A 42,736-nucleotide genomic window follows, 5' to 3' on the forward strand; every position below is an offset into this window, starting at 1 on the left:
GGAACGCGGACCGCCAGGACGAGCCGAACAGGTCGGCATGCGTCAGCACACCGCCGACGACGGGGCCGCAGACGGCTGCCAGGCCCATCACCGGCCCGATGCTGCCCAGCGCCTTCGCCGTCTCCTCCCCCGAGAACATCGCCTTGATCAGCCCGATGGTCTGCGGAATGATCAGCGCCGCCGCGGCGCCCTGTACGGCCCGGAAGGCGATGAGCAGCCCCGGCGACGGCGCCAGGGCGCAGGCGACGGACGCCGCCGTGAACACCGTGACGCCGAGGACGAACATCCGGCGCCGGCCCGCGATGTCCCCGAGCCGCCCGCCGGTGATCAGCAGCACGGCGAACGGCAGGGTGTAGGCGGCGCCGAACCACTGCACGTCCGAGACGGGTCCGCCCAGATCGGCGTGGACGGCCGGTGCGGCCACCTGTACGACGGTCGCGTCCAGCAGGTTCATCGCTTCGCCGAGCAGCAGGGCGACCAGGCCGGACCGGCGCCTGCGGCAGGGAGTGGCGGCAGCCACGCTTTCCGTGATCATGGGGTTCCTCTCACGCTCGCTACGGGGCCGGCAACCGGCCCCGTAGCGAGGGTGGGAGATCACGGGAGGCGGACTCCAACGGGAGCGGCGTGCTTGCGGATTTCTTCCATCAGCACCACCAATCCTGAGGAAATCCCACAGGCAGACGCGGGCCCGGGCGTCAGGCGAGGCCGGCGGACCGCAACCAGGCCTTGGCCACGTCCAACGGGTCCTTGTTCTGGGCCTGGACCTGGGTGTCGAGCTCCAGCAGGGTCGCGGTGTCGAGCTTGGCCGAGACCGCGTTGAGCGCGTCGACGCCCTTCTTGGGCAGGGCGCTCCTGTGGACGAGCGGCTGGACGTTCTCGAAGCCGAAGAGGTTCTTCGGGTCCTGCAGGACGACGAACTTCTCCTTGGTGATGGTCGGGTCCGTGGTGAAGATGTCCGCGACCTGCACGGCGTCCTTCTTCAGCGCCGCCTGGGTGAGCGGGCCGCCCGCGTCCAGCGCCCGGAAGGACTTGAACTGCAGCCCGTAGACGGACTTCAGGCCCACGAGGCCCTGCTGCCGGGCCTGGAACTCCGGAGAGGCGCCGATCACCAGGTCCTTCGCGAGGTCCCTCAGGTCGGCGATGGACGACTTCCCGGTGAGGTGGTACTTCTTCGCGGTGGCCGCGTTGACCGTGACCGAGTCCTTGGACTGCGCCGCCGCGGGCTGCAGCAGGGCCAGCTTGGAGTCCAGCTTGGCCTCGATGGCCGTCGTGGTGGCCTCGGCCGTCTTCGGCCTCGCGTTCTTGTCGAGGTAGGCCAGCAGCGCGCCGTTGTACTCGGGCAGCACCGACAGGGAGCCGTTCTTGATCAGCCCGTAGGTGTTCTCGCGGCTGCCGATGTTCGGCTTGTACGTGACCTTGACGCCCTTGGCTTTGAGGGCCTCGCCGTAGATGTCGGCGAGCAGGGTGCTCTCGGGGAAGTTGTTGGAGCCGACGACGACGGTGCCGTCGCTCGCCTTGCTGTCGTTCGTCAGGGGGTTGGAGTTGTCGCCCTTGGAGGCACAGCCCGCCAGCAGAGCCGCCGCCGCGAGGGCGACCACCGCCGCGCCTCGGTTCCTCCGGATGGACCTGCTGATGCGGTTGGTGGAAGTCACACACCGATCCAATCCAGCCGGATCTCGGTCAGTCAAGGGCCGCAGATCACCGATTGGCCTCGATCTGCGGCCGGTTGTGGGCAGTTGGGTGCGGCAGCGGTCCGGCAACGGCCCGCACCGGGCCGTGGACGTCAGCCGCTCCGGCGCACCCCCGGTGACACCGTGAGCCGCGATGCCGCCCAGAACACCACGAGGGTGGCCAGGGCGAGTCCGGCGACCAGCGTGGCGCCGCCGACGACCTTGTCATAGTCCTTCTGGTAGAGGCCGTCGATGATGTACCGGCCGAGACCGCCCAGGCTGACGTAGGCGGCGATGGTGGCGGTCGAGACGATCTGGATGGCCGCCGTGCGCAGGCCGCTGAAAATCAGCGGGAGCGCGACCGGCACCTCCACCTGGAACAGCACCCGCGCCTCGGACATGCCCATGCCCCGGGCGGCGTCCACGGGCGAGGGGTCGACGGAACGGATCGCCTCGTAGGTGGTGACCAGGATCGGCGGTACGGCGAGCACGACCAGCGGGATCATCACCGGCAGCAGACCGAAGCCGATCCAGATGAACATCAGGACCAGAAGACCGAAGCTGGGCAGGGCCCGGCCCGCCGTGGCGATCAGGGCGAGGGCGTTGCCGCCCCGCCCGTAGTGTCCGGTGAGCAGCCCGACGGGCAGTCCGACCGCGGCGGCGATCAGCAGGGCTTCCAGCGAGAACCTGAGGTGCTCGGCGAACCGGGTGGGGATGCCGTCGTAGCCGTGCCAGTGGGCGCTGTCACTGAAGAAGGCGCGGGCGAAGTCGAGGACGTTCACCGGGCGGCTCCCTTGCGCGGCATCCAGGGGGTGAGCAGGGTACGGACCAGGACCAGCAGGGCGTCGGCGAGGATGCCGAGCACCGCGATGGTCAGGACGGAGTTCACGGCCAGGGCGGGCCGGTGGTAGGTCTGGGCGTCGTAGAGCATGTTGCCGAGCGCGCCCTGGTTGCCGATGAGCATGCCGACGCTGACGAGGGAGATGCTCGACACGGTCGCCACCCTCAGGCCCGCGATGATCGCGGGTACGGCGATGGGCAACTGCACCTGGAAGTAGCGGCGTACCGGTCCGATGCCCATGGCCTCGGCGGCGGCCAGGGTCTCCTGCGGTACCGAGCGGACGCCGTCCACGATCGCGGGGACGAGCACCACCAGGCTGTAGAGCGCGAGCGGGATCATCACCGTCGTCTCGCTCTGCCCGAAGTAGTCGATGAGCACGACGAAGAAGGCCAGGGACGGGATGGCGTAGAGGACCGTGGTGATCCCGAGGACGGGCGGGTAGATCCACCGGAAGCGCACGCACAGCTGGGCGACGGGCAGCGAGATGATCAGACCGGCCAGCACCGGGATCAGCGCCTCGCGCAGGTGCAGGCCGACGAGTCCGAGGTAGCTGTGCTGGAGGTCGCTCGGCAGGTCGAAGAAGCCGTTCATCGTGCGGCCTTCACCCCCGCGCCGCGCGCCACCCGGCTGTGCGCGGCGCGGATGGCCTCGCCGATGACCTGCTGGGACACGACGCCGACGGCGCGTCCCTCGCCGTCCACCGCGACGGCCCAGCCGGTCGGGGAGAGCACCGCCCCGTCGAGCGCGGTGCGCAGCGAGTCGCTGCCGGGCACGAATGGCCGCCCGTGGTCGATGAGTTGGTCCCGGTCGATGGCGCCGGCGGTGAGCCGGTCCGGCTCGCTCCAGCCGAGCGGCCTGCCGTCGGGGTCGGTGACGAGGAGGTAGGGGGCGTCGGCGCGGGAGGCGAGCTGCGCGGCGTCGGCGTCGACCGCGACGACCGGCGACGTCTGCAGCTCCAGGCCGGCGGACGGGAAGAACGACAGCCTGCGGATGCCGCGGTCGGCACCGAGGAAGTCCTCCACGAAGGCGTCGGCGGGTGCGCTGAGCAGTTCGGCGGGCGGCGCGAACTGGGCGAGCCGCCCGCCGGTGCGCAGCACGGCGACCATCGTGCCGAGTTTGATCGCCTCGTCGATGTCATGCGTGACGAAGACGATGGTCTTGGCCAGCTCCTCCTGGATGCGCAGCAGTTCGTCCTGAAGTTGCTTGCGCACCACGGGGTCGACGGCGGAGAACGGCTCGTCCATCAGCAGCACCGGCGGATCGGCGGCGAGCGCCCGGGCGACGCCGACGCGTTGCTGCTGGCCGCCGGAGAGCTGGTACGGGTACCGCTTGGCGAGCGAGGTGTCGAGCCCCACCCGTTCCATCAGCTCGGCCGCCCGTTGCCGGGCCTGCCGCCTGGTCCGGCCGAGCAGACGGGGCACGGTGGCGATGTTGTCGAGGATGGTGCGGTGCTGGAAGAGGCCGGCGTTCTGGATGACGTAACCCATCGAGCGGCGCAGGGTGTTGACCGGCTGCTGCCGGATGTCCGTGCCGTCGAGGAGGATGCTGCCCTCGGTGGGCTCGACCATCCGGTTGATCATCCGCAGGGTCGTCGTCTTGCCGCAGCCGGAGGGCCCGACGAGGACGGTGATCGCGCGGTCCGGTATCTCCAGCGACAGCTGGTCGACCGCGACGGTGCCGTCCGGATACCGCTTCGTGACTGAATCTATCCGTATCAAAACGCCGAATGCCCTTCGGGTTTGGCGGATTTCCGCCGCTTCCGGCCACGGTCGTCGATGCGCAGGCCGTTGCGGGGAGAGTCTAGACGGCGAGTGTTTCAGTGCTCTGGCGGCGAACGACCGGTCAGGCCACCGGCGGACGCGCCCGCCCCGGGCGCACCCGGCACCGCCGGACGACCGCAGGCCCTATGGCGGGGCCGCGTCGGCCGGAGTCCCCTGTCGGCTGTGCGGGCGGGCGGCCAGTGCGGCGACATCGTCCTCCGCGTGCCGTGCGTCCAGCCGGCCGAGGATGGTGTCCAGAACGTCGTCGAGCCCGTCCCCGGCGGGGAAACGGACGGCGGACAGCCGGGCCAGCGAGCGGTCGATGTCCTCACCCCGCCGTTCCACGAGTCCGTCGGTGAACAGTACGAGCGTCTGGCCGGGTTCCAGCCGCTGGGTGGTGGACTCGTAACCGCCGAGCCCGGTACCCAGCGGTGGCCCCACCGGGACGGGCACGATCGAGGCCTCGCCGCCGGAGGTGATGAGCACGGGCGGCAGATGCCCGGCGCTGGCCAGCGTGACCTGCCGGCGCCCCGGGTCGACCCGGGCGAGCAGACATGTGGCGGGCCGCCGCTCCGCCTCCCGGGAGGCGATGTCGTCCATCTGCCGCAGCACCCGGTGCGGAGGCAGATCGGCGGAGGCGATGTAGCGCAGGGAGGAGCGGTAGGCGTTCATGTCGACGGCGGTCTCCAGGCCGTGTCCCATGACGTCGCCGACGACCAGCAGGGTCCGCCCGAAGTGCAGCCGTACGGTCTCGCACCAGTCGCCGCCGACCAGAACGCCGCCGCCGGCCGGCAGATAGCGGATGGCGATGTCCAGGTTGGGGTGCGGGCGGCCGGGCTCGGAGAGCAGAGCGCGTTGCAGGTCGCCGGCGGTGCGGCTGACGCTCGCGTAGGCGCGGGCGTGCCGGATGTGGGAGGCGGCGCGCTCGGCGAGCAGGCTGAGCAGCTCGGCCTCCGCACGGCGCAGGGGCGGCGGCCCGCAGCGCGTCCACACCAGGACGCCGTACGCGTCGTCTCCGCTGATCAGCGGCGCGCACAGGGCGATCGCGGCCCCGGCGCCGCCCGCGCGCTCCAGCCATGGCTCCGGCTGCGCGCCGAGCGCCGGTACGCCCGCGTGGCGGGCCACCGCGGCGGCCCATCCGGCGTCGGGCAGCGCATGGGCGTCCCCGGTGATCGCCTCGTACCCGGTCACCGTCCGGCCGGTCAGGCGCATCACGGCGGCCGTTCCGCCGGCCAGCCGTACGGCGACCCGGGTCAGCTCGGCGCAGGTCGTGGCCTCGTCGAGGGTCCTACCGATCCCGGCGAGCGCCTCCCGCAACACGCCCGTCCGCGCACCGGCCGTCACGACATCGCCGACCGGCACACCCCCGACGCGCTGCACGACCTCCGCGGCCTGCGCTGATTCCACTGAGTCCGCGGAATCCCCGGCCGGCTCGGACGTCGCGGCTCCCTCCTGGCCGCCGCCGTCCTCGCGGTGGCGGTCGCCGTCGGCGGGCTGAGGCCTGCGACGGGACTGGATCCAGCGCGCCACACCCAACACCCTCACAGGGTCTCAAACCGCAGCGAACGGGGCACAGCCGCTCCCTACGGCGCTGGGCCGCAGCCTGGAGCTCGTGTCAGCCCTGGTCGGGGGTGAGGCGCAGGGAGATCGAGTTGATGCAGTACCGCTGGTCGGTCGGGGTCGGGTAGCCCTCGCCCTCGAAGACGTGCCCCAGGTGGGAGCCGCAGCGGGCGCAGCGCACCTCGGTGCGGACCATTCCGTGGGAGCGGTCCTCGACCAGTTCCACCGCGTCGGTGTCCTTCGGGTCGTAGAAGCTCGGCCAGCCGCAGTGCGACGCGAACTTGGTGTCCGAGGTGAACAGTTCGGCGCCGCAGGCGCGGCAGGAGTAGACGCCCTTGGTGGTGGTGTCCGTGTACTCACCGGTGAAGGCCGGCTCGGTGGCGGCCTGCCGCAGCACGGCGTACTCGGCCGGGTTCAGCTCCGTGCGCCACTGCTCGTCCGGCTTTTCGACGTCGTACGACATGAGCCTCAGCCCCTTTACTGCGACAGGCGGTCCAGGATCAGCGGGCCCAGGTCGGTCACGTCGCCCGCGCCCATGGTGAGAACCAGATCGCCGGGCTTCGCCATTCCCGCGATCACGGCGGGGATCTCGGTCTTGTCGTGCACGGCGGTGACGTCGGCGCCGGCAGCGCGCGCGGCCTCGATGATCAGCTCGCTGGTCACGCCCGGGATCGGGTCCTCGCGAGCCGGGTAGATGTCCAGCACGACGGAGGCGTCGGCGAGGGCGAGGGCCTGGCCCATCTCCTTGCCCAGCTCCTGCGTGCGGGAGAAGAGGTGGGGCTGGAAGACGACGAGGATGCGGGCCTCGCCGGCGGCGGCGCGCATGGCCTCCAGGTCGGCGGTCATCTCGGTGGGGTGGTGGGCGTAGGAGTCGATCACCTGGACGCCGGCGGCCTCGCCCTTGAGCTGCAGGCGCCGCTTGACCCCGGTGTAGGCGGCGAGCGCGGGCGCCAGCTCGGCGGCCGGGATGCCGAGCGCGGCGCCGGCGGTGAGCGCGGCGACGGCGTTGAGGGCGTAGTGGCGGCCGGGCACGGAGACGGTGAAGGTCAGCTCCTGGCCGTCCAGCAGCGCGGTGACCCGGCTCTTGAGCCCCTGCGGTACGACGGCGGTCACGCGCACGTCGGCGTCCTCGGCCTCGCCGTACGTCACCGTCCTCACCGTCCCCGCCAGCCGCCGGGTCAGCTCCCGCGCGCCCTCGTGGTCGGCGGAGATCACCAGTGTGCCGCCGGGGACGATCTTCCCGGCGAAGGTCTCGAAGGATTCGTAGATCTCGTCCATCGAGGCGTAGTTGGCGTGGTGGTCCAGCTCGACGTTGAGGACGATCGCGACCTCGGGCGCGTACTTGTGGAAGCTGCGGTCCGATTCGTCGGCCTCGGCGACGAAGATGTCGCCCTCGCCGTGCAGCGCGTTGGAGCCCGGTGCGTCGAGGTCGCCGCCGATGGCGTACGACGGCTTCAGACCCAGCTCGGTGAGGGAGACGGCCAGCATCGAAGTGGTCGTCGTCTTGCCGTGGGTGCCGGCCACGGCGATCGGACGCAGCCCCTCCATCAGCGCGGCGAGCGCGTCGGAGCGGTGCACCGCCGGGATGCCCAGCTCGGCGGCGCGGGCCAGCTCGGGGTTGTCCTGACGGATCGCCGACGACACCACGACACAGCTCGCGTCGTCGGCGACGTGCTCCGCGGCGTGCCCGATGTGCACGGTGACCCCGAGCGCGCGCAGTGCCTCGGCGGTCGCCGACTCCTTGGCGTCGCTCCCGGCGACCTGGGCCCCGCGCTGCGCGAGGATCTTGGCGATCCCCGACATCCCGGCGCCGCCGATGCCGATGAAGTGCGGTCGGTCCATGGCGGTAGGAAGGCCGGGTGCCATGTGGTTCTCCCAGGATCACGGTGCGGGCTGAAGCAGGCCTAGCCTATGCCGAGCCCCGTGCTTTCTCCGACAGCCGAGGTCACTGCGCCTTGCTGTGCGAGAACAGCTTCAGCACCGGAACGCCCACCTTGTGCCGGGCCCGCGAGGCCCAGTCCCGGTGGAAGAACTCCTCCACGTAGTGGGGGTCGGTCAGCACGATCACCTCGTCGGCGTCGACGTCGGCGACGAGGGATTTCAGCGCGTCCAGCGGGTGATCCTCGACCAGCCGGCCGTCCGCCTGGCTGCCGGCGGCCCGCAGCGCCTGCACCGACACGTCCAGGGCCTGCCGGCCGACGCTCCTGGCGTCCTCCCCCTCGGGGGTCTCCCGTTCCCGCACCGCCTCGTCCAGTTCGCCGAGCGCGATGTCGTCGATGGCCCGCAGCAGGCGGTCCGCCTGGTCGCCGCGCGGCTGGAGGAGCACGTGGAACGCGACCGGCTCGTCTCCGTGCAAGGTGGTGACGAACTCCACGTCGGCGGACGTCAAGGCCTTCTCGATCATCAGAACGCTTGTGAACACCGAACGCCTCTTCTCCTCCGTGGGGCCCCGGCAAGGCCCCTGCGGAAACCATCCTGCCCCGTGATCGCACGGATTGTGCCGGACTAAGTCTGCCCGCCGGAAGCTAAACGGAACGGTCCATTCCGCCGATTCAGGACCGACGGTAACGACCGAACAGGAATCCGGCCTCCTCCAGAAGGGACGCGAGTTCGAACCGGTGCGGCACGGTGACCGGCGGCCCCCCGGCGATGCGCTGCGCGTCGCCCGCGGTGAGCATGGGCGAGAGGGTCAGGCACAGCTCGTCCAGCACCTCGTCGGCGATCAGCTGGCCGAGCAGCCGGGGACCGCCCTCGGTGAGCAGCCGGGTGTGGCCGAGGCCGGCCAGGGCGCCGACGGCACGCGCGGGCTCGATGCCCGTGCCCTCACCGGCGATCAGCACCCTGGCGCCGGCCTTCTCGGCGGCGGCGACCCGGTCGGGGGCGGCCGCGGCCCCGGTCAGGATCAGCGTGGGCACCAGGGGCGAGGTGAACAGCGGGAGCGAGAAGTCCAGCTCCAGGCTCGCGCTGACGACCGCGATCACCGGCGCCGGGGTCTGTCCGGCGGCCTTGCGGGCGTCGGCGAACTCGGCACGCGCGCGTGCCGGCCGGTACCCCTCCTGCCGTACCGTTTCCGCGCCCACCACGATCACGTCCGCGAGCGCTCGCAGCGTGCCGAAGATCCGCATGTCGGTGGCGCTGGAGATGGGCTGGGAGCGTCCCTCGTGCTGAGCGGCACCATCCAGCGAGGAGACCATGTTGGCCCGCAGCCACGGTCGCGGGGCACCCGGCGCGGGCTCCGGGTAGGCGTAGGCGGCGGCCAGCTCGGCGAGGCTCCACTCACGGTCGGCGAGCGCGCCGCCCCCGTGCGCTCCCGGCACTCCGGCCGCATGGGCCCCGGTCATCCCTCCGGCCCCCTCGCCCTCGGTGGTGCCGCCGAAGGCCCGGGCTGCTGTTTCGTCGGTCACAGGGAACAGGCGTCGCATGTCGTGCAGTGTGACACGGCGCTTAGCATGGATAACCGTGTCGTCCTCCACCACCGCCCCCGGATCCAGCCCTCTGACCGACGCGGGCCCCCTCTCCCTGTGCGCCCGCGAGCCGCACGTCCCCGCGGACCGGCTGGTCGCCGAGATGGTGCCGCCGCCGCGGTTCGACTCGGTCCGCTTCTCGACCTACATACCGGACCCGAACCAGCCCAGCCAGACCGAGGCCGTGCAGGTGCTCGACGGCTTCGCGGCCGGGCTCGGCGGGGCGCACGCCTCCGGCGCAGGCAGGCGCGGCTTCTTCGGCTTCGGCAGGGCCAGGGCGCCCAAGGTGCCGGCCGGCCCGCGCGGGGTCTACCTGGACGGCGGCTACGGCGTCGGCAAGACCCACCTGCTCGCCTCCCTGTGGCACGCCACCCCGGCCGAGCCCGCGCTCAAGGCATTCGGCACCTTCGTGGAGCTGACGAACCTGGTCGGCGCCCTCGGCTTCCAGCAGACCGTGCGCACGCTCTCCGACCACCGCCTGCTGTGCATCGACGAGTTCGAACTGGACGACCCGGGCGACACGGTCCTCGTGTCGACACTGCTCGGCAAGCTGGTCGAGGCCGGCGTGGCGCTGGCCGCCACCTCCAACACGCTGCCGGGCAAGCTCGGTGAGGGCCGGTTCGCCGCCGCCGACTTCCTGCGCGAGATCCAGGGTCTGTCCGCCCACTTCCGCACCCTGCGCATCGACGGCGAGGACTACCGCCACCGCGGCCTGCCCGAGGCGCCGAAGCCGTTCACCGACGAAGAGGTGACGAAGGCGGCCTACGCCACCGCGGGTGCCTCGCTCGACGACTTCCCGCATCTGCTGGAGCACCTGGCCAAGGTCCACCCGAGCCGGTACGGCGCGCTGACCGACGGGCTGCGGGCGGTGTGCCTGACCGACGTCCAGCCGGTGCCGGACCAGTCGACCGCGCTGCGGCTCGTGGTGCTGGCCGACCGGCTCTACGACCGCGAGGTCCCCGTGCTGGCCTCGGGCCTGCCGTTCGACAAGCTGTTCAGCGAGGAGATGCTGAAGGGTGGCTACCGCAAGAAGTACTTCCGCGCGATCTCCCGGCTCACCGCACTGGCCCGCGACGCGAAGGGTCTCGTCGGCTCCTAGTCAAGAGCCGGATCGCGCCACGCGACCGGCACTTTTCACGCTCTCTTGCGTTCGTAACGCGCCGTTAACCCTGCAAAGGCCTTTGCAGGGTTAAAGTGCTTCTTGACCATCCATTGACTAATGCTTGGTCCGTACTAGACGTGCGACGCGGTGGAAGGGGGGCGCATGTTCCGAGGTACGACGACCCGGACCCGCTTCACTCTCCTCGCCGTGCTCCTGCTCGCGCTCCAGCTCTTCGCTCCGACAGGAAACTTCGCACCCGCGCATACGGTCCGTCAGGCACTGGCCAAGGCCGAGTCCGGAATTCCGTCCTCCGTGCCCCCGGTGCACGAGGAGAAGGACTCGGTCCGCGCCCCGCACCGCTCGGGCGCCCCCATGGGCGCCCCGCACCTCCGCGACCGGCAACGCGGCTCGGCCTCCGGCTGGGCCCAGCGGCCTTTGCCGATAGCCGGCCGTGCGTCCGGCACCGATGCACCGGACGCACCCGGCGCGCCGTACCACCGCGCCGCGAGCCCCTCCAGAGACCACGCCCCGGCAGCGCTTCAGGTCTTCCGCTGCTGACCGGCGTTCACCTTCTGCAACTTCCCCCACATACAACGTCGTTCAAGTCCGACGCGTCCCTGCAGGCGCGCCAGGAGGAACTCACACATATGCAGCCCCTCATCGACAACGCCCGTACCTTCGGACAGCGCCCTGAGGAGTTCGCCAAACTCGCCGAAGGCCAGTCCCCGCAGGTGCTGTTCATCACCTGCTCCGATTCCCGGGTCGTCCCGGCCCTGATCACGGGCGCCCGCCCCGGCGAGCTGTTCGAGCTGCGCACCGCGGGCAACATCGTGCCGCCCCACACCTCGCAGCACCCCACCAGCGAGGCGGCCACCATCGAGTACGCCGTGGAAGTGCTCGGCGTCCGCGACATCGTCGTCTGCGGGCACTCGCACTGCGGCGCCGTCGGCGCGCTGGTGCGCGGTGACGACCTGACCGCCGTACCCGCCGTGCGCGACTGGCTCGCGCACGCCACCCCGCGCCCGACCGGCGCGGCCGAGGATCCGGAGGTCGCCGAGGGCGTGCAGGCCCATGTCCTGACCCAGCTGCTGCGGCTGCGCTCCTACCCGTGCGTCGAGCGCCGGCTCGCAGCGGGTCAACTGACGCTGCACGCTTGGTACTACGAGGTGCACACCGGGACCGTACGGACGCACCGCCCGCAGACCGACACCTTCGAGTCCCTGTGAGCGCGCCGATGACCAGTAAGAACCCCATATCCCGATTCCCGTATCTGCGGCAGGACTTCGCCGCCTCCCTCGTCGTCTTCCTGGTCGCGCTGCCGCTGTGCGTGGGCGTGGCCGTCGCCTCCGGGGTCCCGGCCGAACTGGGCCTGGTCACCGGCGTCGTGGGCGGCCTCGTCACCGGGCTCATGCGCGGCAGCAGCCTGCAGGTGTCGGGTCCGGCGGCCGGAATGACCGTGCTCGTCTTCGAGGCGGTCAAGGAGTTCGGCCTGCCGGCACTCGGCGTGATCGTGCTCGCGACCGGCCTCCTCCAGGTCGGCATGGGCCTGCTCGGGCTGGGCCGCTACTTCCGCGCCATCTCGGTCTCCGTCGTCGAGGGCATGCTGGCCGGGATCGGACTCGTGCTCATCGCCGGGCAGTTGTACCCGGCGCTGGCGGCCAAGGCCCCCGGCTCCGGACTCGACAAGATCGCCGGGCTGCCCGGGGCGCTCCGGCACGCCCTCGGCAACGGCACCGCACTGGCCTCGCTGTCGGTGTGCGCGGGCACGGTCGCCGTACTGCTGCTGTGGAAGCACGTTCCGGCCAAGGTGCGGACGCTGCCCGGTCCGCTGGCCGCGGTCGGCCTCGCCACGGTGGCCACCTTCGCGCTGGCCCTGCCGGTCGCCACGGTCGAGGTGCAGGGCCTGCTGGGCTCGATCCAGCCGCCGCCGCTGAGCGCGTTCGGCGAGCTGGCGGGCGTCGGGATGCTCGGCACCGTCGTCGCCTTCACCCTGATCGCGTCCGCCGAGTCGCTGTTCAGCGCGGCGGCCGTGGACCGGCTGCACTCCGGGCCGCGCACCGAGTACAACAGGGAGCTGATCGCCCAGGGCGCCGGCAACACGGTGTGCGGCCTGCTGGGCGCGCTGCCGATGACCGCGGTGATCGTGCGCAGCGCGGCCAACGTGCAGGCGGGGGCCCGTACGAAGGCCTCCCGTGTCCTGCACGGCGTGTGGCTGCTGCTGTTCGCCGCGCTGCTGCCCGGCGTGCTCGCCCACATCCCGATCCCGGCGCTGGCGGGCATCCTGGTCCACTCCGGCGCCAAGCTGGTGCCGGTCCGGGCGCTGGCCGTGCTGTGGCGCGAGCACCGGGGCGAGGCGCTGGTCCTGTCCGTCACGGCGGTCTCGATCGTGGCGGTCAGCATGTTCGAGGGCGTGCTGATCGGTCTCGCGCTGGCCGTGGTCAAGACCGCCTGGGAAGCCTCGCACGTCAAGCTGGAGGTCATCGACAAGGGTGCGGGTCCGGTCGACGCGTATCTGTCCGGCAACGCGACCTTCCTGCGGCTGCCGAAGATCCTGGACAGCCTGGAGTCGCTGCCCCAGGACCGCCCGGTCCGCCTCGACCTGTCCGGCCTGCACCACCTGGACCGCGCCTGCCGTACGGCCCTGGAGAACTGGGCGGAACGGCACAGCGCGGCAGGTACGGAGCCGGTGGAGCTGACGGTGCCGACGGGCTGAGTGCCCCGAGGGGGCCGTACCGGGGTTCCTGGTCACGGCCCCCTCGCCACCACCCGACTCGATCGGCCTGGAACTGGCATATCGTTACAGCAGCGGACAAACAACAGACCTCTCGGTGAGGAGGTCATCATGCTCCAGGATCTGCTGGGAGCGATCGCCGCGGCCGGCGGGGCCGGCGTGGTGTACCTGGCGATGGCGGCCCGCGTGGTCAAGCAGTACGAGCGGGGCGTGCTGTTCCGGCTCGGGCGCGTCACGGGTGAGGTACGGCCGCCGGGCCTGAACCTGATCATCCCCTTCGTGGACCGGCTGCAGAAGGTCAACATGCAGATCGTGACGCTGCCGATCCCCGCGCAGGAGGGCATCACCCGGGACAACGTCACCGTCCGCGTGGACGCGGTCGTCTACTTCCGGGTGGTCGACGCGGAGAGCGCGCTGGTGAAGGTGGAGGACTACAAGTTCGCGGTCTCGCAGATGGCCCAGACGTCCCTCAGGTCGATCATCGGCAAGAGCGACCTGGACGATCTGCTCTCCAACCGCGAGAAGCTCAACCAGGGCCTGGAGCTGATGATCGACAGTCCGGCCGTCGGCTGGGGCGTCCAGGTCGACCGGGTGGAGATCAAGGACGTGTCGCTGCCGGACACGATGAAGCGGTCCATGGCCCGCCAGGCCGAGGCCGACCGGGAACGCCGCGCCCGGATCATCAACGCGGACGCCGAGTACCAGGCCTCCAAGAAGCTGGCCGAGGCCGCGCAGCAGATGGCCGACACACCCGCCGCCCTCCAGCTGCGGCTGCTGCAGACGGTGATGGCGGTGTCGGCCGAGAAGAACTCCACGCTGGTCCTGCCCATCCCGGTGGAGCTGCTGCACTTCCTGGAGCGGGGCAACCAGCAGCAGCTGGCGTCGAACGGTGACGGAGAGCCTCGCTCCGGCTAGCGTGCGGCTTCCCTCCGGGACGCGGCCACGGCTGGCGGAGTCGGCAGTTGCGGGCGCACCATGCCGTGGTGAAGGAAAGCGCGAAGGATCTCAGGGGGTTGCTGCGCCTTCCGCCCGGCGAGCCGGTGGTGCTTGCCGGGTATGACGCGCGGGCCACTCCCGGCGCCCCCGGCGGGAAGCGGACCGGGCGTGCCGACAGCGCCCGCATGGGCAAGCACCTGGCGAACCTTCAGGAGCGGCTGTGGGCGGCGGGCACGGCGGGGGACCGCCGGCGGGTGCTGCTGGTGCTGCAGGGCATGGACACCAGCGGCAAGGGCGGCACGGTCAAGCACGTCATCGGTCACCTCAATCCGTCCGGCTGCCGGATCCAGGCGTTCAAGGCGCCCACCGAGGAGGAACGGCGGCACGACTTCCTGTGGCGGGTGCGCGCGGCCCTGCCAGGGCCGGGCGAGATCGGCATCTTCGACCGCTCGCACTACGAGGACGTCCTCATCGCCCGCGTACGGCATCTGGCCCGGCCCGCCGAGATCGGCAGCCGTTACGGCCTCATCAACGACTTCGAGCGCTCCCTCGCCGAGGACGGCGTGACCGTGATCAAGTGCTTTCTGCACGTGTCCTACGAGGAGCAGCGGCGCCGGCTGCTGCGCCGCCTGGACCGGCCGGACAAGCACTGGAAGTTCGACCCCGGCGACATCGACGAGCGCGCCCTGTGGCCCGCCTACCAGGAGGCGTACCAGCTGGCCCTGGAGCGCTGCGCGGCGCCGTACGCGCCCTGGTACCTGGTGCCGGCGGACCGCAAGTGGTACCGGAACTGGGCGATCAGCCGCCTGCTGCTGGAGCACCTGCGGGAACTCGACCCGCACTATCCGAAGGGCGACTTCGACGTGGCGGAATGCCGGGAGCGGCTACTGAAGGGCGCTTGACGTCTTTTTGCCTCCAGACCGGACTTTTCACGCAAAAACCCGGCGCGTCGCTGCCCGCTTTGGGTTATTTTCACATAATCTCCGTGACTGTAAGAGGTCGCCCCGTTGCAGACCGCATCCACACTCACGTCATGGAGATGACATGCACAGACTTCGCAGGGCTGCCGTGCTCGTCGCGGCCCTCAGCACCGTCGGGTTCGCCGCCGCCGGCACGGCCTACGCCGACGACCATGAGCACGGGGACGACCACGACAAGGGGGGGTGGCACGTCATGCAGAGCTCCAACTGCAAGGACCACGACCTGAACCTCGACGTGCTCGGCGAGGTCGGCATCCTCAACGGCCTGCTGGGCAACGCGCTCAACGGCGAAGGCGACCCGGGTGCGCAGGCGACGCACATCGGCTCGACCATGGGCTGCAGCAACAAGGCCTGACCCGGGCCGGCTGAGAACTCCCTGACGGCGGGAAGCGGCGGCAGGCCGGACATCCGGTGGGCCGGCCCGCCGCCCACCGCCGACAGGGACAGGGCGTGGTGACCTCATGCGCAGCTGCGTGTGAGGTCACCACGCCCTCACTTCGTCCGGGAGCGATTGCTGAAGCCGACGGGGGTGGGTACCCGGCGGCCATGCAGGAGCAGCGGCACGTCACCGACTCCTACTGGCTGCGGACCGCGCCGGCGCCGCCCCGTCCCGCCCTGGACGGGGACCTGGACGTCGACGTGGCCGTCGTCGGCGCGGGCATCGCCGGACTGAGCACCGCATACGACCTGACCCGGGCCGGACTGGGGGTGGCGGTGCTGGAGGCCGGGCGGGCGGCGGGCGGGGTCACCGGCTACACCACCGCCAAGCTGACGGCCCAGCACACCCTCGTCTACGACCGGCTGCGGCGCACCCGCGGCCCCGAGGGGGCACGGCTGTACGCCCGCTCCCAGTCGGAGGCGATCGAGCACGCGGCGTCGCTGGTGGCCGAGCTGGGCATCGCCTGCGAGTGGGAGACCCGGGACGCGTACACGTTCGTGCGGGACCGGGCGCGCGTGGACGAGCTGCGGGCGGAGGCGCAGGCGGCGCGGGAGGCGGGGCTGCCGGCCGAGTTCACCACGGAGACCGGGCTGCCGTTCCCGGTGGCGGGCGCGGTCCGGGTGACCGGGCAGGCACAGTTCCACCCGGTCAGGTATCTGCGGGCGATCATCGACGATCTCGTCGCGCGCGGCGGCCGGCTGTACGAGGAGACACGGGTCGTCGGCCTGCAGGAGGGCGGCGAGCCCTGCCGTCTGACGACGGGGTCGGGTCACACGGTCACCGCACGGGACGTCGTGATCGCCACCCACTACCCGGTGTTCGACCGGGCGTTGCTGTTCGCCCGGCTCTCCCCGCGCCGCGAGCTGGTCGTGGCGGGTCCGCTGGGCGCGGGCGCGGATCCCGAGGGCATGTACATCACACCGGAGGAGAACACCCGCTCGGTGCGCACCGCACCGTACGGAACGGACGGGCAGCGGCTGCTCGTCGTCACCGGGGAGCACTTCACACCGGGCACCGGCGATGTGCGGGCCGGCTTCGAGGCACTCGCCGCCTGGGCCGAGGAGCACTTCCCCGGGGTGGCCCTGGACCACGCCTGGGCGACCCAGGACAACGACTCCACCGACACCGTGCCACTGGTGGGTCCCTTCCACCCGGGCGCCCGGCACACCTGGGTCGCCACCGGCTTCGGCGGCTGGGGGCTGAGCGGCGGGATCATGGCCGCGCAGTTGCTGACCGCGCTGATCACGGGCCGGGACTGCGCCTGGCGCGAGCTGTACGACCCGCGGCGGCTGAAGTCGGTGGTGCGCGAGGCACCGTCGCTGCTGAAGACACAGGCGGAGGTGGCCCGGCACTTCATCGGCGACCGCCTGAAGCCGCCGGCCTCGGTGGACGACCTGGCACCCGGCGACGGGGCGGTGGTCCGGGCGGACGGCGGCCGGCTCGCGGTGCACCGGGACGAGGAGGGCGCGCTGCACGCGGTCTCGGCCCGCTGCACCCACCTCGGCTGTCTGGTCTCCTTCAACCAGGCCGAAAAGGCCTGGGAATGCCCGTGCCACGGTTCCCGCTTCGCCGTCGACGGCACGGTGCTCCAGGGCCCGGCGGTACGGCCGCTGGAGCAGCGGGACCCGGGGCGTATCACCCCACCGCAGGACAAATAATCACACAAGTCGTCAGTTAGTCATATTTTCATACCGTGATCCCACAACTACGCCGTATCACCGCCGTCTGCGCCCTGGGCGCGGCTCTCGCCGCCTGCGGTACCGCGGACCCGGCGGGCAGCGCCCGCCGGGACCCGGCCGAGTCCCCCGTCCCCGCCTCCCCGTCCGCCTCGCATCCTCCCGTGCTGACCCCGGGCCCCGGCGGCCTGACCCCGGTCTTCGAGCACGGCCCCCGCACCCTGGGGAAGACCGTCGCGCTGACCTTCGACGCCGACATGACCGCCGACGAGGGCCCGCGCGCGGCGGCCGGCGAGCACTTCGACAACCCGGACCTGATCGGCACCCTGCGCACGCTGAAGGTGCCGGCGACGATCTTCATGACCGGCCGGTGGGCCGACGAGTACCCGACCGAGGCCCGCAGCCTCGGCCACGACCCGCAGTTCGAGGTCGCCAACCACTCCTACAGCCACTACGCGTTCACCAGCGACTGCTACGGCCTGCCCACCGTCGACGCCGGCAAGATGCGCTCGGACGTGGAGCGGGCGTACGCCTCCCTGCACAAGGCGGGCGTGGAGCACGCGCTGCCGTACTTCCGCTTTCCCGGCGGGTGTTACGACCAGCGGGCGCTGCGCGCGCTGAGCGGGCTCGGGGTGACCGCGGTGCAGTGGGACGTGGTGAGCGGAGACGCGTTCGCCACGGACGCCGACGCCGTCACCCGGCAGGTGCTGGACGGGGTGAAACCCGGCTCGGTGGTCGTCATGCACTGCACCCGCAGCGCCGCCCCGACCACCGAGCGGGTCGTCCGGGCGGTCGTACCGGAACTGCGCAAGCGCGGGTACCGGTTCGTGAAGGTCTCCGAGCTGATCGGCGAGACGTCCGGCCATCGGTGACCGTCCTACGCTGGAGGCATGAGCGACGAGGACTACTGCACGATTGTCGACGCCGCCAAGCCACCCCAGGCCGACGGGCCGCCGTATGCCGACTGTGTGCTGTGCCGGGAGCCGACGGAGTACCCGGAGTCGTACAAGGGCATCACGTTGTGCCCCCGGTGCGAGTGGCAGGAGGCACAGCGCACCGCCTGCTCAGGGTGACTCAGGGCACGGATCAAGGGCGACGGGGTGTGTCCGTGTCGGCCGGGGTCGTCTCGGTCCTGGTGTAGAGGATTTCACGGGCCTGCTCCGCGGCGCGGGTCAGGCTCTCGGTGATGAAGTCGAGAAAGCGGGCGACGTTTTCGAGACGGGCGGCCGCGGGGGTGTCGGGGCCGAGGACGGCGACGCCCTGTCGTGCGGTTTCGACGAGCTGGTCATTGGATCGGGCACTGCGGATCATCGACTGGTACCAGAGGTCGTCGTCGACGATGTAGCGCTCACGGCGGCGTTCGTCGCGCTCACGGCGGACGAGGTCCATGCTCACGAGGAACGTGATCGCTTTGGAGACGGACGCCGGGCTGACCTGGAGGCGCTGGGCGAGTTCGGATGCGGTGAGGCTGCCCGCGTCGGTCATGTAGAGGCAGGCCAGCACTCGGGCCGTCATCTTGGGCAGCCCGGAAATCATGAAGACGGTGGTGAGCTTCTCCTGGTACTCGGCCACGGCCTCGGCGTCGCGTCCGTGGGGCTGGGGCAGCGACTCCGGCCCTCTGGGAGAGGCGGGCCTGCGCCGGTGAGCGCGGCGTTCGGTGGCGCGGTGGGCCAGGTCGGCGCGGTAGGCGGTGGGGCCGCCGTTCCGCATCACCTCACGCGTGACCGTCGAGGTCGGACGTTCGAGGCGTCGGGCGATCTCCGCGTAGGCGAGGCCGTCGGCCAGCCCCAGCGCGATCTGCTGGCGTTCCTGCTGGGTGAGCCTGCCTCCCGGCATCGCGGTCTCCTTGGTGATCGTTCGTGGTGTCCGTGAGCCCCCACTATAGCGTTCACTTACAACCCATTGCAACGATAGCCCCCGCTCCGTTGCGTTACCCTGCAGACTCGTTGCAACACTTTCACGCCTGTTACCTGCACAGATACCAATCAAGCGCAACGAGCATGTTGTCTTGCTCTGGAAAGCAACGTAGCTTTTCCGGTGTCAGAAACGAACCAGCGCGCACCGGAGACCACCATGCAGAAGTTCGACACCCCCGCCCCGATCTCCGCCGTCCTGCACATCCCCGCCGGACGCATCCAGCTCATCGCCGCCGACCGCACCGACACCGCCGTCGAGGTCCGGCCCGCCGACCCCGCCAAGAGGCGCGACGTCCAGACCGCCGAGCACACCGACGTCTCCTACGCCGACGGCGTCCTGCGGATCACCACCGCGGAACCCAAGAACCAGCTCTTCGGCCCCTCCGGCGCCCTCGACGTCACCGTCAAACTGCCCGCCCACTCCCGCGTCGAGGCCCACACCGCCGGCTGCGAACTCCGCGGCGTCGGCCGCCTCGGCGACGTCACCTTCGAAGGCGCCCACCGCCGGACAAAGATCGACGAAACCGCGAGCCTGCACCTCACCGCAACCGACGGCGACATCGAAATCGGCCGCCTGGGCGGCCCCGCCCGGATCAGCACCGCACGCGGCGACATCCGCATCACCCAAGCCGCACACGGCACCGTCGAACTGCGCACCCAGTCCGGCGACATCACCATCGGCGCCGCCGCCGGCGTCTCCGCCACCCTGGACGCCGGCACCAGCTACGGCCGCATCAGCAACACCCTCAAGAACACCGGCACCCCCGCACTCGACATCCGCGCCACCACCTCCCACGGCGACATCACCGCCCACAGCCTCTGAGCGAGTGCAACCGGTCCCTCGGGGCCGGCCCACCGCAACCGCACGTCAGACGCAGCGCCGTGCCCCTTAGGGTTGGCCGGTGTGAGCCAGAGTCTGCCGTCTGCCGGAGTCAGTCCCTTCCAGGCCGAGCGCAACCCTCGCGACGAGGCGCCGCAGTTCGTACTGCCGCTCGTGGTGCGGATCGAGCGAAGTGCGCCGCCTGCCCGTACCGATGCGCTGGAGACGGCCGCCCGGGCGGTGCTCGCGCTGCTCGCGGACGAGCGGGCACACGGTGACGGGGAGTGGGCCGAGTCGGTGCGGAACTGGGAGGACGCGCGGATCCGCAAGGTCGTCCGGCGGGCCCGGGGCGCCGAGTGGCGGCGGGCCGAGGCGCTGCCCGGGATCGCGGTGGCCGGTACGTCCGCGCAGGTCCGCGTCTTCCCGCCGATCCCGCTCGACGGCTGGCCCAAGGACCTGGCCAAGCTCCAGGTGTCCGGCACCGAGCTGGACGACCCCGAGCCGCCCGGCGGGACCGATCCGGCGCAGCCCGTGCTGTGGCTGAACCCGGAGCTGGAGATGTCGGCGGGCAAGGCGATGGCTCAGGCCGGGCACGGCGCCCAGCTGGCCTGGTGGGCGCTGCCCGAGACGGAGCGCACCGCCTGGCGGGACACGGGCTTCGCCTTGGCCGTCCGCACGGCCGACCCCGCCGACTGGCCCCGGCTGACCGGCAGCGGACTGCCGGTGGTCAGGGATGCCGGCTTCACGGAGATCGCCCCGGGCAGCTGCACGGTCGTCGCCGACCATCCCGCACTGCGCTAGCCGGGGCCGCTCCCCCGGGTCACGGACGGCGGGGGCCGAACCTCAAATGTTGCTCTGAACCCGGTGCGCGGGAGGTTCGCGTCCGGTCGCCGGGGCCATACCCCCGTCATTCGGAGGAGGGGTGGAACCATGCGGCGACTGGGTACGGGGATCGGCTGGCGGCCGGAGATCGCGGACGCCGTGGAGCGCATGCCGGGCATCGACTGGGTGGAGGTCGTGGCGGAGAACGTCTGCCCCGGCCACCTTCCCGCCTCGCTGCTGCGACTGCGCGAGCGCGGGGTGACCGTGGTCCCGCACGGCGTCTCCCTCGGTCTGGGCGGCGCCGACCGTCCCGACGAGGGCCGGCTGACGGCGCTCGCCGAGCGGGCGGAGGCGCTGGGCGCGCCGCTGGTCACCGAGCACATCGCGTTCGTCCGTGCGGGCGGCCCGCTCACCGCCTCGCCGCGCCTGGAGGCAGGGCACCTGCTGCCGGTGCCGCGCACCAGGGACGCCCTCGACGTGCTCTGCGAGAACGTGCGCATCGCCCAGGACTCCCTTCCGGTGCCACTGGCGCTGGAGAACATCGCCGCGCTGTTCTCCTGGCCGGGCGAGGAGCTGACCGAGGGGCAGTTCCTGTCCGAGCTGGTCGAGCGGACCGGCGTACGGCTCCTGATCGACGTGGCCAACCTGCACACCAACCACGTCAACCGGGGCGAGGACCCCGCCGAGGCGCTGGCGGCGCTGCCTGTGGAGGCGATCGCCTACGTCCATGTCGCGGGCGGCTTCGAGCGGGACGGCGTCTGGCACGACAGCCACGCGCACCCCGTGCCGCGCCCGGTGCTCGACATCCTCACCGACCTTGCCTCCCGCACCGCCCCGCCCGGTGTCCTGCTGGAACGGGACGAGAACTTTCCGGAACCCGCCGAGCTGGAGCGCGAGTTGGCCGTGATCCGGGAGGCGGTGACGGCCGGGCACGGGCGTGCGCACGGGGCTGCGAGGGCTGTCGCCGGCACCGACACCGGCGTCGGCTCGGTGGGTGGGGGTGTCGCGGTTCTGGCGCGGCCGGCGGCCGGGGCACCGTCAGCGGCCGAGGCACGGTCAGCGGTCGGGGCGCGGGGGCGGGTCGGGGTCGCGCAGGCCGCCGTGCTCTCCTCACTGGTGGCCGGGACGCCGGTGCCCGAGGGGTTCGACCGGGTGCGCATGGGGGTGCAGGCGCGGGCGCTCGCGGCGAAGCGGGCGGATGTGGTGGCGAAGGTGGCGCCCGAGCTGCCGGTGATTCTCGGTGACGGGTACCGGGGGGCGTTCCTGGAGTACGCGCGGGTGCGGCCGATGAGTGGGGGGTACCGGCGGGACGCGCTGGACTTCGCCGGTCGTCTGCTGGAGGCCGGTCGGCCGGAGGACGCGGGGGCCCGGCGGGCGCTGCGGGAGTGGTGGCTGGACCGGGCGGGGCCCGCGCCGAGGCATGCCGGGCGGGTGGCGCAGGTGGCGCGGAGGGTGTTGCTGAGGAACCGGGGCTGACCGGAAAGGGGGTCGTTCACCGGCGCCGGCCGGGTGCCGGCGGCCCTGCGCAGGCGGACAGCACGGCACCTCCCTCAGACGCGCGGGGAACTGCGCGGGCGACCGCGGCGCACCCGCAGCCGCCGACGCACAGTGGCACCTCCACGACAAGGCGCCACGGCCAAGGCCCTGCAGGAACCCGCAGTAATATGCCAAGCCGCACCACCCCTGCACACTCGCGTACGGTGCGCTACAGGAGGCGCCATGCGACCCCGCCCCCCGGTCGAGGGCCGAGGCATATTCAGCGGTACCGGACTCGTCATCGCGGCCCTCGCGGCGACCGCGGCGGCGCTGCTGTACCCGCTCTGGTCGTACGCCGACCGCCAGGGCGCGGCCGGCGCGAACGTGCTGAGCGCGCAGACCGTCACCACCCCGTACGGCCCCCTGGCCACGCAGGACCGGGACTTCATCACCAAGGTGCGGCTCGCGGGACTCTGGGAGCTGCCCGCCGGCGAGCTGGCGGAGCAGAAGGGGACCACGGCCGCCGTACGCACCGCGGGCCAGCACCTCGTCGACGGCCACACCTCGCTGGACGCGCATGTGCGCACCGTCGCCACCCAGCTCGGCGTACCGCTGCCCGACGAACCGAACGAGCAGCAGAAGCAGTGGCTCGCCACCCTGAGGGCGGCGAAGGGGGAGGATTTCGACCGCCGGTTCGCCGACATCCTGAGGCTCGCCCACGGCCGGGTGTTCGCGCTGGTCGCCCAGGTCCGGGCCGGCACCCAGAACTCCCTGGTCCGTGATCTCGCCGACGACGCCAACGCGACCGTCCTGGACCACATCAAGATCCTGGAGGCGACGGGGTACGTCGACTTCGCGGCACTCGCGCGGGACCTGGCGGCCTCGCCCACACCCGTGCCCTCCCCGCCGGTGGTCGCCCCGAGCGCCGCCGTGCCGGTCGTGCCCTCACCGGCCGAGTCGTACTCCCTGCCGCCCGCCGCCGCCAGCCCGCCGCCCGCGACGTCCAGCCCCTGACGCGGACTCAAAACGGAACGTCACATACCGCTAACACTGTGTCCGAATATTGAACAGGGCATGGTGTTCACCCAGGCCTCTGGCATAGAAACACGTCATGTTCTGGGTCCTTCTCCTGCTCCTGGCCTGGGCTTTCGCCGGTACGGCGTGCACCCGGCTGTGTCTTGCCGCCGTTCGCGCCGCGGCCCTGGACACGGATGCCGCGGCACCGGACCGGGAGCACGATCTGACGCTGTACGAGGCGGCCTTCCTCTCCGGCGGCCCGGCCCGGGTCGCCGATGTGACCCTGGTCTCCATGGCCCGCCAGCGGCGCCTGCTCCTCGCGCACACCGGCTGGGCCACCGTGGTGGACCCGCGTGGGCGCGACGAGATCGAGCAGTCCGTCATAGGGGCCATAGGGCCTGAGGGACAGTCGCGGATCGCGCCCGTGCGGGCGCGGACGGCCGGCGCCGAGGCCGTGCGGCGGCTCGCCGACCGGCTCGTGCGCGCGGGTCTCGCCGTCCCCGACGGCGCCGCCACGACCGTGGGCGCCGCCGTCCGCCAGGTGCGCGCCGCCGCGCCGGCCGTGGCGGCGCTCGGCCTGACCGCGCTGCTGCTGCCCGTCCAGACCGGGACACCGCGGCTGCTGGTCGGTCTGTGGTTCGCCCTGCCCCTCACGCTGGCCCTGAGCTGCCTGGCCATCGCCCGGTTCGAAGTGCCTCCGTCCGCGCGCTGGGCCTCCCCGGCCGGGCAGCGGCTGCTGGGCGCGCTCCCCCGCAGGCCGGCCGCCGACGAGCGGTCGTTCCTCACCTCGGTCGCCCTGCGCGGGATCCGCGCGATCGGCGAGCCGGAGCTGCGCGCCGCGTTCACCCACCGCGACCATCCCTGGCGGGAGTGACGGCGCTGCGGGGGCGCACAGGGGCATTGACGCCGACACCGGCCCGATGGTGCTTGCCTTCACCGGGGGCCGACCGAAATATCCCTTCTGTTGTCGCCGGGCCGTGGCAGCCGTGCCATCGCCGCCGTTGCACCGAAGGGATACGCGATGAGAGCTGCCGCCCTGTACTCGGCCGCCGGGACCCTGCTCCTGACCAGCCTGGCCGCAGCCCCGGCAGGGGGCGCGCCCGCCGCCGCGGCGCCCGGTGCCCCCGGCGCGGCCGAGCTGCGCGGCACCGAGGTGGCCGTGGCCCGCGCCGAGGCGACCGGCATCGCCTTCGGCACCTGCTCCCCCGCCGACGTACCGCACGCGCCGAAGAACCTGCGGTGCGGCACGGTGACCGTCCCCCTCGACTACGCCCGCCCGAACGGCAGGCAGATCACCCTGACCGTCAGCCGGGCCCCGGCGACCCAGAAGGACCCGCACAACAGCAAGCGGAAGGTCCCCCGGCAGGGCGCCCTCGTCTACAACCCGGGCGGCCCCGGCGGGTCCAGCATGTACTTCCCGCTGGTCGGCACGGCTCCGGAGTGGAAGCGGATCGCCGCCGCCTACGACCTGGTCGGCTACGCCCCGCGCGGCGTGGGCCGTTCGGCGCCGCTGTCCTGCGAGGACCCGAAGCACTACTTCAAGGCGCCCACCGCGTCGCCGGCACACCCGTCGGAGGCGTACAAGCGCGAGCGCATCGCCGAGGCGAAGGCGTACGCGCGCGGCTGCGCCGAGCGCTCCGGGGACAAGCTGCGCCACTACACCTCCCTGAACAACGCCCGGGACCTCGACGTGCTGCGGGCCGCGCTGGGCGAGAACCGGCTGACCTTCCTCGGGGCGTCGTACGGCACCTACTTCGGTGCGCTGTACGCGACGCTGTTCCCCGCGCACGTACGGCGCATGGTGCTGGACTCGGCGGTGAACCCGGACCCGGCCAAGATCTGGTACCGGAACAACCTCGACCAGTCGGCCGCCTTCGAGGAGCGCTGGGCGGACTTCCGGGACTGGATCGCGCGGCACGACGACGTCTACCGGCTCGGTGACACCGCCGAGAAGGTCCAGCGCAGCTACGACACCGCGCGGGAGCGGCTGGCCGCCAGGGCGGCGGGCGGGAAGGTCGGTCCCGGCCAGCTGCAGAACGCGTTCCTGCGGGCCGGGTACTACGACGACTTCTGGCCGGGCCAGGCCCAGGCCCTGTCGGCGTATCTGCACGGCGACCCGAAGCCGCTGGTGCGGCTGGCGGCGCCGGACCTGAGGACGGCCGCGGAGGCGGAGAACGGCAACGCGGTCTACACGGCCGTGGAGTGCAACGACGCGCCCTGGCCGACGGACTGGAGGGTGTGGGACCGGGACAACACCCGGCTCGCCCGGGTGGCGCCCTTCGAGACCTGGGACAACGCGTGGATGAACCTGCCGTGCGCCTTCTGGCCGGCGCCCCGCCAGCAGCCGCTGGACGTGCGGACCGGACTGGGTGAGCTGCCGCCGGTGCTGATCCTGGCGGCCGAGCGGGATGCGGCGGCGCCGTATCCGGGTGCGCTGGAGATGAACCGGCGGCTGGCCGACTCGGTGCTGGTGACCGAGCGGGATGCCGGCACGCACGGCATCGGGGGCGGCGCCAACACGTGTGTCAACGCGTATCTCGACGCCTACCTGCTGGAGGGGCGGGTCCCCGGGCGGCGCGCGTCGTGCGCGCCGCACCGGTTGCCTCCGGCGGTGGGGCCGGCGAAGAAGGCCCAGCGCGGCACCCTTCGGAGTGGTCGGCGCTAGGCGGCCCGGGCGGAGCCGCACATCGACACAGCCCCGCGGCGCCCCTTCGGGGGCGCTTTCAGGCCAGGCCCGCCACCAGATCCGCGATGCTCTTGCGGCGGCCCGTGTAGAACGGGACCTCCTCGCGGACGTGCATGCGGGCCTCGGAGGCGCGCAGGTGGCGCATGAGGTCGACGATGCGGTACAGCTCGTCGGCCTCGAAGGCCAGGAGCCACTCGTAGTCGCCGAGGGAGAACGAGGCGACCGTGTTGGCGCGCACGTCCGGGTAGCCGCGGGCCATCTTGCCGTGGTCGGCGAGCATGCGGCGGCGGTCCTCGTCGGGCAGCAGATACCAGTCGTAGGAGCGCACGAACGGGTAGACGCTCACGTAGTTGCGGGGCGTCTCGTCGGCGAGGAACGCCGGGATGTGCGAGCGGTTGAACTCGGCCGGGCGGTGCAGCGCCATGTTGGACCACACGGGCTCCAGCGCGCGGCCGAGCTTCGTGCGGCGGAAGAGGTTGTACGCCTCCTGCAGCTGGTCGCTGGTCTCGGCGTGCCACCAGATCATGAGGTCGGCGTCGGCGCGCAGGCCGGAGACGTCGTAGGTGCCGCGGATGGTCACGTCCTTCGCGGCGAGCTGGTCGAACAGCTCCTGGACCTCGTCGGCGTAACCGGCGCGGTCCTGCGGCAGCACGTCCTTCAGCTTGAAGACCGACCACAGGGTGTAGCGGATGACCTCGTTGAGGTCCTTGGCCAGCTTGCCCTTGTTCGGGATCCTGCCGGACTCGGTGGTGGGGGCGTCGTCACTCATGGCCCCTATTCTCCCGCTCCGCCGTGGAGGCTCTGCACCGGGTTGGCCGTGAGCTCCCGGACCCGGCTCAGGTCACCGCCCAGCTGATCCACCGCCGCGTACGCGCTCGCGATGCAGGCCGGGATGCCCACGCCGTCGTACTGCGCGCCGCACACCGCGAGGCCCGGCAGCTTGGCGACGTGCTCGCGGATGCGGGCCACGCGCGCGTGATGCCCGACCGGGTACTGCGGCAGGCCGTCGGTCCAGCGGGTGACCCGGGTCTGCAGGGGCACGGCGTCCAGGCCGGTGGCCTCCCGCAGGTCGTGCCGGGACACCTCCACCAGGGCGGCGTCGTCCCGCTGGAGGATCTCCGTCTCGCCGAACCGCCCGACGGACGTGCGCAGGACGACCACGTCGGGGTCCTCCTCGGCGATCCAGCCCCACTTCTGCGAGGCGAAGGTCGAGGCCTTGATGGTGCGTCCGTCGACGGGCGGCACGAGGAAGCCGCTGCCCTCGGGGAGTCTCAGGTCCCGGCGCCGGTAGGCAAGGGTCACCAGGGCCATCGAGGCGTACTCGACGGCGGCGAGTTCGCCCGCCGCGGCCGGGGCCTCGGCGCGCAGGAGGCCGGCGGCCGCGCCCGCGGGGACGGCGAGGACGACCGCGTCCGCGTGCAGCACGCGGTCACCGGCGACGATGCGCCACGCCGCGTCCCTGGTCCCACCCGCGCCCTCGCCCGGCTCCGCCGTCCCGCCCCGGCGCAGCTCTCGCACCGGCGTCCCGGTGAGGACCTCTCCCCCGCGCGCCCGCACCGACTCGGCGACCGCGAGCGGGAGGCTGCCCACCCCGCCCTCGATGCCCATGAACACCGGCCCGTTCTGCTGGGCGGCGGCGGCCTTCGCCTGGATGTCGCGGACGGCCTCGGTGAGCGACGCGTGGATGCGGGCGGCCTGGAAGAGCTGCGGGACGGCCGAGCGCATCGAGATGCGGTACGCGTCGCCCGCGTACACCCCGCCGAGCAGCGGCTCGACCAGGCGGTCGACGACCTCCCGGCCGAGCCGGGCGGCCACGTACTCCCCCACGGCCACGTCGTCACCGAGCTCGGTGCGCGGCAGGCCGGCGTCGCGCTCGATGCGGGCGAGGCCCTCGTCGGACAGCACTCCGGAGAGGGCGGCGGCGGTGCCGGGCACGCCCATGACATGGCCCTTGGGCATGGGGCGCAGGGCGCCTCGGGTCCAGATCGAGGCGGTCGCGGTGGCCGGCGGCTGGAGCCGCTCGGCCAGGCCCACCTCGCGCGCGAGGGCCACCGCCTCGGGCCGGCGGGCGAGCATCGACTCGGCGCCCAGATCGACCCGGACACCCGCGATCTCCCCCGGCAGCAGCTTGCCGCCGACCCGGCCGGAAGCCTCCAGCACGGTCACGCGCATGCCGCGCCCGAGCAGCCGGTGGGCGGCGGCCAGCCCGGCGACACCGGCTCCGATGACGACGACATGCCCCGTACGCGTACCCGTTGCGCTCATGCACCCACTCTCTCAGACCCCACGGACACCGCGGACAGGGCCGGGGTCATGGGCGGTACGGCCCGGTGTCCGCGCCGGGTCCGGGCCGTGGACGCGCTGTCGGGCGGCCGGCACGTGTCCGTCACGGTGCTGCGCGGGATCGCGCTCGCGCTCGGCGCGGTCCTGCCGGTCGCGGCGTTCGCGGCCCCGCTGACGCTGCGGTGGCTGCGGTGCGTACGGCCCCGGCAGCCGCGCCGCCGGGAGCCCGCGCCGGCGACGACCGCGCTGTCTCCTGCCGTCGGCCCGCCCGGTGCCGCAGTCCCTCGCCGAAGCAGCCCGGCCAGGACCGACATGTCCCCGCCCCGTAGCGTGTTCCCATGAGCATGAGCGGTGGGCGGGACGGCAGTGGCCGGGAACGGCTGGTGGTCATCGGCGGCGACGCCGCGGGCATGTCCGCGGCGTCGCAGGCGCGCCGGCTGAAGGGGCCCGGCGAACTGGAGATCGTGGCCTTCGAACGCGGCCACTTCACCTCCTTCTCGGCGTGCGGCATCCCGTACTGGGTGGGCGGCGCCGTCCCCGGACGCGACGCCCTGATCGCCCGCACGCCCGAGGAACACCGCGCGCGGGGCATCGATCTGCGGCTGCGCAGGGAGGTCACGGAGATCGACGTGGCCGGACAGCGGGTACGCGCGCGTGACGTCGATTCCGGCGCCGAGTCCTGGACGCCGTACGACAAGCTCGTCATCGCGACCGGCGCACGCCCGGTCCGCCCCGACCTGCCCGGCGCGGACGCCCCCGGCGTGCACGGCGTGCAGACCCTGGACGACGGCCAGGCGCTGCTGGACACGCTGGCACGCACGCGTGGCCGCAGAGCGGTGGTCGTCGGGGCGGGCTACATCGGCGTGGAGATGGCCGAGGCGCTGCTCCGCCGCGGCTTCGAGGTGACCGTCCTCAACCGCGGCAAGGAACCCATGTCGACGCTCGACCCGGACATGGGCCGGCTGGTGCACCGGGCCATGGAGGGCCTCGGCATCACCATGGTGAACGACGCGGAGGTCACCAAGATCCTCACCGGGGAGGACGGCCGGGCCCGCGCGGTCGCCACGCAGGACGCCGAGTATCCCGCGGACGTGGTGATCCTCGGCATCGGTGTCCGGCCGGAGACCGCGCTCGCCAGGGCCGCGGGCCTGCCGCTCGGCGCCCATGGCGGTCTGCTCACCGACCTCGCGATGCGGGTGCGCAGCCACGAGAACATCTGGGCGGGCGGCGACTGCGTGGAGGTGCTGAACCTGGTCTCCGGCCAGGAGCAGTACATCCCCCTCGGTACCCATGCCAACAAGCACGGTCAGGTCATCGGCAGCAACGTCGGCGGCGGTTACGCGACCTTCCCGGGCGTGGTCGGCACGGCGGTCAGCAAGGTCTGCGACCTGGAGATCGCCCGCACGGGTCTGCGCGAGAAGGACGCCCACCGGGCCGGTCTGCGGTACGAGACCGTCACCATCGAGTCCACCAGCCGCGCCGGTTACTATCCCGGCGCCTCCCCGATGACGGTCAAGATGCTCGCCGAGCGCCGCACGGGCCGGCTGCTGGGCGTCCAGATCGTCGGCAGGGAGGGCGCCGCGAAACGGGTCGACATCGCCGCGGTGGCGCTGACCGCGCAGATGACGGTGGACCAGATGACGGCCCTGGACCTGGGCTACGCCCCGCCCTTCTCACCGGTCTGGGACCCGGTTCTGGTGGCAGCGAGGAAGGCGGCGGCGAAGGTACGCGTTTCCTAGGCTGTTCCGCTGATCCGTGGCAGTGTGGACACGGCCGCCGGCGGCTGCTCCGCGGCGGGTTTCGCGTGCGACGCCGACGGCCGGGTGGACCGCAGCCGGTAGCTCACCGCCTCGTCCAGCGTCACCGGCCGCTGCATCTGCGAAGCGAGCCGCCCCGCTTCCTGGCCGAGGCGTGCGACGTCCTCCCAGGGGAGCCGCACGACCAGAGAGAGCTCCGCCTCACCATCGGGCAGCGCGTGCATCGGAGGAGTGATTCGCTCGTTCATCGCCTGATCCTCACGTCGGTTGACGAGAGATACGCACACTCCCCCCGCGCCGTTCACCGATTCGCCCGCCCCATGCCGGGCACTACTTCTGTGTGGTCATCCCCGTCCATGACGTGAATCCGGTGCGCCGCACCCCATGGGTGACGTACGCGCTGATCGCCACGAACGTCCTCGTGTTCGTCACCACGCCCGGCATCGCCGGTTCCGTGGCCGGCGGCAGCGACCTGGCGCAGCTGTGCCATCTGCAGGCGTTCATGGACCACTACGCGGCGGTCCCCAGAGAGCTGATCCACCATCAGATACCCCGGCTGGTCCCGACCGGCGACGTCGGCATCGGCGCGCACGGCCCGGGCTGCGTCGTGGCCCCGCCGTCCTACGACAAGTCGCCGCCGTTGTCGGTCTTCACGGCGATGTTCCTGCACGGCAGCTGGTTGCACCTGCTGGGAAACATGCTCTTCCTGCTGATCTTCGGCAACAACGTCGAGGACCGGATGGGCCACATCCGCTTCTTCCTCTTCTACGTCGTCTGCGGTTACGCCGCCGGCTATGGCTTCGCGCTGCTCAACGCCACGTCGGGGGACCCGCTGATCGGTGCGTCGGGCGCGATCGCCGGGGTCCTCGGCGCCTACATCGTGCTGTGGCCGGGGGCGAGGGTCTGGGTCCTCGTCCCGTTCCTGATCTTCCTGCCGCTCAGGCTGCCCGCGTGGCTGGTGCTGGGATTCTGGTTCGTGCTGCAGGCGGTGTACTCGTCCGGGCACGGGGTGTCCGGGGCCGGCACGGTGGCGTACGCCGCGCACGTGGTCGGCTTCCTGGCCGGCATGCTGCTCGCCTGGCCGCTCAAGCCCGGCACCCCGCCTCCGCCGGAGCCGCGCGGCCTGCTGTTCGGCAGGCGGGCACGGCCCCGGTACACCTGGTGAGTCAGCCCGCGGTGGCGGTGTGCACGTAGTCCACGAGGCGGGTCAGCGCGTCCGGGTCGGTGTTCGGCAGGACGCCGTGGCCGAGGTTGAAGACGTGGCCCTCCAGGCCGGCGGCCGCGTCGAGCACCTCGCGGGCCCTGGCCTCGACGGTGTCCTTGCCGGTGAACAGGACCGTCGGGTCGAGGTTGCCCTGGAGCGCCTTGCCGGGGCCGACGCGGCGCTGCGCCTCGTCCAGCGGGATCCGCCAGTCGACGCCGACGACGTCCGCGCCGGCCTCGCCCATGAGCTTCAGCAGCTCACCGGTGCCGACGCCGAAGTGGATGCGCGGGACGCCGTAACCGGAGACGGCCTGGAAGACCTTCGCGGAGGCGGGCATGACCGAGCGGCGGTAGTCCGCCGGGGCGAGGGCGCCGACCCAGGAGTCGAAGAGCTGGACGGCGCTCACGCCGGCCTCGATCTGCACCTTCAGAAAGGCGGCCGTGATGTCCGCGAGGCGGTCGAGCAGGTCGGCCCACAGCTCGGGGTCGCCGTACATCATCGCCTTGGCGTTCTCGTACGTGCGCGAGGGACCGCCCTCGACCAGGTAGCTCGCGAGGGTGAAAGGCGCGCCCGCGAAACCGATCAGCGGGGTCGCGCCCAGCTCCTTGGTGAGCAGGCCGATCGCCTCGATGACGTAGGGGACGTCCTCGGGCGTGAGGTCGCGCAGCCGGGCCAGGTCGGCGCGGGTGCGGATGGGCTCCTCGACGACCGGGCCGACGCCGGGCTTGATGTCGAGGCCGACGCCGATGGCCTTGAGCGGGACGACGATGTCGCTGAAGAAGATCGCCGCGTCCACGTTGTGCCGGCGTACCGGCTGCAGGGTGATCTCGGTGACCAGCTCGGGCCGCATGCAGGAGTCGAGCATGGGGATGCCTTCGCGCACCTTGCGGTACTCGGGCAGGGAGCGGCCGGCCTGACGCATGAACCACACGGGGGTGTGCGGCACGGGTTCACGCCTGCACGCCCTGAGGAAGGCGCTGTTGTACGTGGCTGTCTGCTGCATGCTGTCGTTGGCGGTCACGTGGGCAAGTCTCGCACGACGGCGGCGGGCGACGGCGCGGGGTGTCTTGCCCTGCACAAGGCCTCGCTTCCCCTTACTCTTCCCCGCATGGCTGCGGCTCACGGACGAATGTCGGACAGCGCTGACGGAATGGACGACGTGAAGGACACCGAGGAGGCGGACCGGCGCGCGAGCACCTCGGGTCCGCAGGCTTTCCGGGCCGCGGTCGATGCCCTGCGCAGCAGCCGGCTGCGGCCGCAGGTCGAGGTGGAGCCCACGCCCGCACCGCAGCGGCTCGCCCCGTACGCGTACGCGCTGGAAGCCGTGGTGATCGACGGGGAGCAGGAGCTGGCCGACGGACGGCTGGTGCTGCTGCACGATCCGGCGGGCCATGACGCCTGGCGCGGAACGTTCCGCCTGGTGACGCTGGTGCGCGCGGAGCTGGAGCCGGAGATGGCGGCCGATCCACTGCTGCCCGAGGTGTGCTGGTCGTGGCTGACGGGTGCGCTGCAGGCGCGCGGGCTCGGTTACGGCGAGCCGAGCGGGACGATCACGCGCGCGAGTTCGCACTACTTCGGCGGTCTCGCCGACCGTCCGTCGGCCTCGCAGATCGAGATCAGGGCGTCCTGGACGCCCCGCGAGGGGCTCGCCGGGGTGCCGGACACGGCCTCCCACCTGGCCTCCTGGTGCGATCTGCTGGCCCAGGTCGCGGGCCTGCCGCCGGCTGGTCCGGGGGACGCCTCGGTGGTGACGCTGCCGCAGCGCAGGGGCCCGCAGCCACGGTGATCAGGTGAGCCGACCGGCGGGTGCCGGCGACGTCATCCGCATGGGCGCCTTATTGACCATCCCTTTGTCGATACGGCCACTTTCCGACGCGGAATCGCATCGTCTCGGGCCGACTCGATCTTCGGATGATCGATCGTGCGTCCGAATTGCGCAGATTGTTACTCACTAGATCGTGATCATTCTCTAAAGGCGGACGAGTTTGCTGCCGAAGACGACTGTGACCTTGAAAGCACGGTTCGTCCCGGCTTCATCCCCACAAGCCGGCCCCGTCCCCCACCCAGGAGGCCTGGTGTCCGTTCTCCTCGAGCAGCCCGCAAGCCTGGTCGCCTACCGCCCGAACAAACCGACCGCCATGGTGGTCGTGGCCGACCCGCGCGTCCGCTCCACCGTCACCCGTCATCTGTGGGCTCTCGGCGTGCGCGATGTCATCGAGGCCTCGTCCATCGCGGAGGCGCGCCCCCGCATCGGCAACCCGCGCGACATCTGCGTCGCCGACGTCCACCTGCCCGACGGCTCCGGCCTGACCCTGCTGTCCGAGACCCGCGCCGCGGGCTGGCCCAACGGGCTGGCCCTGTCCGCCGCCGACGACATCGGCGCCGTGCGCAACGCCCTGGCCGGCGGGGTCAAGGGGTACGTCGTCACCGGCACCCGGACCAACATCGGCCTGCCCGCCCGGCCCGGCGCCGCTCCCCTCGGCGCCGCCCGGATGCACCGCCGCCCCCCGGGTGCCCCGAGCCACCCGGGCGGCTACCGCGAGCTGTCCGGACGCGAGGTCGAGGTGCTGCGGCTGGTCGCGGAGGGCCAGTCGAACAAGGCGATCGGCGTCTCGATGGGCCTGTCCGCCCTGACCGTCAAGAGCCACCTCGCCCGCATCGCACGCAAGCTGGGCACGGGCGACCGGGCCGGCATGGTGGCCGTGGCCCTGCGCACCGGGATCATCCACTGACCCGTTCGGAGCGCGGCCGGTTCGCTCACGTGAATCGCACCGTTCACCGGCCTGACTGGTTTACGACCCTCCCACGCCCGTCGACGGAACGTTCCGGCGACGGGCGGCGTCCGCGCACGGATACCCTTGACAGGTGACCGACGCCCAAGAGATCGCAGCAGACAGCTCCCTGCGCACCACCGGAGGCACCCCTCCGGACGGCGCCGGATCTTCTGTGACGGGGGCGCCGACACCGCTGCTCGAACCCCGCGAGGGCATTCCGCCCGTCGTCGCCGACGCGACCGCGCTCGCCGAGGTGGTCGCCGCCTTCGCCGCGGGCTCCGGCCCGGTCGCCGTCGACGCCGAGCGCGCCTCCGGCTACCGCTACGGCCAGCGGGCCTATCTGGTGCAGTTGCGCCGCGAGGGCGCCGGGAGCGCGCTGATCGACCCCGTGGCCTGCCCCGACCTGTCCGCTCTCGGCGAGGCGCTGTCCGGCGTCGAGTGGGTGCTGCACGCGGCCACCCAGGACCTGCCCTGCCTGCGCGAGATAGGCATGGTCCCGACCCGGCTGTTCGACACCGAGCTGGCCGGCCGGCTCGCCGGGTTCCCCCGGGTCGGCCTCGGCGCGATGGTCGAGAACGTCCTCGGTTTCGTCCTGGAGAAGGGCCACTCCGCCGTCGACTGGTCGACCCGGCCGCTGCCCGAGCCGTGGCTGAGGTACGCCGCGCTCGACGTGGAACTCCTCGTCGACCTGCGCGACGCCCTGGAGAAGGAACTGGACCGGCAGGGCAAGCTGGAGTGGGCCCTGCAGGAGTTCGACGCCATCGCGACTGCGCCGCCGGCCGAGCCGAGGAAGGATCCGTGGCGGCGCACCTCCGGAATGCACAAGGTGCGGCGGAGGCGGCAGCTCGGTGTCGTACGGGAGCTGTGGGAGACGCGGGACCGTATCGCGCAGCGGCGGGATGTGTCCCCCGGCAAGGTGCTGAGTGACGCGGCCATTGTGGAGGCCGCGCTCGCCCTGCCCGGCAATGTGCACGCGCTGGCCGCGCTGAACGGGTTCGGGCACCGGATGGGGCGGCGGCAGCTGGAGCAGTGGCAGGCGGCGGTGGATCGCGCCAAGGCCCTGCCGGACGCCGCGCTGCCGCAGCCGGGCCAGCCCGTGACCGGGCCTCCGCCGCCGCGGGCCTGGGCCGACAAGGACCCTGCCGCCGCGACGCGGTTGTCGGCGGCCCGGGCGGGGGTGACCGCCCTTGCCGAGCGGCTCAACATGCCGCAGGAGAATCTGGTGTCTCCGGATACGGTTCGGCGCATCTGCTGGGAGCCGCCGAAGGTGCTGGACGCCGGGTCCGTGGAGCTTGCGCTTGCGGGGTACGGCGCGCGGCCGTGGCAGGTGGAACTGGTTGCGCCCGTGCTGATGAGTGCGCTGGCGGCGAAGGGCGCCTAGCCGGCGCCCAGCCGCCGTAGCAGTTCCCCGCGCCCCTTTCGGGGCGCCTCATCCGGTCGAAAGGGGAAGGGCACGTAGAAGTCGTTGCGGTCGGGGGCGGCGCCGCCCTGTCCGAAAGCGGAGCGCCACCGATGTGACCTTCACCGCTCCAGTCGCGGGGACTGGGCAGTCACGTTACTCGTAAGTAGCATGTCTCCTGAGCGCGCGCTCAGCGCAGCGCGGCAGTGCCATCCCGCATCTGGAGGAGAGCCATCGTGCCTCGTACCGTCAGGGACGTCGTCTTCGTCGACGGCGTCCGCACCCCGTTCGGCAAGGCGGGCCCGAAGGGCATCTACCACGAAACCCGTGCCGACGACCTTGTCGTGAAGGCGATCCGGGAGCTGCTGCGCCGCAACCCCGGTCTGGACCCGAAGAAGATCGACGAGGTCGCCATCGCCGCGACCACGCAGATCGGTGACCAGGGTCTGACCCTGGGGCGTACGGCCGGCATCCTCGCGGGCCTGCCGCAGTCCGTGCCCGGTTACTCGATCGACCGCATGTGCGCCGGCGCCCTGACCGCCGTGACGACGACCGCCGGTTCGATCGCCTTCGGTGCCTACGACGCCGTCATCGCCGGCGGCGTGGAGCACATGGGCCGCCACCCGATGGGCGAGGGCGTGGACCCGAACCCGCGGTTCGTCTCCGAGAAGCTGGTCGACGAGTCCGCCCTGTTCATGGGCATGACCGCGGAGAACCTGCACGACCGGTACCCGCAGATCACCAAGCTGCGCGCCGACGAGTACGCGGTGCGCTCGCAGGAGAAGGCCGCCAAGGCGTACGCCAACGGCAAGATCCAGCAGGACCTGGTGCCGATCTCGGTGCGCCGGACCAACCCCGAGAGCGGTGAGACCGGCTGGGGTCTCGTCACCGCCGACGAGCCGATGCGGCCGGGGACCACGCTGGAGAACCTGTCGGGTCTGAAGACGCCCTTCCGTGTGCACGGCCGGGTCACCGCGGGTAACGCGGCCGGTCTCAACGACGGTGCCACCGCGTCGATCATCGCGAGCGAGGACTTCGCCCGCGAGAACGGCCTGCCGGTGAAGATGCGGCTCGTGTCGTACGCCTTCGCGGGCGTCGAGCCGGAGGTCATGGGCTACGGCCCGATCCCGGCCACGGAGAAGGCCCTCGCCAAGGCGGGCCTGTCCATCTCCGACATCGGTCTGTTCGAGATCAACGAGGCCTTCGCCGTGCAGGTGCTGGCCTTCCTCGACCACTACGGCATCGCGGACGACGACGAGCGCGTCAACCAGTACGGCGGCGCCATCGCCTTCGGTCACCCGCTGGCCTCCTCCGGCGTCCGCCTGATGACGCAGCTGGCCCGCCAGTTCGAGGAGCAGCCCAACGTCCGCTACGGCCTGACCACCATGTGCGTCGGCTTCGGCATGGGCGCGACGGTCATCTGGGAGAACCCGCACTTCGAGGGGGACAAGTGAGCACCACCACCGAGCTTCTGAAGCAGGCTGCGGACCTGTTCCCCGACGAGGTCGTCACGAGTGCGCACGTACGCCACTTCGACCTGCCGTCCGGTGCCGGGCGCTTCGCGCTGATCACGCTGGACAACGGCTTCGACCACACCAAGCCGACCACCTTCGGCCCCGGCTCGCTGGCGAACCTGAACACCGCCATCGACCAGGTCGAGAAGGAGGCGGCCGACGGCGAGATCGTCGGTGTCGGCATCACCGGCAAGCCGTTCATCTTCGCGGTCGGCGCCGACCTCAAGGGCGTGGAGATCCTCAAGGAGCACGAGCACGCACTCGCCATCGGCAAGGGCGGCCACGAGGTCTTCAAGCGCCTGTCGAGCCTTGCCGTCCCGACCTTCGCCTACTACAACGGCGCGGCGATGGGCGGCGGCGTCGAGGTCGGTCTGCACTGCACCTACCGGACCGTCTCCAAGGCGATCCCGGCGTTCTCGCTGCCCGAGGTCTTCCTCGGTCTGGTCCCCGGCTGGGGCGGCTGCACGCTGCTGCCGAACCTGATCGGCGCCGACAAGGCCGTCTCGGTGATCATCGAGAACTCCCTGAACCAGAACAAGCAGCTCAAGGGCAAGCAGGTCTTCGAGCTCGGCATCGCCGACGCGATCTTCGAGGGCGCCGACTTCCTGGAGCAGTCGCTGATCTGGACCGCCCAGGTGCTCAAGGGTGACATCGAGGTCGAGCGTCCGGTGATCGACCGCGGTGAGGGCTGGGACCAGGCGGTCGCCAAGGGCCGCTTCATCGCGGACTCCAAGGTGCACGGCGCGGCCCCGGCCGCCTACCGCGCCCTCGACATCATCGCCGCCGCCAAGAACGGCGACCTGCAGCAGGGGTACGACGCCGAGGACCGGGCCCTCGCCGACCTGATCATGGGCGGCGAACTGCGCGCCGGAATCTACGCGTTCAACCTCGTCCAGAAGCGCGGCAAGCGTCCCGCCGGCGCCCCGGACAAGAACCTGGCCCGCCCGGTCACCAAGGTCGGTGTCGTCGGCGCCGGTCTGATGGCCTCGCAGCTGGCCCTGCTCTTCCTGCGCCGCCTGGAGGTGCCGGTCGTGCTGACCGACATCGACCAGGAGCGCGTCGACAAGGGCGTGGGCTACGTCCACGCCGAGATCGAGAAGCTGCTCGGCAAGGGCCGGATCAACCAGGACAAGGCCAACCGCCTCAAGGCGCTGGTCTCCGGTGTCCTGGACAAGGCCGAGGGCTTCGCGGACGCGGACTTCATCATCGAGGCCGTGTTCGAGGAGATCGGTGTCAAGCAGCAGGTGTTCGCGGAGGTCGAGGCGGTCGCCCCGGCGCACGCGATCCTCGCGACCAACACCTCCTCGCTGTCGGTGTCGGAGATGGCGTCGAAGCTGAAGCACCCCGAGCGGGTCGTCGGCTTCCACTTCTTCAACCCGGTCGCGGTCCTGCCGCTGCTGGAGATCGTCCGCGGCGAGAAGACCGACGACGCCTCGCTGGCCACGGCCTTCGCCGTCGCCAAGAAGCTGAAGAAGACCGCGGTCCTCACCAAGGACGCCCCGGCGTTCGTCGTGAACCGCATCCTGACCCGCTTCATGGGCGAGATCCAGAACGTCATCGACGAGGGCACCCCGGTCGAGGTCGCCGAGAAGGCGATCGAGCCGCTCGGTCTGCCGATGTCCCCGCTGGTGCTGCTGGAGCTGGTCGGCCCGGCGATCGGTCTGCACGTCTCCGAGACGCTGCACGGCGCGTTCCCGGACCGCTTCAAGGTCTCCCCGAACCTCAAGGCGGTCGTGGAGGCGGGCAAGCGCGGCTTCTACGTCTACGACAGCGGCAAGCCGGAGCTGGACCCGGAGGTCGCCGCGCTGCTGAAGCAGGGCGATGTCGTCCTGACCGAGGAGCAGGTGCGGGCGCGGGTGCTCGACGCGGTGGCGCAGGAGATCGGGCTCATGCTCGACGAGGGCGTCGTCGCCGAGGCCCAGGACATCGACCTCTGCCTGATCACGGGCGCCGGCTGGCCCTTCCACCTGGGCGGCATCACGCCGTACCTGGACCGCGAGGGTGTCTCGGAGCGCGTGAACGGCAAGAAGTTCCTGGCCCCGGGCGTGGCCAGCGTCCCGGCGTAACGCTTGACCGGTGAACGCCGGGTGCCCGCATTCCTGTCGGGGTGCGGGCACCCGGCGTTCCTGTGTGCCGGGTCAGAGCGCGCACCAGGGGACACGGCAGACGTGCGGGGCCGTGCCCTCGGGGCACAGGGCCCCGATCACCGACTCGCGGACGGCGCGCCAGCCTGGTTCAGACCTGCCGCCACGCCTCCAGCGCCAGACCCGGCTCGTCCTTGCGGCGCGTCAGCAGCAGTTGGCCCGTGGACGGGGACAAGGCTGCCGCCGCCACCCGGCCGTCGGCATCCGTGGTGAGGCACACCGTCGCGTCCACGGGCAGGATCGGGCCCGACTCGGTCCACCAGGCGCCCGCCGACTCCAGTTCGGTCGGGTAGGCGGCGAAGGCGACACGGCCGCCCGCCGAGCGCTGGGCGAGCAGGGTGCAGTCGTGGCCGTCGAGTTCGCAGCGGATCGCCGCGACCGGGCCGGGGCCCGCCGCGGGCAGCAGGACCGCCGGCTTGCCGCCGGGGCGCCAGGCGCACAGGTCCCCCGAGGTGTCCGTGAAGAAGACCGTCGTGCTCTCGGGTGAGGTCGCGAGGGCGCGCAGTGTGCCGGGGCGGACCGGGGCCTTCAGCGGCTCCTGCATGACCGGCCGGCCGGTCGGCTCCTCCTGGCGCCAGTGCAGGATGCCGTCGGGTACGGCCGCGTACACCTCGACCCTGCCGGACTCCCCGGTCACCGCCGCCAGGCCGTCCTGGACCTTGCTGCCGCGCAGGTCCCGCCAGGGCTCCCAGCCGCCCTTCTCCATCTGGACGATGTGGTGCACCCCCGCGCCGTTGTTGCGGACGAACACATGCGCGCGGCCCTGGGCGTCGACGGTGACGGCCGGTGTGCCCGTACGGTCGCCCTTCTTCTTCGGGTGACCGATCGAGTTCCAGTCCAGGGGCGCGAGCAGCGGCCGGAAGTGCGTGGAGTGCACCAGGCCCGACTCGCCCTCGGCCGTGGGCCGCCAGGCCACCAGGTGGGCATAGCCGTCCGCGCCCTGGCCGACACCGACCGAGGGGTGCAGCAGCTGATCGCCGCCCACCTTCCGCGGGTCGGTCCAGGGGCCGCCGGGAGCGCGCTCCGCCCGCACCAGGACGGTGTCGCCCGACAGCTGATAGACACTGAGCCGGCCGTCGCGGCCGCGCTGGAGCCAGTCGCCGTTCACCGGTTCACTCTAAGCCGTGGGCCCGCAGCGCCTCCCGCCCGCCTGCTCACAGCCGCTTCGCGCTGCGGAACAGCTTGGCGTAGAAGCCGTTGCCGTCGAGGCGCGAGACACCGCCCTGGTCGCCGATGGTGGGTCCGTTCTGCTCCTTGCGGCTGGAGATGAAGACCTTGTGGCCCTCGGTGTCCGGGCCGAGGTAGATCGCGGAGTGGTCCATGTGGTTGGCGGTGCGGTGGTCCATCTTGAAGAACAGCAGGTCACCGGGCTGCAGGACGTCGATGTGCTGCGGCCGCACGTACCAGGGGCTCGGGCCCTGGAGCTTGATGACGTCGACGCCCTCCTTGCCGCGGGCCATGCCGTCGGCGGTGCGCGGCAGCCCGTCGCCGTGGATGTTGTCCGACATCAGGGGGTAGCGGGCCCGGTAGCCGTAGACCAGCCGCAGATACCCGGAGCAGTCCACGGCGCGCAGCCGGTCCTTCTGCGGGTACATCGTGACCCCGTCCCGGAAGGTGTACGGGATGCCCAGGTAGTCGTAGAAGTCGGTCTGTTCGTAGCGGTCGACGCCGTCGGCCTTGAGGGGGCCGTAGGTGGCGTGGCCCGCGTACTGGACGCCCTGGTCGTCCTTCTTGGCCGGCGCGCCCTGGATGTACGAGAAGGCGAAGGCGAAGACGTCGTCCTCCTCGCTGCCGTAGTACTGCTTGAACCAGTCCTTGAACCACTGCTGCTTCTCGGCGCCCTTGGTCCAGGTCTCCGGCATCAGACGCACCCAGTCGTCGGTGACCACCTTGGTGGTGGTGTTGGCCGGTTCGGTGAAGGTCCGCGTCGGGCCCTTGAGGGTGGCCGTACGGGCGCCGTCCGTGAAGGTGGCGATGACGGCGCCCTTGCCGTCGCGCAGCACCGAGCGCGCCGGGTTGTTCAGCCGTTCCCAGGTCTGCTTGCCGGTCGCCTTGCCGTTGCCCGAGCTGTTCAGGTTCTCGGTGATCGTCTGGGCGGCCGGGAGCTTCGCCTGCTCGTCCTTGCGCAGTTCGTAGGTGAAGTACGCGCTGCCCGCGAGCAGCGCCAGGACCGTCGCCGCGTGGAGGACGGGGCGGCCTTTGCGCTTCGGCATGGTGGAGGCTCCAGGGGTACGTGAGGTACGGAAGGGTTCAGGCGGTCGGCATGGCGCCCAGGAGGATGCCGGCGGTCAGGACCACATAGGTGGCGAGCGAGACCGACGCGACGGACAGCAGCGTCGCGCCCTTGGGCTGGCGGACCAGCTGGTAGCCGATCAGGCCGGGGACGATGAAGCCGAGCGTCTGGTTCGCGTACAGCAGCGGGAACTCCATCTGCAGCACGATGATCACGGTGGCCTGGATCAGCACACCGCTGAGCACGACGGCCGCGAAGAGCCGCTTGCCGTACAGGATCACGAACTTCTGCATGAGCAGCGTGGCGAGGTAGGTCAGCACGGTGACGCCGATGACCAGGGCGGCACGCTGGAGGTCCTCGATGAGGGTGAGCGCGAGCCAGCCCGGGGTGATCATGCCGCCCGGCGACAGATTGGTCGTCAGGTAGCACATGAGCGAGAACATCAGGCCCAGGCCGATGCCGATCGCGGCGATCTCGGGGGTGAGGACGGAGGGGATCAACGCTGTTCTCCTGGGCTGTGCCACTGCTGGCTGTCGTCGGCGGAAGGCTGGGGCGGGACGCGGGGTTCGAACAGCCCGCGGGGCTGGCCCGCATCGGCCGCCCGGCCGCTGTCCGCGGGTGCCTGGGGCAGGGCGGGCAGGGGCCGGCCGCCCCGGTCCGGCTGGGGATCGGTCCAGGTGCCGTGCGACTGCGCGTGCTCGTGTCCGGTCCGGTGCACCGGTTCCTGGTGCGGGTGGGGGTGCGCGCTGTCGCGCTGCCCCGGGAGCTGGGGGACGTACGGCTGCTGGTGCTGCGCGTAGCGCGACTCGTACGCCTCCGAATAGTGCTGGTACGGGTCGATGCGGGGCGCGTACAGCTGCATGGTCTCGGAGGGGTCGACCGCGGCGGGCGCCGTCTCGGTCCGGCCGGCCGGGGCGGCGGGCGCGGCGGCCACCGGTTCGTCGGCGCTGTCGTCCGGCGGCAGTTCGGCGAGGTGCTCCAGCAGGATCTCGCCCTGGCCGTGGATGTTGCCGATCGCGACCATCGACGAGTCCGGGCCGAGCATGTCCAGCATCTTGCCCATGAACTCCTCGGGGTCACGCTTGTCGCCGCCGAGGTCGACGGCGCGCGAGCGGAACTCGGCGGGGATGGCGTCGATGGCGGACTTGGCCGGGTGGCCGATGACGAAGACCCGCTCGGGGTCGAGGTCGGGGATGATCTCGCCCATCTGCCCGTTGCGTTCGACGCGGTCGGGGCGGCAGTTGATGACCACGTTGAGCGGGCGGTGGATGGCGCCGAGGTCGAGCAGCTGGTTGATGTTCATCAGCGTCGACTCGGGGTCGTTGGCCGCGAAGACGTTGGCGAAGCGCAGCTTCTTGCCCTCGGGTGTCCGGTAACGCTCGACGGAGAGGACACCGGGGTCCGGCGGGGCGTCGTACATGCCCTGCAGGGCCGTCCCGCGGTCCACGCCGAGGAGTTCGGCGACGGCGAGGGCGATGGCCACGTTCTCCTTGAAGGTGAACCAGCTGAAGCCGCGCAGCTCCTCGTCGGTG

42 protein-coding genes and 1 pseudogene (1 of these 43 running past the window's edge) are annotated in these 42,736 nt (G+C 71.8%); 24 read left to right on the top strand and 19 right to left on the bottom strand.

What is annotated here, in order from left to right; all coding sequences use genetic code 11:
• The 10 genes from ACZ41I_RS13215 to ACZ41I_RS13260 all read right to left on the bottom strand — a co-directional run.
• On the bottom strand, positions 1-535 hold the 5' end (the start) of the coding sequence (locus ACZ41I_RS13215) for an MFS transporter (protein ID WP_468514079.1). It extends 866 nt beyond the left edge of the window; the window shows 535 of its 1,401 coding nt (coding positions 1-535); the start codon lies at positions 533-535; its stop codon lies beyond the left edge, outside the window.
• 160 nt (positions 536-695) lie between these two features.
• A complete protein-coding gene (locus ACZ41I_RS13220) occupies positions 696-1,652 on the bottom strand; it encodes an ABC transporter substrate-binding protein (protein WP_468514080.1) in 957 nt (318 codons plus the stop codon).
• A 131-nt stretch (positions 1,653-1,783) separates the two neighbouring features.
• Entirely contained in the window at positions 1,784-2,452 is a 669-nt protein-coding gene (locus ACZ41I_RS13225; protein WP_399772709.1) for an ABC transporter permease, read from the bottom strand.
• Entirely contained in the window at positions 2,449-3,102 is a 654-nt protein-coding gene (locus tag ACZ41I_RS13230) for an ABC transporter permease (RefSeq protein WP_363218239.1), read from the bottom strand. Before ACZ41I_RS13230 ends, ACZ41I_RS13225 begins: the two co-directional genes overlap by 4 nt.
• The gene (locus ACZ41I_RS13235; protein ID WP_363218240.1) at positions 3,099-4,229 is read right to left on the bottom strand and encodes an ABC transporter ATP-binding protein; all 1,131 of its coding nucleotides are present in this window, start codon (positions 4,227-4,229) and stop codon (positions 3,099-3,101) included. Before ACZ41I_RS13235 ends, ACZ41I_RS13230 begins: the two co-directional genes overlap by 4 nt.
• Positions 4,230-4,415: 186 nt before the next feature.
• Complete coding sequence (locus tag ACZ41I_RS13240) at positions 4,416-5,801, bottom strand: PP2C family protein-serine/threonine phosphatase (protein ID WP_468514081.1); 1,386 nt, start codon at positions 5,799-5,801, stop codon at positions 4,416-4,418.
• Between the two features lie 85 nt (positions 5,802-5,886).
• Positions 5,887-6,294 carry a peptide-methionine (R)-S-oxide reductase MsrB gene (gene msrB / locus ACZ41I_RS13245; protein WP_363218242.1) on the bottom strand — a complete coding sequence of 136 codons (408 nt, stop codon included), beginning with the start codon at positions 6,292-6,294 and terminating at the stop codon, positions 5,887-5,889.
• 14 nt (positions 6,295-6,308) lie between these two features.
• Complete coding sequence (gene murC, locus ACZ41I_RS13250) at positions 6,309-7,697, bottom strand: UDP-N-acetylmuramate--L-alanine ligase (RefSeq protein WP_468514082.1); 1,389 nt, start codon at positions 7,695-7,697, stop codon at positions 6,309-6,311.
• 79 nt (positions 7,698-7,776) lie between these two features.
• A complete protein-coding gene (locus tag ACZ41I_RS13255) occupies positions 7,777-8,253 on the bottom strand; it encodes an indole-3-glycerol phosphate synthase (RefSeq protein ID WP_363218244.1) in 477 nt (158 codons plus the stop codon).
• Between the two features lie 130 nt (positions 8,254-8,383).
• Complete coding sequence (locus ACZ41I_RS13260) at positions 8,384-9,253, bottom strand: pyrimidine reductase family protein (RefSeq protein ID WP_468514083.1); 870 nt, start codon at positions 9,251-9,253, stop codon at positions 8,384-8,386.
• 37 nt (positions 9,254-9,290) lie between these two features.
• Here ACZ41I_RS13260 and zapE point away from each other — a divergent pair, with 37 nt between their 5' ends.
• From zapE to ACZ41I_RS13310, 10 genes are all read left to right on the top strand, one after another.
• Positions 9,291-10,394 (top strand): cell division protein ZapE, encoded by a 1,104-nt coding sequence (gene zapE, locus ACZ41I_RS13265; protein WP_363218245.1) that lies wholly within the window; start codon positions 9,291-9,293, stop codon positions 10,392-10,394.
• Positions 10,395-10,559: 165 nt separating this feature from the next.
• Positions 10,560-10,955 (top strand): hypothetical protein, encoded by a 396-nt coding sequence (locus tag ACZ41I_RS13270; RefSeq protein WP_468514084.1) that lies wholly within the window; start codon positions 10,560-10,562, stop codon positions 10,953-10,955.
• Positions 10,956-11,044: 89 nt separating this feature from the next.
• The gene (locus ACZ41I_RS13275; RefSeq protein WP_363218247.1) at positions 11,045-11,623 is read left to right on the top strand and encodes a carbonic anhydrase; all 579 of its coding nucleotides are present in this window, start codon (positions 11,045-11,047) and stop codon (positions 11,621-11,623) included.
• Between the two features lie 8 nt (positions 11,624-11,631).
• Positions 11,632-13,110: a SulP family inorganic anion transporter gene (locus tag ACZ41I_RS13280; protein WP_363218248.1), complete on the top strand. Its 1,479-nt coding sequence runs from the start codon at positions 11,632-11,634 to the stop codon at positions 13,108-13,110.
• 129 nt (positions 13,111-13,239) lie between these two features.
• Positions 13,240-14,043 (top strand): slipin family protein, encoded by an 804-nt coding sequence (locus tag ACZ41I_RS13285; protein ID WP_363218249.1) that lies wholly within the window; start codon positions 13,240-13,242, stop codon positions 14,041-14,043.
• A 68-nt stretch (positions 14,044-14,111) separates the two neighbouring features.
• The gene (locus ACZ41I_RS13290) at positions 14,112-14,966 is read left to right on the top strand and encodes a PPK2 family polyphosphate kinase (RefSeq protein WP_468514085.1); all 855 of its coding nucleotides are present in this window, start codon (positions 14,112-14,114) and stop codon (positions 14,964-14,966) included.
• A 142-nt stretch (positions 14,967-15,108) separates the two neighbouring features.
• On the top strand, positions 15,109-15,399 hold the full coding sequence (locus ACZ41I_RS13295) for a hypothetical protein (protein ID WP_363218251.1): 291 nt from the start codon (positions 15,109-15,111) through the stop codon (positions 15,397-15,399).
• Between the two features lie 191 nt (positions 15,400-15,590).
• The gene (locus ACZ41I_RS13300) at positions 15,591-17,141 is read left to right on the top strand and encodes an FAD-dependent oxidoreductase (protein ID WP_468514086.1); all 1,551 of its coding nucleotides are present in this window, start codon (positions 15,591-15,593) and stop codon (positions 17,139-17,141) included.
• 35 nt (positions 17,142-17,176) lie between these two features.
• Positions 17,177-18,031: a polysaccharide deacetylase family protein gene (locus ACZ41I_RS13305; protein WP_363218253.1), complete on the top strand. Its 855-nt coding sequence runs from the start codon at positions 17,177-17,179 to the stop codon at positions 18,029-18,031.
• An 18-nt stretch (positions 18,032-18,049) separates the two neighbouring features.
• Complete coding sequence (locus ACZ41I_RS13310; RefSeq protein ID WP_399772677.1) at positions 18,050-18,232, top strand: hypothetical protein; 183 nt, start codon at positions 18,050-18,052, stop codon at positions 18,230-18,232.
• 13 nt (positions 18,233-18,245) lie between these two features.
• Here ACZ41I_RS13310 and ACZ41I_RS13315 read toward each other — a convergent pair whose 3' ends face one another.
• The gene (locus ACZ41I_RS13315; protein ID WP_468514087.1) at positions 18,246-18,995 is read right to left on the bottom strand and encodes a GbsR/MarR family transcriptional regulator; all 750 of its coding nucleotides are present in this window, start codon (positions 18,993-18,995) and stop codon (positions 18,246-18,248) included.
• A gap of 237 nt (positions 18,996-19,232) precedes the next feature.
• On the opposite strand from ACZ41I_RS13315, the gene ACZ41I_RS13320 reads away from it, so the two are divergent.
• The 6 genes from ACZ41I_RS13320 (at position 19,233) to ACZ41I_RS13345 (ending at position 25,875) form a co-directional block, all read left to right on the top strand.
• A complete protein-coding gene (locus tag ACZ41I_RS13320; protein ID WP_468514102.1) occupies positions 19,233-19,898 on the top strand; it encodes a DUF4097 family beta strand repeat-containing protein in 666 nt (221 codons plus the stop codon).
• A gap of 81 nt (positions 19,899-19,979) precedes the next feature.
• Positions 19,980-20,696, top strand: a complete 717-nt coding sequence (locus ACZ41I_RS13325) for an aminoacyl-tRNA hydrolase (RefSeq protein WP_399772671.1) — start codon at positions 19,980-19,982, stop codon at positions 20,694-20,696.
• Positions 20,697-20,825: 129 nt separating this feature from the next.
• Positions 20,826-22,193: an MbnB/TglH/ChrH family RiPP precursor modification enzyme gene (locus ACZ41I_RS13330; protein ID WP_468514088.1), complete on the top strand. Its 1,368-nt coding sequence runs from the start codon at positions 20,826-20,828 to the stop codon at positions 22,191-22,193.
• A gap of 243 nt (positions 22,194-22,436) precedes the next feature.
• The gene (locus tag ACZ41I_RS13335; RefSeq protein WP_468514089.1) at positions 22,437-23,207 is read left to right on the top strand and encodes a DUF4142 domain-containing protein; all 771 of its coding nucleotides are present in this window, start codon (positions 22,437-22,439) and stop codon (positions 23,205-23,207) included.
• A 97-nt stretch (positions 23,208-23,304) separates the two neighbouring features.
• On the top strand, positions 23,305-24,084 hold the full coding sequence (locus ACZ41I_RS13340; RefSeq protein ID WP_399772663.1) for a TIGR04222 domain-containing membrane protein: 780 nt from the start codon (positions 23,305-23,307) through the stop codon (positions 24,082-24,084).
• Positions 24,085-24,231: 147 nt separating this feature from the next.
• Positions 24,232-25,875: an alpha/beta hydrolase gene (locus ACZ41I_RS13345; RefSeq protein ID WP_399772661.1), complete on the top strand. Its 1,644-nt coding sequence runs from the start codon at positions 24,232-24,234 to the stop codon at positions 25,873-25,875.
• A gap of 58 nt (positions 25,876-25,933) precedes the next feature.
• Here ACZ41I_RS13345 and hemQ read toward each other — a convergent pair whose 3' ends face one another.
• Both hemQ and hemG read right to left on the bottom strand, forming a co-directional pair.
• Positions 25,934-26,665, bottom strand: a complete 732-nt coding sequence (gene hemQ / locus ACZ41I_RS13350; RefSeq protein WP_363218751.1) for a hydrogen peroxide-dependent heme synthase — start codon at positions 26,663-26,665, stop codon at positions 25,934-25,936.
• Between the two features lie 5 nt (positions 26,666-26,670).
• The gene (gene hemG, locus ACZ41I_RS13355; protein WP_468514090.1) at positions 26,671-28,161 is read right to left on the bottom strand and encodes a protoporphyrinogen oxidase; all 1,491 of its coding nucleotides are present in this window, start codon (positions 28,159-28,161) and stop codon (positions 26,671-26,673) included.
• 48 nt (positions 28,162-28,209) lie between these two features.
• On the opposite strand from hemG, the gene ACZ41I_RS13360 reads away from it, so the two are divergent.
• Both ACZ41I_RS13360 and ACZ41I_RS13365 read left to right on the top strand, forming a co-directional pair.
• Positions 28,210-28,521, top strand: coding sequence for a hypothetical protein (locus ACZ41I_RS13360; protein WP_468514091.1), 312 nt, complete (start codon positions 28,210-28,212; stop codon positions 28,519-28,521).
• Complete coding sequence (locus ACZ41I_RS13365; protein WP_468514092.1) at positions 28,518-29,918, top strand: FAD-dependent oxidoreductase; 1,401 nt, start codon at positions 28,518-28,520, stop codon at positions 29,916-29,918. The genes ACZ41I_RS13360 and ACZ41I_RS13365 overlap by 4 nt, the downstream gene beginning before the upstream one ends.
• On the opposite strand, the gene ACZ41I_RS13370 is transcribed toward ACZ41I_RS13365, so the two are convergent.
• On the bottom strand, positions 29,915-30,184 hold the full coding sequence (locus tag ACZ41I_RS13370) for a hypothetical protein (RefSeq protein ID WP_363218755.1): 270 nt from the start codon (positions 30,182-30,184) through the stop codon (positions 29,915-29,917). The genes ACZ41I_RS13365 and ACZ41I_RS13370 overlap by 4 nt on opposite strands.
• 92 nt (positions 30,185-30,276) lie before the next feature.
• On the opposite strand from ACZ41I_RS13370, the gene ACZ41I_RS13375 reads away from it, so the two are divergent.
• Positions 30,277-31,101: a rhomboid family intramembrane serine protease gene (locus tag ACZ41I_RS13375; RefSeq protein WP_468326565.1), complete on the top strand. Its 825-nt coding sequence runs from the start codon at positions 30,277-30,279 to the stop codon at positions 31,099-31,101.
• Between the two features lies 1 nt (position 31,102).
• Here the strand turns inward: ACZ41I_RS13375 and hemE are convergent, their stop codons facing one another.
• Positions 31,103-32,143, bottom strand: a complete 1,041-nt coding sequence (gene hemE / locus ACZ41I_RS13380; RefSeq protein WP_468514103.1) for a uroporphyrinogen decarboxylase — start codon at positions 32,141-32,143, stop codon at positions 31,103-31,105.
• Positions 32,144-32,248: 105 nt separating this feature from the next.
• Here hemE and ACZ41I_RS13385 point away from each other — a divergent pair, with 105 nt between their 5' ends.
• The 5 genes from ACZ41I_RS13385 (at position 32,249) to ACZ41I_RS13405 (ending at position 38,893) form a co-directional block, all read left to right on the top strand.
• Positions 32,249-32,926: a DUF3000 domain-containing protein gene (locus ACZ41I_RS13385; RefSeq protein ID WP_363218757.1), complete on the top strand. Its 678-nt coding sequence runs from the start codon at positions 32,249-32,251 to the stop codon at positions 32,924-32,926.
• Positions 32,927-33,215: 289 nt separating this feature from the next.
• On the top strand, positions 33,216-33,872 hold the full coding sequence (locus tag ACZ41I_RS13390; protein WP_069778144.1) for a response regulator transcription factor: 657 nt from the start codon (positions 33,216-33,218) through the stop codon (positions 33,870-33,872).
• Positions 33,873-34,005: 133 nt separating this feature from the next.
• Positions 34,006-35,295, top strand: a complete 1,290-nt coding sequence (locus tag ACZ41I_RS13395) for a ribonuclease D (protein WP_468514093.1) — start codon at positions 34,006-34,008, stop codon at positions 35,293-35,295.
• A 254-nt stretch (positions 35,296-35,549) separates the two neighbouring features.
• A complete protein-coding gene (locus tag ACZ41I_RS13400) occupies positions 35,550-36,767 on the top strand; it encodes a thiolase family protein (protein WP_363218759.1) in 1,218 nt (405 codons plus the stop codon).
• Complete coding sequence (locus ACZ41I_RS13405; protein ID WP_468326571.1) at positions 36,764-38,893, top strand: 3-hydroxyacyl-CoA dehydrogenase NAD-binding domain-containing protein; 2,130 nt, start codon at positions 36,764-36,766, stop codon at positions 38,891-38,893. Before ACZ41I_RS13400 ends, ACZ41I_RS13405 begins: the two co-directional genes overlap by 4 nt.
• Positions 38,894-39,062: 169 nt before the next feature.
• On the opposite strand, the gene ACZ41I_RS13410 is transcribed toward ACZ41I_RS13405, so the two are convergent.
• From ACZ41I_RS13410 to ACZ41I_RS13425, 4 genes and pseudogenes are all read right to left on the bottom strand, one after another.
• Positions 39,063-40,079: a DUF8189 domain-containing protein gene (locus ACZ41I_RS13410; protein WP_363218762.1), complete on the bottom strand. Its 1,017-nt coding sequence runs from the start codon at positions 40,077-40,079 to the stop codon at positions 39,063-39,065.
• Between the two features lie 46 nt (positions 40,080-40,125).
• On the bottom strand, positions 40,126-41,184 hold the full coding sequence (locus ACZ41I_RS13415; RefSeq protein WP_399772597.1) for a hypothetical protein: 1,059 nt from the start codon (positions 41,182-41,184) through the stop codon (positions 40,126-40,128).
• A gap of 37 nt (positions 41,185-41,221) precedes the next feature.
• On the bottom strand, positions 41,222-41,704 hold the full coding sequence (locus tag ACZ41I_RS13420) for a poly-gamma-glutamate biosynthesis protein PgsC/CapC (protein ID WP_351251157.1): 483 nt from the start codon (positions 41,702-41,704) through the stop codon (positions 41,222-41,224).
• Positions 41,701-42,736 (bottom strand): annotated as a pseudogene (locus ACZ41I_RS13425) (poly-gamma-glutamate synthase PgsB); the annotation flags it as partial. The pseudogene ACZ41I_RS13425 and the gene ACZ41I_RS13420, both read right to left, overlap by 4 nt.

The sequence above is a fragment of the Streptomyces sp. NPDC030799 genome (assembly GCF_055572255.1).

Excerpts from the sequence above, each read along its gene's own strand:
- ACZ41I_RS13230 (WP_363218239.1), bottom strand. The coding sequence starts at position 3,102 with ATGAACGGCTTCTTCGACCTGCCGAGCGACCTCCAGCACAGCTACCTC.
- msrB (WP_363218242.1), bottom strand. The coding sequence starts at position 6,294 with ATGTCGTACGACGTCGAAAAGCCGGACGAGCAGTGGCGCACGGAGCTG.
- murC (WP_468514082.1), bottom strand. The coding sequence starts at position 7,697 with ATGGCACCCGGCCTTCCTACCGCCATGGACCGACCGCACTTCATCGGC.
- ACZ41I_RS13260 (WP_468514083.1), bottom strand. The coding sequence starts at position 9,253 with ATGCGACGCCTGTTCCCTGTGACCGACGAAACAGCAGCCCGGGCCTTC.
- ACZ41I_RS13270 (WP_468514084.1), top strand. The coding sequence starts at position 10,560 with ATGTTCCGAGGTACGACGACCCGGACCCGCTTCACTCTCCTCGCCGTG.
- ACZ41I_RS13275 (WP_363218247.1), top strand. The coding sequence starts at position 11,045 with ATGCAGCCCCTCATCGACAACGCCCGTACCTTCGGACAGCGCCCTGAG.
- ACZ41I_RS13280 (WP_363218248.1), top strand. The coding sequence starts at position 11,632 with ATGACCAGTAAGAACCCCATATCCCGATTCCCGTATCTGCGGCAGGAC.
- ACZ41I_RS13285 (WP_363218249.1), top strand. The coding sequence starts at position 13,240 with ATGCTCCAGGATCTGCTGGGAGCGATCGCCGCGGCCGGCGGGGCCGGC.
- ACZ41I_RS13295 (WP_363218251.1), top strand. The coding sequence starts at position 15,109 with ATGCACAGACTTCGCAGGGCTGCCGTGCTCGTCGCGGCCCTCAGCACC.
- ACZ41I_RS13300 (WP_468514086.1), top strand. The coding sequence starts at position 15,591 with ATGCAGGAGCAGCGGCACGTCACCGACTCCTACTGGCTGCGGACCGCG.
- ACZ41I_RS13310 (WP_399772677.1), top strand. The coding sequence starts at position 18,050 with ATGAGCGACGAGGACTACTGCACGATTGTCGACGCCGCCAAGCCACCC.
- ACZ41I_RS13315 (WP_468514087.1), bottom strand. The coding sequence starts at position 18,995 with ATGCCGGGAGGCAGGCTCACCCAGCAGGAACGCCAGCAGATCGCGCTG.
- ACZ41I_RS13320 (WP_468514102.1), top strand. The coding sequence starts at position 19,233 with ATGCAGAAGTTCGACACCCCCGCCCCGATCTCCGCCGTCCTGCACATC.
- ACZ41I_RS13330 (WP_468514088.1), top strand. The coding sequence starts at position 20,826 with ATGCGGCGACTGGGTACGGGGATCGGCTGGCGGCCGGAGATCGCGGAC.
- ACZ41I_RS13335 (WP_468514089.1), top strand. The coding sequence starts at position 22,437 with ATGCGACCCCGCCCCCCGGTCGAGGGCCGAGGCATATTCAGCGGTACC.
- ACZ41I_RS13340 (WP_399772663.1), top strand. The coding sequence starts at position 23,305 with ATGTTCTGGGTCCTTCTCCTGCTCCTGGCCTGGGCTTTCGCCGGTACG.
- ACZ41I_RS13345 (WP_399772661.1), top strand. The coding sequence starts at position 24,232 with ATGAGAGCTGCCGCCCTGTACTCGGCCGCCGGGACCCTGCTCCTGACC.
- hemQ (WP_363218751.1), bottom strand. The coding sequence starts at position 26,665 with ATGAGTGACGACGCCCCCACCACCGAGTCCGGCAGGATCCCGAACAAG.
- hemG (WP_468514090.1), bottom strand. The coding sequence starts at position 28,161 with ATGAGCGCAACGGGTACGCGTACGGGGCATGTCGTCGTCATCGGAGCC.
- ACZ41I_RS13360 (WP_468514091.1), top strand. The coding sequence starts at position 28,210 with ATGGGCGGTACGGCCCGGTGTCCGCGCCGGGTCCGGGCCGTGGACGCG.
- ACZ41I_RS13365 (WP_468514092.1), top strand. The coding sequence starts at position 28,518 with ATGAGCATGAGCGGTGGGCGGGACGGCAGTGGCCGGGAACGGCTGGTG.
- ACZ41I_RS13370 (WP_363218755.1), bottom strand. The coding sequence starts at position 30,184 with ATGAACGAGCGAATCACTCCTCCGATGCACGCGCTGCCCGATGGTGAG.
- hemE (WP_468514103.1), bottom strand. The coding sequence starts at position 32,143 with ATGCAGCAGACAGCCACGTACAACAGCGCCTTCCTCAGGGCGTGCAGG.
- ACZ41I_RS13385 (WP_363218757.1), top strand. The coding sequence starts at position 32,249 with ATGGCTGCGGCTCACGGACGAATGTCGGACAGCGCTGACGGAATGGAC.
- ACZ41I_RS13415 (WP_399772597.1), bottom strand. The coding sequence starts at position 41,184 with ATGCCGAAGCGCAAAGGCCGCCCCGTCCTCCACGCGGCGACGGTCCTG.